Source organism: Streptomyces spororaveus, from assembly GCF_016755875.1.
Taxonomy (GTDB): Bacteria; Actinomycetota; Actinomycetes; order Streptomycetales; family Streptomycetaceae; genus Streptomyces; species Streptomyces spororaveus.
In genome coordinates, this window is sequence record NZ_BNED01000005.1 from 1530286 (window position 1) to 1586307 (window position 56022).

Sequence of the window (56022 nt, forward strand, 5' to 3'; positions counted from 1 at the left end):
CGCCCGCGCACAGCCCGCGCTCACCGGCGCCGCGGATCAGGACCTGGTGGACGGCGGGATCGTCCGCCCACGCGGCGAGTGCCTCGTCGATGCGGATCACCATGGGGTGGGTGAGTGCGTTGAGGGCCCTGGGGCGGTTGAGGGTGACCACCCCGGTCCGGCCGTCGGTGTGGAACAGCACGGTGTTCGCGTCTTCGGTCTGCGCGTCTTCGGTCTGCGCGTCTTCGGTCTTCACACCGGCCAGTATCACCGCGGCCCGCGCCGTTCCCGCCGCCGGGCGCTCCCGGGGCGTAGCGTGGTCGGCCATGCGGAAGATCGTGCTGATGGCAGGGGTGTCGCTCGACGGGTTCATCGAGGGACCGGACCGGGACATCGGCTGGCACCAGGTCGACGAAGAGCTGCACCAGCACATGAACGACGTGCTCCGGTCGATGGGCGGTTTCCTCAGCGGGCGCGTGACGCACGAGCTGATGGCGGACTACTGGCCGACCGCCGACGCCGATCCCGCGAACGCCGGTGCGGTGGCCGAGTTCGCCGAGATCTGGCGGTCCAAGCCCAAGTACGTGTACTCGCGCACCCTGCGGTCGGCCGAGTGGAACACCACGGTCGTACGGGACGTCGTGCCCGAGGAGGTCGCCGCGCTCAAGGCGGCCCCCGGCGGCGACCTGACACTGAGCGGGGCCGATCTCGCCGCCTCGTTCCTGCGCCAGGACCTCGTGGACGCGTTCCGGATCTACGTGCACCCGGTGCGGGTCGGGCGCGGCAGGCCGCTCTTCCCGATCCTCGACCACGATCCGGTGGTCCTGCGGCACACCGACACCCACACCTTCGGCAACGGCGTGGTCCTGCTGCGCTACGAGCGCACGTAGCGTCCCGGCGGCCGCCGGAGCCGACGGTCAGTCCCGGGGGCGGGCCCGGTGGGCCCGCCATGCCGCCAGGGCCTCGGCGCGCGCCCCGTCCGGGTGCTCGGCGTGCCAGGCACGCAGGAACCGGTTGAACTCGAACTGCGCGCCGACCTCCTGGGGTTCGGCCGCGCACGCACGGGTCGCGTGCCAGTGGGCGACGGCCTCGGCGAGGGTGTGGCCCGCGTGCGAGGCGATGTAGTCACGCATGAAGGCGTCGAAGTGGAAGCCGGTTCCGATCTCGCGGACGAAGTATGCGCGCAGCACCTGGCTGCAGTTCTGGCCCGGCGGGATCACGGTCGCCCCGGTGACGGGCGCGGTGAGCCGGCGCCCGGCCCGACGGGGTACGGGGGCCGCCGGGGCGGCGGGTGCGGGGAGTCCGTCGAGCGCGGCGGCGAGCCGTGCGGTGACGGCGACCTTGCCGCCGCCGGACGGGAGGCCCATCTCCCGCGCCAGAGCGTTCAGTTCGGCCAGGGTCCAGTACCAGCGCAGCAGCTCGGCCCCGGTCAGCGCGGGTGTCGGGGCGGGCCGGGATTCTCCCGTATTCGTACTCACGTTCCCATACTAGAGGTGGGTGAATCCTGGGGAAGCACCCGCGGGGCCGGGGAGATCGACAGGGCGGCCTTATAGGTTTGCACCATATGCCCCACATCGCCGGAGGAGACCTCATGACCGCCGAACCCCACCGCCTCACCCTCGGCGGGGACACCGCCCTCGTTCTCATCGACCTCCAGACCGGCATCCTCGACCGGCCCACCGCGAAGCCCGCCCCCGAGATCCTGGGGAAGGGGATCGCGCTCGCCGAGGCGTTCCGCGCCCACCGGCTGCCCGTGGTCCTGGTCAAGGTGGCGTGGTCCCCGGACGGCGGAGACCTGCCCACCGCGAACGTGGACCGGCCCGGCCCGGCCGCCGCCCCGCCCGCCGCCTTCTCCGAGATCCCGGCCGAGCTGGCCGCCCTCGGGGACGTGGTCGTCACCAAACGCCACTGGGGCGCCTTCACCGGTACCGAGCTCGACCTCCAGCTGCGCCGCCGCGGCATCCACCGCATCGTGCTGGCCGGCATCTCCAGCAGCGTCGGCGTCGAGTCCACCGCCCGTACGGCCTGGGAGCTCAGCTACGACCTGGTCTTCGCGGAGGACGCCACCGCCGACACTGACGCCGACTCCCACGCCCACACCTTCGGCAAGATCTTCCCGCGCATCGGGAAGGTCAGCACCACGGACGAGATCATCGCGGCCCTGGACTCCTGACCGGCTCCGGGGCGTGGGCGTTTCACCCGTAACCGAGCGGGCGCCCGCGGGTTAGCAGCGCGGAAGGCGAAGGAGTTCTCATGGCGCAGCGGCACACGACGTCCTTGACGCTGCGCCTGCGGTACCGGGTCGACAATCTGGTGGCGGGCGGAACGGGCGCGCTCATCGGCTGGTTCGCCCTGGCCTGCCTCGCCGTCGTGGTCCCGGCGAGCACAGTGCTCGTCTGGTCCGACCGGGCCGCCCCGGCGACCCTCTCCGGCCGGCTCGCCGCCGTATGGGTCAGCGTCGGGCAGACGCTCAAGCTCGGGGGCGCGATCGGTTCCCCGCTCTACGTACTGGCCTCCGTGGCACTCGCGCTGGTCGCCCTGCTGTTCGTGTCCACACTGGTCGGTCTGATCACCACCGGCATCAACGGGCGCATCATGCTGCTGCGGCGCGGCCACTCCACCGTGCTGGAATCCGGGCACACCGTCCTGCTGGGCTGGTCGGACCAGATCTTCCCGGTGGTCGGGGAGCTGGTGGCCGCGAACGCCAACCAGCGCAGGTCGGCCATCGCCGTGCTCGCCCCCAAGGACAAGGTGGAGATGGAGGAAGAGATCGCCACCTCCCTCGCCACCGGCGTCGACACCGGCCCGGGCCCGGGCCCGACGCGGATCATCTGCCGCAACGGCCGCACCACCGACCCCGCCGAGCTGGCCCGGGTGAGTCCGCGGACCGCGAAGGCCGTGCTCGTACTGCCCCCCGAGGGGGACACGGGTGACGCCCAGGTCGTGAAGACGCTGCTGGCCCTCGACGCGGCGGTCCCCGAGCCCGGCGGGGCGGTGGTGGTCGCCGCCGTGCGCGACACCCGCAACCACCTCACCGCCCGGCTGGCCGCCGGTCCCGGCGGGCACGTCCTGTGCGTGGACGACATCATCGCCCGGCTCCTCGTCCAGACCGCCCGCGAGCCCGGCCTGTCGCTCGTCTACCGGGAACTGCTCGACTTCGCGGGCGACGAGTTCTACACCGCCGAGGCCCAGGGCCTCGCCGGACGCACCTTCGGCGAGGCCCTGCCGGCGTTCACCACGTCCTCGGTGGTCGGCCTGCTGCACGCCGACGGCGGCGTCGCACTCAATCCGGACCCCGGTACGACCATCGGTGCGGACGACCGGATCATCCTCATCTCCGAGGACGACGACACGGCCGTCCCGGCGGACGCGTCCTTGTACGTCGACGAGGACGCGATCGTCACGGCCCGGCCCCGGACGCCCGAGGCCGAACGGCTGCTCCTCCTCGGCTGGAACCGCCGCGCACCGCTCGTCGTGGAGCAGCTCGACCAGTTCGTCAGCGCCGGGACCACACTGGACGTCGTATCGCTCGCCGACGGCGCCCGGCTGCCCACCCCGGGTGGCACGGCGGCGCGCGGCCGCCTCGAAGTGGCCTTCCACCACGGGGACATCACCGATCCCGAGCTGCTGGCCAAGCTGGACGTGCCCTCGTACGACAGCGTGATCGTCATCGGCGAGACGGGCCACGAGCCCCTCCCCCACGGCACGGCGCCGCCGTCCGCCCGCGGGATCGACCCCCGCCTCGCTCCGGAGACGGGGACGGAGACGGACGACCGGACGCTGGTCACCCTGCTGCACCTGCGGGCGATCGGGGAGGCGGCGGGGCGGGAGCTGTCGCTCACCACGGAGATGTCCGACGACGGAAACCGGCTGCTGGCGCCCGCCCGGGCGGGCGCCGACTTCATCGTCAGCGGCCGGCTGATCAGTCTCCTCATGACCCAGATCTCGGAGAGCCCCTATCTGGCGGCCGTCTTCGAGGAGTTGTTCAAGGCGGAGGGCAACGAACTCCACCTGAAGCCGGTCGCGGACTACGTGCGCACCGACCGCGAGGTGGCGTTCGCGACCCTCGTCGAGTCGGCGCGCCGGCGCCGCGAGTGCGCGGTCGGCTACCGGCTGCGCGCCGAGGCCGCCACGGGCCCCGCGTACGGCGTGCGGCTCAATCCGGACAAGGCGCGACGGATCCGCTTCGGCGAACACGACTGGCTGATCGTGCTCGCCGAGAGCTGAGCCGGAGGAGGCCTCCGCCGGCCGGTCAGAGCGTCGAGTGGACCTCCAGGGCGGTGCGTACCGCGGACTCCAGGGCTCCCTCGATCCACGCCGGCTTGATGGAGGTGTGGCACCCGGCGAAGTGGAGGCTGCCTTCGGCCTTGCGGACGTGGGGGAAGAGTTCGGTGTGCTGGCCGGGCAGCAGCACGGAGGCCTCGCCGTAGGCGTACGGGTCGCGCATCCAGGACTGCGTGCGCCCGACGCCGGTGTAGAACACCTCGATCCGCTGCCCGAACACCTCCTGCACCCCGGCGAGCGCGCGCGGGTAGCGCTCCTCGTCGTCCAGGGAGTCCCACTTCAGCGCGTCGTCCGACCAGCTGTAGGAGGCGAGCACGACCCCGCCCGCGCTGCCCTCCACGGGGTAGGAGGGCTGGAACATGAAGCGGTTGGGGTTGTCGGTGGCCGAGCCGCCGCCGATGACGTGGGCCGCCTCGGGCTGGTCGCGGGTGACCGCGCGGCAGGCCGCGTAGTGGGCCCGCTGCCCGCTGGAGATGCCCCGGTCGGAGACGGAGGAGTGCGCGCCCAGCAGGCTGCCGTCCGCCGGGGTCCGCCCGAGCTGGTACGTGCGGTACAGGCCGGGCCGGACCGCTTCCAGCTCGCGCTTCCAGTCGGCCTCGTCGAACTCCCACCAGCGGCGGCTGAACTCCAGCAGCACCTTGGTGGCCGCGTCGTAGTGCAGTTCGGTGATCGCGCGCCGCTTGCCGTACGAGAGCGCGGGCGCGACCGGGATGTGCCGCAGGCCGGAGAAGGGCACGGTGATGATCGCGGTGTCGCCGGTGAAGGTCTCGCGCCGCACGGGGCTGCCGCCGCGGCCCTCGGACACGGTCTCGATGCTGACCCCGTCCTTCCCGTGGGTGATCCGGGTGGCGCGGCGGTCGAGCCGGACGAGGTCGTCGACGCGGGCGTAGAGGGCGTCGGCCAGGGTGGCGGTGCCGCCGGGCAGTTCGAAGAAGGCGGTGTCCGGGCTGATCAGCGAGGCCCCGATGAAGCTGTGCACGAAGGCGAGGTGCAGGCGGGAGGTGAGGTTCTCGACGGTGCCGATCAGGTCGATCGTCCGCTCGTCGAGCTTCGCCTCCTCGGTCAGGTAGCGGTACATCGACATGTGGCCGTAGCGCTGGATGACGCGGGCCCAGCCCTCGACGAGCTGCTTGTCCTTCTTGCCCTCGATCTCCTTGCGCACGGGGGCGAAGGCGTTGCGGACGATCTGCGCGGCGGGCAGGGACTCGTAGGCCGCCGGGACGCCGAAGGACTTGTTGAGGGCCTGGGGGCTGCGCGCGTAGTCGGCGCGGCGGACGCGGATGCCGTTGACGAAGATCCACGTACGGTAGGCGGGGCGGCCGGAGCCGTCGACGTCGACGAGGTGGAAGCGCCTGCGCTTCAGGCCGAGGCTGTCGATCAGCCCGGTGACCAGGGGGTGGCTGTCGGGGATGCGCATCGCGCCGGCCTCGGCGTACTGCTTGGGGTCGGCGAAGGGCGCGGCGGACTTCTCGTGGCCGCCGGTGCGGAAGGTCTTGATCCGGCCGCCCACCCGGTTGCCGTTGGCCTCGATGACGGTGACCTGGTGTCCGGCCTCGCGCAGCAGGTGGGCGGCGGTGAGCCCGGCGGGCCCGGCGCCGACGATCAGTACCTTCTTGCGGGTACGGGAGCGGGGCAGGCCGTTCTTCAGCAGGATGTCGGAGTAGCGGGGCACCAGGGGTTCGTCGTCGTCGTCGCGTACGAGGACGGCCCGGGCGATGGTCAGGCAGGTCTCCCAGTCGGGTCCCCCGGTGCCGGACGGGGCGTGCGGGGTCCCGGCGGAGGCGGCGGCGACCGACAGGGCGCCGGCTCCCGCGACGGCGGCCGCGCCGGCGATGACGGTACGGCGGGAGGGACGGCGGCCGGCTGCCGGAGCGGCCTCACCGGTGGGGCCGGGCGTGGGGTCGGACGGGGGCACGGATTCGGTGATCATGGAGCAACTCTCCCGGCCCGCACGGACCTTGATCACCCAAAGGCGCCCAGGCGGGAAACAATCACCCGGACGTGCGGTTCGGGTCTCCCGGCGCTGACGAACGGGCATTCGTGCCGCGCCGGACGCGGCGGTTCGGCAGGCTGCGGCTGTTCAGCAGGCCGCGGCGGTTCAGCCGAGCCGGCGCACCCGCTGGCTGGTGAGTTCGTACCGGGCTCCGACGACGGCCAGTTCCCCGGCCGCGATCTTCGCGGCGAGCTCCGGTTCGGCGGCCAGCCGCGCCCGGACCAGCCGTACGTTCGCGCTGATCGCCGCGTCGATCCGCGCGGCCCCGCGGAGCGTGCGGTCGATCGCCGGGTGGATCTGGTCGACGAGGTACTGCATGTGGCCGGGCAGCGGGGGCCCGCCCCCGTCGGCCCGGACGGCCGCGGCGACCGCCCCGCACGACTGGTGACCCAGGACGACGACCAGCGGAATGCCCAGTTCCAGGACCCCGTAGGCGATGCTGCCGAGCACCGCCTCGTCCAGCACCTCGCCCGCCGACCGTACCGTCAGCAGGTCACCGAGGCCCTGGTCGAAGACCAGCTCCGGGGGGACGCGGGAGTCGACGCAACCGAGGACGACGGCGAAGGGGTGCTGGCCGCCGACCAGGGTCTGCCGTACGGTCCGCGTCTCGTCGGGGTGCCGCTCGTGCAGGGTGCGCCAGCGCGCGTTCCCCGTCTCCAGCGCACGCAGCGCGGACGCGGGGGTGGCGGGCCGGACCCGTCCCGGGCCCCCGGTGACGGGGGCGTCCGGGGCGCGGGGCAGGCCGGCCACCAGACCGGCCCCCAGGGCCACCGTGCCGGTCAGCACCACCCGGAGCAGCCGGCGCCGCCCGGAGCCGCCACTTTCAGCATGAATGCTCATACAAGGACAAACTAGGCACAATCGCTCCTGCAGCGTGGGTGCCGCTCTCGGGCGAGAACCCTCAGCGGGGCGTGAGCAGTCGTGCGAGCACCGTGCCCAGCTGCTCGCGCACCCCTTCGTCGGTGATGACCCCGTCCGCGCCGACCGTGCCCCGGTCCACCGGGACGCTCACGCAGGCCGGCTCCACGATGTCCGCGCCGGTGTAGCCCAGCACCGTCCGCAGAGTGGCCTCCGCGCCCCGGCCCCGGCCGGCGGCGGCCGCGTTGACCCAGGCCACCGGCTTGTCGCAGATCTCGGTGCCGCCGACCGTCCAGTCGAGCAGGTTCTTGAACGAGCCCGGCAGGGTGCCGGCGTACTCAGGGGTGCAGATCAGTACCGCCGCCGCCGCGCGGATCGCCGCGCGCAGCTCCGCCACGGGGGCCGGCAGCGGGTCGGTGTCGTCGTCGGGGTCGAAGTGCGGCAGGGCGGCCAGGCCCTCGTAGAGCACGGTGCGCACCCGCGCGGGCGCCACGGCCTGGACGGTGCGCAGCACGGACTCGTTGGAGGATCCGGTCCGCAGGCTTCCGCACAGCAGGAGGATCGAGGGGGTCGTGGACATCCCGTCACCCCACTTCCGAGGGGAAGCGCTCCGTACCGACGACCCGGAGCAAGGCCAGGCGGTCGGCCGTGTCCGAGCCGGGCGGCGGGGTGAAGAGGACGAGGCGCTGGTCCTCCTCCTGCGCGAGGAGCACCTGGCAGTCGAGGTCGACGGGCCCGACGACGGGGTGGACGACCCGCATCCGGCTGCGGCGGCGGACGGCGACCTCGTGCCGGTCCCACAGGGCGGCGAAGTCCTCGTCGGCCTCCCGCAGGCGCTCCACCAGTCGGCCGGCCACCGGGTCGGCGGCGCCCCTGCGGGCGACGGCCGCCCGCAGGTCCGCGACGTGCAACCGGCTGTAGTGGTCGTGCTCGTCGGCCGGGTACGCGTCCCGCGCGGCCGGGTCGGTGAACCAGCGCCAGACCACGTTGCGGCCGTGCTCGGAGACCGTGCACACGCCACCCAGCAGGGACCGGGCCAGGTCGTTCTGGGCCAGGACGTCGCCCAGGTCGCCGAGTACCTGGGCCGGGGTGTCCGGCAGTTGCTCCAGCAGGTGCAGCAGCCCCGCGCCGACCCGGTCACCGCCGAACCGCCCTGCGGGCGGGCGGTGTCCGGCGAGCAGGTGGAGGTGGTCGCGTTCGTCGTCGCCGAGCCGCAGCGCGCGGGCGAGCGCGGACAGGATCTGCGGTGACGGCTGCGGGCCGCGGGCCTGCTCCAGCCGCATGTAGTAGTCGGCCGACATCCCGGCGAGGTGGGCGACCTCCTCGCGCCGCAGCCCCGCCGTACGCCGCCGTGGCCCCTCGGCCAGGCCCACGTCCGCCGGTCGTACGCGGTCACGCGAACGGCGGAGGAAATCGGCGAGTTCCCGGCGGTCGATCGTCATACTGATCATTCTGCCGGACGGGTCCGGGCCCGGGCGTCCTGGGATCGCCGGTCCTAGGGTCGGGCGGGCTCTGCCGCGCGCGGCTCGGCGGCGGCAGGGTGGGCGGAGCCGGAGCGAAGGGCCCCGGCGCCCACCGCATCACAGGGAGCCACCGCGCCATGTCCGCCACCGCCACTGCCGTCCCCACCACCTCCCGTTCCGCGACCGTGCAGGTCTCAGGGGCCCGGGTCCACTACGACCGGGCCGGCTCGGGCCCCGCGCTCGTGCTCGTCCACGGCACCGGATCGGGCGGTTCCGCCGTGAACTGGGGCCGGCTGCTGCCTCGGTTCACCGCCGACCACACCGTCATCACCCCGGACCTCTCGGGCACCGAGCGCACCGTGGACGACGGGGCTCCGCTGACCGTGGAGGGGCTGGCCGCCCAGGTCGTCGCCGTCATCGAGGACGCGGATGCCGGCCCGGTGGACCTGCTGGGCTTCTCCATGGGCGCCCCGGTGTCCGCCGCCGTGGCCGCCCTGCGCCCCGACCTCGTGCGCCGCCTGATCCTGGTCGCCGGCTGGGCCCATACCGACAGCGACGAGTACCTGCGCAACCTCTTCACCCTGTGGAAGCAGCTCGGCACCTCCGACCCGGCCGCCTTCGGCCGCGCCGTCGCCATGACCGGCTTCAGCCGTGGCTTCCTCAACGCCGTCGGCCGCGAACAGGTGGAGCTGCTGATCCCCAACATGCCGCCCACCCCCGGCACCCTGCGCCATGTCGACCTCGACACCCGCATCGACATCCGCGAGCTGCTGCCGCGCGTCCGGGCCGAGACGCTCGTGATCGGCTGCGCCCGGGACATCACCGTCCCGGTGGAGAACAGCCGCGCCCTGCACGCCGCGATCGGGCACAGCCGCTACGCGGAGATCGACGCCGGGCACGTCGCGTTCTTCGAGAAGGAGGACGAATTCGTGCGGCTGGTGGGCGAGTTCATCCCCGCCCCGTGAGCCGCCGCCGGAGCCCGGCCCGGCCGCGCGGGGCGGGACCGGCCGGGCCGCGGTCAGCCGAGTTCGGAGCGTGCGGCGGAGGTGTCGTCGAGGAAGCCCCCCGACTGGTGCTGCCACAGCTTCGCGTAGGCGCCTTCCGAGGCGAGCAGCTCCTGGTGCGTGCCCCGCTCGACGATGTGTCCGCGGTCGAGGACGACGAGCTGGTCCATGCTCGCGACCGTACTCAGCCGGTGTGCCACCACCAGGGCCGTCCGGCCCTCCATGAGCCGCCAGAGCGCCTCCTGGACGAGGATCTCGCTCTCCGAGTCGAGCGCGCTGGTCGCCTCGTCGAGCAGCAGGATCGGCGCGTCGCGCAGGATCGCCCGGGCCAGCGCGACGCGCTGGCGCTGGCCGCCGGACAGCTTGATGCCGCGCTCGCCGACCATGGTGTCGAAGCCGTCGGGCAGGGCGTCGGTGAACTCCGTGACGTGTGCCGCCTCGGCCGCGCGAAGGATCTCGGCCTCGGTGGCGTCCGGCCGGGCGAAGGCGATGTTGTCCCGCAGGGTGCGGTGGAACATCGCCGGGTCCTGCGGGACGTAGGCGATCAGGCTGCGCAGGTCGGCCTGGCGCAGCCGGGTGATGTCCTGGCCGCCGATCGTGATCCGGCCGGATTCGATGTCCGTCATCCGCATCAGCAGCCGGGTGAGCGTGGTCTTGCCGCCGCCGGAGCGGCCGACGAGGCCGATCTTCGTCCCGCCGGGCACGTTCAGGTCGAGGCCGTCGAAGAGCGGCTTCCCGGCTCCGTGGGCGAAGGTGACCCGCTCGAAGCGGACGTCGGCGGGTCCGGGCCGCAGCGGCTCGGGCGTTGCCGGGTCGAGTACGGTCGGCGGTGTCAGCAGCAGTTCGGTGAACTGTGCGGCCTCCGTCATCGAGCTCTCCAGCCGACGGTAGATCTGGTTGAACTCGAACATGATCCGTGTCGCGCTGGCGTAGTAGGTGAAGGCGACGATGACCGCTTCCACGCCGTGCTCTCCTCCGCCGAGGGTGACGGCGAGCAGCAGGCCCAGCGCGTTGGTCAGTACGGACATCGGCGCGACGAGCGTGTCGATGCGCAGGTTGCCGTAGTCCCAGGATCGCAGGGTGAGCCGGCGCGACTCCGCGACGCGTGAGCGGTGTTCGGCCGCCTCGCGTTCCTCGGCGGCGAAGGCCCGGACCGTGTCCATGTTCATCAGGCTGTCGGCGACGTGGCCCGACACCCGGGCGATCGCCTCCTCGCGCTGGGCGACGAGTCCCTGGCGGCGCCGGATCAGCGGCGCCACACCCAGCGCGGTCACGGCGATCATGACCAGGAGGCCGGCGACGAGCAGCGGGTCGTACTGCCACAGCACCACGGAGGCGAACACCAGCGGTACGAAGCTGCCCATGACCGAGAAGGTCAGGGTGTCGACGAACTCCTCGAAGCGGGAGGCGAAGCTCAGCACCCGCTTGGTCAGCGACCCGGCGAAGTTGTCGTGGAAGAACGCGGCGTCCTTGGCGAACAGTTCGTCCATCCCGACGACGTACAGGTGCTCGATCCCGCGGGCGTCGAGGCGGTTGAGGCAGTGCAGGCCGAGGCGCCACAGCGCCTCCGCGAGCAGCAGGACCCCGGCGAAGCCGAGGACGTACGGCAGCATCGCGTCGAGGGTGGCGGTGCCGCCCCCGGCGATACGGCCGACGAGCTTGGCGACGATCAGCGGCGCGATGTAGTTGATGCCGATGTTGCCCAGCGCCGGGAGCAGCATCGCGGGTGCGGTCAGCCGGCGAAGGCGGGCCAACTCCCGTCCGTAGTGCCGAAGTGCGAGGAGTACGGGGCCTTTGCCCGGTGGACTGGGGGGCGATTCAGGCGTTCCCATGGCAACCCTGGGGTGTCGTGTGCGGGCGGCTTCCAGGAACCGAAGTGTTCCGTGGCGGCGTCCGCGCGGTCCAAGGCTTTTCCCGAATGGCGGTATCTCGCACCTGTTCGTGCCGTCGGACGACGCGGGCGCCGAGTCGTCAGGCGGGCTGGACGGTGATGGTGCACAGGCGCTTGGTGGCCCGGGTCAGGGCTACGTACAGGTCCCTTTCCCCACCGGGGCGGGCGGTGATGATTTCCTCGGGGTTCATGACGACCACCCCGTCGAATTCCAGGCCGCGCGCCTCGGATGCCGGCACGACACGTGCGTGGTCGGCGACGCCCCGGGCCGTCAGCTCGCTCACCCTGCTGTCCGCGCAGAGCACTCCCAGAAGCTCACCCGGGTGCGCGGCGCTCTGGGCGCGGAGTTCCCGAAGGACGGCGGTGACCGACCCGTCCGCAGGTGCGGTCACGGTGCGAGGGGTCTCGCCGCTGCGCAGTGACCGCGTGTGCTTCTGGTCCGGAGCGATCCGCGTGAGCAGGTCCCGGACGCTCTCCAGGATCTCCTGCGTGGTGCGGTAGCTGACGGTCAGGTCGTGCAGTTTGAACCGCGGTCCGACGTGGGGGCTCAGCGCTTCCTTCCAGTCGCGTGCCGTCGCGACCGGGCCCGCCTGGGCGAAGTCACCCACCAGCGTCATCGCCCTCGCCGGGCAGCGGCGGACGATCATCCGCCACTGCATGGCGGTGAGTTCCTGCGCCTCGTCGACGACGACGTGCCCGTACGTCCGCTCGGGCGGGCCGTCGACCAGGCTCGCCGCCTCGTCCAGCAGCGGCACATCGGCATCGGTCCACGGGTCGTCCGGACCGCGCAGCAGGAGAGACCGCTCCTGTGCCGTCAGGCGGGGCAGGAACGCGGCGAGAGCGCCCGCGTCCGTCAGGAGCGCCTTCACGAGGTCACCGGGTACCAGCCGCGGCCACAACGCCTCGACCGCCCGGTCGACACCGGCGTCGTCGAGGAGATCGGCCCGGATGGCGTCCAGGTCCAGCTCGTGGGCCGGACCCGGGTCGGCCGCGCCTTCGGCACGGTGCCGGGCGGCTCCCGTGAACCGGTCGAGGTCGATGCCCGTCATCCTTTCGGCATCGGCGTCGATCTGCTCCAGGAGGTCGCCCATGTCCCGTTGCATCGCGTCGGTGACGGCGTCGACCAGGAGCTCCCTGAACACCTGGCGCGCGGGGTTGTGTCCCGGTACGGCCGCCACGGCGGCGTCGCGTGCCGTGGCGACCTCCTCACCGGACAGGTGAACCGTTTCCTGTCCGACCCGCACGCCGAAGTCACCGGCGGGGGCCTGGTGGACGCGCAGCAGGCCGGCCAGGGCGTCGGCCAGGTCGGAGCCGCCCTTGAGGCGCGCCGTGTCGAACGGGTCCACCGTGTCCGTGTCCACTCCGGCCAGTTCGCGGCAGGTCGCCAGCACGACGTCGTTCTCTCCGAGCGAGGGAAGGACCTGGGAGATGTAGTCGAGGAACCGGGCGTTCGGGCCCACCACCAGGACGCCCTCCTCCGCGGCGCGCGGGAACGCGTACAGGACGTAGGCCGCCCGGTGCAGGGCGACCACCGTCTTGCCGGTGCCGGGCCCGCCCTGCACCACGGTCACCCCGCGGTGGGCGGAGCGGACGACCTCGTCCTGCTCGGCCTGCAGCGTCGCGACCGCCGCGTGCATCCTGCCCGTACGCCGTGCCGACAGGGCCTCGGTGAGCGGGCCGTCCCCCACGACGTCCTCGTCGGTCGGAGCGGTCCCGTCCAGCAGTTCGTCGCTCACCGAGACGACCGTGCGCTCCTCAAGGCGCAGGTGCCGGCCGCCGCAGCTCCATCGGGTGGACGGGTGTCGCCTCGTAGAAGGGCCGCGCCGCGTTCGCGCGCCAGTCCACGAGCAGGGGCAGGTCGTCCTCCTCCGTATGCAGTCCGATCCGCCCGATGCGCAGGGTGGTGCCGTCCGTCCGGTCGATGCGCCCGAAGACCAGCCCCTTTTCGGCGCCTTCCAGGCGGCCGATTTCCTTGGCCAGCCGCTCGGCGGCGATTTCTCTCTCATATGCCTCGCCGGCGGCTCCCGCCGGGGCCTTCAGCACACTCGCCCGCTGTACTCGCGCCTCGGAAATCCGCTCGGTCAGCAACTCGTATAAGGAGGACACATAACCCCGCTCCGATTCAACCTCACGCACAGCGGGATCATTTGTTTTCAACAACAGGACTCCTTCGATTCGAGCCACACCATACGGTCGGAGCTCCCCGAAGGTAAGTCTTGACTTACTTGGCCCGTCATGGCCCTCTGACCTGGGCCATGACGGCTGAACGTCCCTTATATCGCTTGCGCTCACGACGCCCGCCTGCCGTGTGGCGAGCACGCCCTTGAATGCCGCGATGTTCTGCCACAGCCCGGGAAACGGGGTGCGCCGTGAAATCCACGGCTTCCCTCGGCGCCACCCCGGAGGGCCGCTCCGGATCGCTCCGGAACGGCCCCCGGCCGCGATTACGGGACGGGCTGCTGCTGGGTGACGCAGTGGATCCCGCCGCCGCCGGTGCCGAGCCGGTCGATGTTGAGCTGCTCGACGGTGCGGCCGGGGTAGAGGCGGGCCAGGGTGGCCTTCGCCGCGCTGTCGGCGCGGGTGTCGCCGAAGTGGGCGCTGATGACCGCGCCGTTGCACAGGTAGTAGTTGGCGTAGGAGGCGAGGAAGTCCGGGTTGGCGGAACGGATCTTGTTGTAGTCGGGGCCCTGGATCTGATCGACCGTCATGCGCGCGCCACCGGCCGGGGTGGAGGCGGAGAGGATCTGGTACTGCTGGCGCGCGTCCTTGGCGTAGACGTCGTTGTCCGAGGCCAGGGGCATCTGGACGGCGGCCCGGCCGGGGGCGAGGAAGCGCGAGGTCGCGTCCACGTGGTCGTCGGTGATGTCCTGGCCCTTGACGCCGTCGAACCAGATGACCTTGGAGGCGCCGTAGGCGGCGAGCAGGGCGGACTCGATCTGCGCCTGCGACCTGTCGGGGTTGCGGTTCCTGTTGACCAGGCTGCTGCGGGTGGCCATCAGGGTGCCGGCGCCGTCCTGTTCGACCGCGCCGCCCTCGCCGACCAGGGCGGCGGCGGTGAAGGGGACCCCGACGTACGAGGCGATCCGTCCGGCGACCAGGTTGTCCCGGGCGTGGGTCTGCTTCTTGCCCCAGCCGTTGAAGTTCAGGCCGACGGCGTCCAGACCGCCGGATCCGTCGGTGCGGAAGACGGGCCCGGTGTCGCGCATCCAGCAGTCGTCGACGGGGATCGTGCTGATGACGGTGACGGTGGAGCCGCACATCGAGCGGGCCTTGGCCGCGCTGCCGGAGTTGGCGCAGATGTAGACCGGCTCGTACTTGGCGATGGTGCGTGCGATGAGTGCGATGTCCTGCTGCACTCCGCCGAGCCTGTTGCCCCAGATGGAGGTGGAGTCCGGCCAGGCCATCCAGGTACGGGTGTGCCGGACGTCCTCGATCGGAACGCGGAAGGTGCCCGCCGCCGCCGGACGGAACAGGGAGGCGGCGCCCGCCCGCCCTTCGGTCGCCGCCAGCGCGGCAGCGGCGGCGGTGAGTCCCGCCGCCGTCAGGAACGTGCGTCTGCCCATGCCCTCGCCTGCGGGCCGGTTCACTGCGTGATCGTTCATGTGGGGGTTCCTCCGATGGCTCAACTCCCCGCGGGGACGGCGGGGTTGACCGGAAAGCAAAAACTGGCCAAGCGCTCGGTCAATAGCTTGGACGGGGTCAATCCGGAGGATCGCGGAAACCCCCAGGTCGCGGCCCGAAGGCTGGCTAGAGTGACGTCATGGCAGCTGTCGCGAAGGACTCCGGGGGCCGGTCGGCCGCTCCCCCCGCAAGGGCCGGCCGGGCACGGTCTTCGGCGAAGGGCGAGCAGACCCGGGCACGGCTGATCGCCGCCGCGCGGACCCTGCTCGCGGGCGAGCTCAGCGAGGGCTTCACCACGCGCAACGTCGCGGCGCTGTCCGGCGTTTCGCACGGGATGTGCCACTACCACTTCCAGGACCGGACGGATCTCGTCCTCGCGGTCATCGAGGACATCCGCCCGGAGTGGATCACACCGCTGGAGGCGGCGGTGTCCGGTCCCGGCTCCTTCGCCGAGCGCGCCGAACGGGTCGTCGGGCTGCTCGGCCGGCCCGAGGGGGCCGAGCTGTCCCACCTCCATTCCGCCCTGCACTGGCAGGCGTTGAACGACTCCCGGGTCCGGGAGAGCCTGGAATCCGAGTACCGGCGCTGGCGCGCCTGCTTCGTCGGCCTCTTCCAGGTCCTGGCCGACGAATGCGGCGGGGGTCTCGACCCGCGTCACCTGGGACTGGCCGTGGCCGCCGCCGTGGACGGCCTGGCCGCCATGGACTCCCTCGGCGCCGACGGCGGTACGGAGCCCGTCCTGCGCACCCTGATCCGCACCCTCGCCGCGGGCGCCGGATCCGGGCCCTGACCGGCCGAAAGAGACGGCCTACAGGGCCCGGCGGGCCGCGGCGATCGCCTCCGGGTCCCACCCCGGGCGGGGCACCGACTCCAGGAGCAGCCGGGTGTACGGGTGCCGGGGCGCGACCAGCACCTCGGCTGTGGCGCCCGCCTCGACGATCCGGCCGCGGCGCATCACGACGATCTCGTCGGTGACGCACCGTACGACGCCCAGGTCGTGGGTGATGAAGAGGTACCCGATGCGGGTCTGCTCCCTGATGTCCGCGAGCAGGTTGAGGATCTGCGCCTGCACGGAGACGTCGAGCGCGGCGACCGCCTCGTCCAGGACGAGGACGGACGGCTCGACGGCGAGGGCCCGGGCGATGGCGACGCGCTGGCGCTGGCCGCCGGACAGCTGGCGCGGCAGGGCGTCGGCGGCCCGGGTGCCCAGACCCACCTGGTCGAGCAGCTCCCGTATCCGCCCCGGGTGGTCGCGGCCCGGGAAGTGCAGGCGCAGGGTCTCGCGCAGGGCCGCCTCGACGCTGGTGCGCGGATCGAGGGAGAGGTACGGGTCCTGGAAGACCATCTGGACCTCGCGGGCGCGGGCCAGGCGCCGCGCGCGGCCGCGGCCCTCCCCCCGTGCGGTCCGGTTGCGGCCGCCGACCAGGACCTCGCCCGCGTCGGCACGCTCCAGGCCGACGATGATCCGCGCGGTGGTGGTCTTGCCGGAGCCGGACTCCCCCACGATCCCGAGCGAGCCGCCTTCGGGAAGGACGAAGGACACGTCGTCCACGGCGCGCACGGCTCCGTACGAGCGGCGCAGCCCCGTGACCTCCAGGACGTTGTCGTGAGGTCGGGGTCCGTTATCGGGCATCGACGGTGCTCCCTTCGAGCCGGTCGCTGTGGTGGCAGGCGGCCAGGTGTCCGGGGCGGCCCGGGGCGGCCACGGGCAGGGGGACCTGCTGGTCGCAGACCTCCGTGGCGAGCGGGCAGCGAGCGGCGAAGGCGCAGCCGGGCAGGGCCTGGCGCAGGTCCGGCGGCTGCCCCTCGATGGCGGCGAGCCTGCCGCGCGGGCCGTCCATCCGCGGGGTGGAGGCCAGCAGGGCGGCCGTGTACGGGTGCCGGGGGTGCGCGAAGAGGTCCTCGGCGGGCCCGCTCTCGGCGATCCGGCCGGCGTACATGACGTAGACGCGGTCGCTGATGGCCGCGGCCAAGTCGAGGTCGTGCGTGACGAACAGCAGACCGGTGCCGAAGCGGGCGCGGAGCCCCGCCAGCAGGGCGACGACCTCGGCCTGGGAGGTGACGTCCAGTGCGGTGGTGGGCTCGTCGGCCAGCAGGAGGACGGGGTCCCCCATGAGGGCGGCCGCGATCACCACGCGCTGGAGCATGCCGCCGGAGACCTGGCCGGGGTACTTGCGCAGCACCGCCGGGTCCAGGCCCACCGCCCGCAGGAGTTCGGTGGCCCGCGCGGTCGCCTGCGCCCGGCTCATGGCCCGGGTCAGTGTGGCGCTCTCGGTGAGGAAGTCCCCGATGCGGCGCAGTGGGTTGACGGCGGCGCGCGGGTCCTGGAAGACCATGGCCACGGCGGAGGCGCGTACCGCGCGCAGCCGGTCGGTGGTCATGGTGAGGACGTCCTCGCCGCCGACCCGCACGGCTCCTTCGACGGCGGCGCCGGGCGGCAGCAGGTTCAGCGCGCTGCGCGAGGTGAGGCTCTTGCCCGAGCCGGACTCGCCGACGAGGGCGACGGTCTCACCGGTGGAGACCGTGAGGTCGACGCCGTCGAGGACGGGCCGGGCGGTATCGGGCAGGGTGATCCGCAGCCCTCGGATGTCGAGGGTGGGCACGGGTTCGGTGGGGTGCGGCGGTCTCATCGGGCCCTCCTGGCGATTCGGTCGGCCCAGCGTTCGCCGACCACGTTGAAGGCGACCACGGTCAGCACGATGAAGGCGCAGGGCAGGATCGCGGACAGCGGGTAGCCGTGCTGGACGGCGGTCTGGCCGTCGAAGACCATGCGGCCCCAGTCCGGGGTGAGGGCGGGTACGCCGAGCCCGAGGAAGGACAGTCCGGCGAGGTCCATCAGGGCATAGCCGAAGTTGATGGTGGACTGGGCGAGGACGACGGGGGCGATGTTGGGCAGGATATGGCGCAGGCAGATCTGCGGCGCCGAGTGGCCTTGCACCTGGTAGGCGCTGACGTACGGGCGGGCCCGTTCGGCCAGGACCAGGGAGCGGGTGAGGCGGCTGACGTAGGGCAGGTAGGCCACGGCGAGCGCGATGACCGGGGCGAGCAGCCCCTCTCCGTAGACCGAGATGATCAGGATGGCCAGCAGCATGCCGGGGAAGGCGAAGACGAGCTCGGTGCTGCGGGAGAGCACGGAGTCGATCCAGCCGCCCCGCCAGGCCGCCGCCGTGCCGATGGCGATGCCGGCGACGGTGGAGAAGGCGACGACGCCGAGCGGTCCGAGGAGCGAGGTGCGGGCGCCGAGCAGCAGCCGGGAGAGGGTGTCGCGGCCGGCGGCGTCCACGCCGAGCGGGTGCGCGGCGGAGGGTGCGGCCAGCGCGTCGCCGAGGTCGACGGCGTTGGGGTCGTGGGGTGCGAGCCAGGGGGCCAGCAGGGCGGCCAGGACGACGACGGCGACGAGCACCAGGCAGACCAGGTGGAGCGGGGAGCCGGCGGCGCGGATCCGGGAGAGGCCGGGCCGGCGGGTGAGGACGGCGGTCATACGGCGGCGCTCCTCGTTCCGAGGGTGACCCTGGGGTCGACCAGGGGCAGCAGCAGGTCCACGACCAGGTTCACGGCCATGAAGAGGGCGACGATGATCAGGGAGATCGCCTGGACGGTCGGGAAGTCCTTGGTCGTGGTGGACAGTTCGAGGAGCTGGCCGATGCCGCCGATGCTGAAGGCCGTCTCCACCAGGATGGTGCACACCAGCAGCGTGGAGACGATGAGCCCGCCGGTGGTCAGGACGGTGCCGAGCGAGTTGCGGAAGACGTGGCGCCTGACGACCTGGCGTTCGGGGACGCCCCGGCTGCGGGCCACGGTGACGTGGTCGCTGTCGAGGGCTTCCAGCATGGCGGAGCGGGTGACCCGGGCGAGCATGCCGATCAGGTAGAGCGCGAGGGCGACGGAGGGGAGGGTGAGGTGCCAGAGCATGTCGCCGAGACCGCCGTCGCCCGCGCCGCTGCTGGGGAACCAGCCGAGGTTGACGGCGAAGAGGCCCTGCAGCAGGACCGCCGCGACGAAGGACGGGGTGCCGACGGCGAAGGTCGTGGTGACGAGGACCGCGGAGTCGGTGGCCCCGCCGCGGACGGCCGCGATCCGGCCGAGGAGGAGGCCGACGGCGACGACCACGACGAGCGACATCACGATGAGCAGCAAGGTGGTGGGCAGGCGGTCCGCCAACAGCCGGGAGACGTCGGTGCGGTAGGTGATCGACCGCCCGAAGTCGCCCTGCAGTACGTCGCCCAGCCACCGGAAGTACCGCACGAGGAAGGGATCGTCCAGGTGGTACTGGGCGTTGATCGAGGCGAGGGCCTCCGGGGAGGCCGAGCGGCCGGCGAGCAGGAAGCTCGCCGGGTTGCCCGGTGCCAGGTACATGGCCCCGAAGACCACGAACGAGGCCGTCAGGAGGGTGGCGGCCATCTCCGCCACCCGTCGTACGGCGAATCTGACGAAACTCACTGCGCGGCCCCCACGTCGGCGGCCCACGGGTAGTACATGTACGAGATGGTGGTGGGGGCGCCGGTGATCCGCTTGTTCATGAACAGCGCGGTGGGCCACTCGGCGACCGGGATCCACAGCAGCTGTTCCGAGGCATGGTGCTGCAGCTTCGCCTCGATGTCCATCCGCTGCTCGACCGGGTAGACGGCGCTCGCCTCGTCGACGAGCTTGTCGTACCCGGGGTCGCTGTAGCCGGCGAAGTTCATGTACGCGCCGGTCCTGAAGTTCTGCAGCAGGTCGAGCGGGTCGGTGATCGAGTCGTAGTAGGTCAGCGGGAACATGTCGATGCCCTCGCGCGCCTGGGGGTCGGTGAACAGCGCGGTGAAGGCGTTCGGGGCGATCGTCTTCAGCTGAATGTCCAGGCCGATCCGGGTGCCGGCCGCCTGGACGGCGGTGGCGAGGAGGGAGACGTCCTGGCCTATGGAACTGGTGGCCACGGTCAGCGTCTTGCCGTCGGCGCCGGCCTCCTTGACGAGGGCCCTGGCCTTCTCGATGTCCTGCCCGGTGGGCGGCAGGCTGTCGAAGGCGGTCTTCAGGGTGCGTTCGGGGGCGGCGGCCCAGGCGGCGCGGGTGGTGAGGGAGTTGGTGACGGTGCCGGCCCCGCCGAGGCCGGCCTTGACGAAGCCGGAGCGGTCCAGCGCCAGGGACAGGGCCCGGCGGACGCGGATGTCACCGAGCGGGCCCCGCATGTTGGTGACGTTGACGTTGACCGTGCTGAGGCCCTCGCCGAAGTAGAGGGTGCCGGTGCCGCTGCTCTTCAGGCGGGCGTAGCTCTCGGTGGGGATCAGGTACCCGCCGTCGGCCTCGCCGCTGAGCATGGCGTTCGTCCGGGCGGAGGGATCGGTCAGGACGCGGAAGACGGCCTTCTTGGACTTGGCCTTGGTGCCCCAGTAGCCGTCGAAGCGCTGCAGCTCGATCGACTGGCCCTTGTTCCACGTGCCGAGCTGGAAGGGGCCGGTGCAGCCGAGGCCGCCCGTGGTGCCGTAGTCCTTGCCCGCCGCCTCGACCGCGGCCTTCGAGACGACCACTCCGGCGGCGGTGGCCATGTACTGGGGGAACTGCGAGTCGGGCTTGCCGAGCTTGACGGTGACCTGCAGCGGGCCGGTCTTGGTGATCGAGGCGACGTTCTGGAACACCTGGGCCCAGGCGGCGGCGTTGTCGGGGTCCCGCTGGCGGCCGAGGCTGAAGACGACGTCGTCGGCGGTCATCTCCTTGCCGTCGTGGAAGCGGACGCCGGGACGCAGGTCGTAGACCCAGGTGGTGGGGTCGGGGTTGGACGCCTTCTGGGCGAGGCCGGGCTCGGTGGTGAGGCCCGGGGTCCAGCGCATCAGGCTCTCGCACACGTTGGACAGGACGGTGTTCTGCGGGTAGTCGAAGGCCACCGTGTAGTCGAGGGTGGGCGGTTCGGCGTAGACGGCCCAGGTGAAGGAGTCGATCTCGCCGGCGGCCTCGGGGGTGGAGACGGACAGCCTGACGTCGGTGACACCGCCGGCCTTCTCCTTCGGCGGGCCGGAGCAGGCCGCGAGCAGGGAGGCGGCCGTCAGTACGGCGGTCGCGGCCGCGGCAACGGGGCGGAGCCGGCCGCGCTGGCCGCGCTGGCCGCGGAAGCGTCTGCCGGTGCGGGGCGGGGTGGTGGTCATCGTCGCGCTCTCTATTCCGTGAGGGATGCGGGGGGAGGAGCGGGCGGACCGCCGGAGCGGTCCGCCGGGAGCGGCCGGTTTCCCGGGTCAGGCGGTGGTCCGCGCTGCGGGGATCTGCTGGGTGATGCAGTGGACGCCGCCGCCGCCGAACGCGATGGCGAGCGCCCGTACCCCGACGACCTTGCGGCCCGGGTAGGCCGTGGCGATCACGGCGAGGGCCCCCTCGTCCTGGGGCACGCCGGCCACCGGGACGACGACGCCGCCGTTGGCGACGTAGTAGTTGAGGTACGACACCTCGATCTCGCCGTCGGCGAGGTCGGCGAAGGCGGTCTGCGGCACCTCGATGATCTCCAGACGGCGGCCGCGGGCGTCCGTGGTGGCCTCCAGCACGGCGCGGTTGGCGCGCATCCGGGCGTGGTCGGGGTGGTCCGGGTCGGCGGGCAGGGAGATGACGACCGTGCCGGGGGCGGCGAAGGCGCAGACGCCGTCGACGTGACCGTCGGTCTCGGTGTCGAGCAGGCCGCCGTACGGGAGCCAGATGACCTTGGTGACACCGAGCCGGGACTTCAGCTCGGCCTCGATCTGGTCGCGGCTCATGCCGGGGTTGCGGTTGGGGTGCAGGAGGCACTGCTCGGTGGTGATCAGCGTGCCCTCGCCGTCGACGGTGACGGCCCCGCCTTCGAGGATCATGCCGGAGGGGATGCGGTCGACCCCGAGGTGCTCCAGGAGCAGGCCGCTGATCCGGTCGTCGGCGTCGAACGGGTGGTGCTTGCGGCCCCAGGCGTTGAACCGGAAGTCGACGCCGGCGCGGTTGCCGTCGCCGTCGAGGACGAACAGCGGGGCGGAGTCGCGGAACCAGGAGTCGTCGAGGGGCAGCTCGATGACGGTGACGCCGTCGCCGCACAGGGCACGGGCGTCCTCACCGAAACCGGGCGGGGCGACCATCGTCACGGGCTCGAACGCGGCGATGGCGCGGGCGACGTTCGCGTACTCCTCCTTCACGTCGGCGAGCACGCTGCCCCACAGCTCCTCTCGGGTGGGCCAGGCCATCAGACAGCCGTCGTGCTGGGACCACTCGGCGGGCATACGGAATTCGGCCATCAGGTGTCTCATTTCTTGCGTGGATGGAGTCTTCCACCCGACTGAAAATTCAGTCAAGAGTGAAGGGGTGGGGCAGGGAGGGGAGCGCGGGAGGACTGGAGGAAGCGACTAGAGGAAGTAGAGGCGGTTCAGGGAGACCTGCTGGGCCGGCTCGGAACGCAGGGGCTCGCCGTCGAGCGTCACGAGCCCGGTTCTGGCGTTCACGTCGACATCGCCGAGGCGGGCGTTGCCGACCATGTCCTTCGGCCCGATACCGCGCGTGCCGCGCACGGCGACCCGGCGGCGCCGGGTGGCCAGGCCCCCGGAGGAGCCGGAGTCGGCGGCGGCGCGGCTGACGAAGGCGACCGAGAGATCGGCGGGCGCCGCGCCGTGCGCACCGAACAGGGGACCGAGGACGAGCGGCTCGCAGCAGTCGGTGGCGGCGTTCGGGTCGCCGGTGACCCCGTAGGCCGGGAAGCCGGACTTGAGGACGAGCTGGGGCTTGGCGCCGAAGAACTGGGGGCGCCAGAGGACGATGTCGGCGAGCTTGCCGACCTCGATGGAGCCGATCTCGTGGGCGAGTCCGTGGGCGATGGCCGGGTTGATGGTGAGTTTGGCGATGTAGCGCAGGACGCGGGCGTTGTCGTCGCCCTCGCCGTCGCCGTCCATCGGGCCGAGCTCGCCCTTCATCTTGGCGGCCATGGCGAAGGTGCGGCGGATGGTCTCGCCGGCCCGGCCCATGCCCTGGGCGTCGGAGGAGGTGATGCCGATGGCGCCGAGGTCGTGGAGGACGTCTTCGGCGCCCATCGTCCCGGCGCGGATGCGGTCGCGGGCCATGGCGGCGTCGCCGGGCAGGTCGGGCTTGAGGTCGTGGACGGAGACGATCATGCCGTAGTGCTCGGCGACCGCGTCCCGGCCGAAGGGCAGCGTGGGATTGGTCGAGGACCCGATGACGTTGGGGACGCCGGCCATCTTCAGGACGTTGGGGACGTGTCCGCCGCCGCAGCCCTCGATGTGGAAGGCGTGGATCGTCCGGCCGTCCAGCACCCGCAGGGTGTCCTCGACCGACAGGCACTCGTTGAGGCCGTCGCTGTGCAGCGCGACCTGCACGTCGCGCTCCTCCGCCACCCGCAGCGCCGTGTCCAGGGCCCGGGTGTGGGCGCCCATGTCCTCGTGGACCTTGAAGCCGGAGGCACCGCCCTCGGCCAGCGCCTCGACCAGCGGGGCGGCGTCGGAGGAGGAGCCGCGGGCGAGGAAGCCGATGTTGACCGGCCAGGCGTCGAAGGCGCTGAACCCGTGGCTGAGGGCCCAGGGCGAGTTGACGCCGACGCCCCAGCTCGGCCCGATCTCCTGGCCGATGATCGTGGTCACGCCGCTCGCGAGCGAGGCCTCCATGATCCGCGGGGAGAGCAGGTGCACGTGGGTGTCCACGGCTCCGGCCGTGGCGATCAGCCCCTCGCCCGACACGATCGAGGTGCCGGTGCCGACGACCACGTCGACGCCGTCGAGGGTGTCGGGGTTGCCGGCCCGGCCGATCGCATGGATCCGGCCCTCGCGGATACCGATCGACACCTTGCGGATACCGAGCACCGCGTCGATGACCAGCACGTTGCTGATGACGACGTCGCAGGTCTCGCGGACGGCGGCGGCCTTCAGATGCAGACCGTCACGGGCCGTCTTGCCGAAACCCGCCAGGAACTCGTCGCCGGGCTTCTGCGCGTCGTGCTCCACCCGCACGGTCAGCCCGGAGTCCCCAAGCCGCACCCGGTCCCCCGCCCGCGGACCGAAGACGGACGCGTACTCGTGCGGGTCGATGTGCCGGCTGCCCGGCGCGCAGTGGTCACTGTGCGGGATCTTCTTGCTCATGTCAGGCCTCCGCCCTCGCGTTCGGCGGCGGCTGCGGCTGCGGCGGCGGCTGCGGCTGCGGCTGCGCCCAGATATCCGCAGGCCGCCGCCTTCGCCAGCGCGAGCGCCTTGGCCCCGGGCGCGTCCAGGGGCCCGTCGACCAGGCCCGCGAAACCGATCGCGATCCGGTCCCCGCCCACGGGGACCAGGCCGACCTCGACGGTGGCGCCCGAGTCGAACCGGGTGGAGGACCCGGCGGCCACGGCCAGCCGCATCCCGAAAGCCGCGGCCCGGTCGAAGTCGAGCCGCGGGTTCGCCTCGAAGAAGTGGAAGTGCGAGGTCACGCTCACCGGCACGGCCGCGGTGTTGCGCACGGCGAGGGTCACGACGGGGTCCGGCGCGGCAACCGTGTCCGAGGCGGGCAGCACCGCGCCCGGGGCCCGGTCGTCGCGCTCCTGGGCGCCGAAGGGTTCGCTGATCGCGGCCAGCCGGGTGCCGTCCTCGAAGACGGCCTCGACCTGGATCTCGGTGACGATGTCGACGACCCCGGGGAGCACGTCGTCCGGGCCGAGGACGCTACGGCCCCGCTCAAGGGCGTCGGCCAGGCGCAGCCCGTCGCGCGCCGCCTCGCACACCGTGTCCGCGATCAGGGCGGTCGCTTCGGGGACGTTGAGCCGCAGGCCTCGGGCGTGCCGGGCGCGGGCCAGTTCGGCGGCGGTGAAGAGCAGGAGCCGGTCACGTTCGGTGGGGGTCAGGGGCATGACGTCCCCCGGTCGTCCCGCCCGGCTTCAGGGCCGGTCGAAACCATCATGATCATTCCTTCCTCCGGAAGGCGGGCGAGGGTACGGCCGGGGCCGGGGCATCGCCGTCCGGGTGTGTGGTGCGCGAGGCGGCGGCCGAGGGCCGGTGGCGCGCCGGGGGACGCCTCAAGGGGGCGTCGAGGAGTGCGGGCCGGATACGTCCCCGTGAGGTGGCACGGGGACGCCGGCGGTCCGAAGGGACGGAAGGTTCGGTCCGCCCTGCTCGGAATCCTCACTCTGGCATTGACTGAAAATTCAGTCAAGAGCCTGAACAGACCCGGGTCCACAAGGCCGTACGGGAGGCGAGTGGGCAGCTCATACGGGGCGTGCGGGTGCGCGCCGAAGACGCACCGAAGGCGCGGGAGACCTGCGGGGGCCAGGGGCGCGGCGCGACCCCGGCCGGCGGGCGTCAGCCCTGCCCGAGCCCCGAGAGCTCGGCGTCGATGGCGCCCCGCATCAGCTCGCGGGCATGGCCGATCTTGATGCCGCCGCTCAGCCAGCGCATGCTCAGACCCTCCAGCAGGGCGGTGAGCCGCTCGGCGGCCGCGGCGAGCGCGGAGGCCGGCACCATCGGCTGGACCTGGCCCAGCAGCGCGGCCACCTCCTGGACCCACACCAGGGTCGCCCGTGCCAGGTCCTCGCGCAGGACCTCGTCGAAGACGGCGCTCGCCCGCAGTTCGCCCCAGGCCGAGCTGTTCTCCCGTACCTCCACGGTGTCCTGGAGCTCCAGCAGGAGGGTCTCCTCCAGCTCTTCGCGCGGGGTCAGCGGCGGGTCGTCCGGATCGCGGTCGGTGGTGTAGCGCTCGGCGCGGTCGTTGATGAACTCCAGCGTCTGGCGCAGGACGCCCGTACGGTCCTTGAAGTGGTAGTAGATCAGGGCGGTGGAGACGCCGGCCTCGGCCGCGAGTTCCTCCACGCGCAGCCCGCGTACACCGCGCCGGGCGATCACCCGGGCGGCCGCTTCGAGGATCTGAGTACTACGAGACGACATGCTCCGCACCCTACCGGGATGATCGGGTGCGGACGTACGCGGCCCGTCACCAGGAGTACCGGACGGCGCGCGGGCCGCCCCGGCCATCAGAGCGCCGGCGGGGCGGCCGGGTGCGACTGGGTGGCGCAGTGGATTCCGCCGCCGCCGGAGGCGATGCCGTCGATGGTCAGCTGCTCGACGCGGTAGCCGGGGTAGGCGGCCCGGAGGATGTCGTAGGCCACGCCGTCGGCGTAGGCGTCGCCGAACCGCGGCGCGATCACCGCGCCGTTCGCAGTGTAGTAGTTGGTGTAGCTGGACAGGAACTCGTCGCCCCGGCCGGTGATCTCGCGCCGGTCCGGGCCGGCCAGCTCGGTGATGGCCAGGCGGCGGCCCCGGGCGTCGGTGGCGCTCTGCAGGGCCCGCTTGGTCTCCTCGTAGACGGCCACCCACTTCTTGTCCGCGACGGGGCCGGGCTTGTCGAGGATGACGCGGCCGGGACCGGTGAAGCGGGCCAGACAGTCGATGTGGCAGTCGGTGATGTCCTCGCCCGCGAGGCCCGGCACCCATATCACCTTGTCGATGCCGAGCGCCGTCTTCATGGCCTGCTCGACCTGCGCCTGGCTCATGCCCGGGTTCCGGTTGGCGTTCACCATCGAACTGACGGTGGCCAGCAGGGTTCCCTCGCCGTCCGTCTCCAGCGAACCGCCCTCCCCGACGAAGCCGGCGCGGATCCGGTTCACCTCGTACTCGGCGAGGAGCGTGCGGGCCGCCGCCGCGTCGTTGGCGAAGGGCTGCGCGTACTTCGTACCGGCCTTGCCCCAGCCGTTGAAGTGGGTGTCCACACCGGCGACGGCACCCGGGGCGACGACGAAGGTGGGGCCGAAGTCACGGATCCAGAGGTCGTCGTTGGGGATGTCGAGGACCTGGATGCCGAAGTACGCGCCTGGTCCGCACTGGTAGCGGGCCTCGGCGGCCTGGCCGGGGCGGGCCAGCACCACGACCGGCTCGTAGCGCGATATCGCGTGGGCCACCTCGGCGATGTCCCTGCGCACCGCCCCGAGGCCGCCGCCCCACACCGAGGAGAGGGCCGGCCAGGCCATGTACGTGCGGATGTGCCGGTCGGTCTCGGCCGGCATGCGGAGCGTGCCGGGACCGTTCGGGGCGGCCGTGGCCGTCTGCGCCATCGAGGGGAGGGCGGAGCCGAGGGCTGCCAGCGGCAGGGCCGCCGCGCCGAACTGGAGCACTCGGCGGCGAGAGGTGCTGGGGTCCATATCCATGGTGACTCCCTGATGAGGAGGGGCGGGATGGACGGCACCCTTCCCTTAACTGAAAATTCAGTCAACCTTCATCGCGTGTCACCCCCTCGCACAGACCCGGTTCCGCTTCCGGGGATCAGCTCGTCCGGAAGTGGTCGACGGCGATCGTGACGGCCCCTGCGGAGGTCGCCTCAACGAGCCGTACGATCGCGACTTCCCGCTGGTCAGGGCTTCGCACACAGAAGGGGCGCTCGTTCGTGAGTGTCTTGAAGGGCAGGGCCGTCACGGGCCGGGTCTCGATGCCCCGCGCACAGTCGTCCGGGGTCAGCTCTCCGCTTCCGTCGGCGACGAATGCGTCGGACTCCTCCGAGAGCAGGAAGGCGTCGGAGCCGCGGGCGAGGTACCAGGCGGCCGTCTCGACGGGAACCACCTTCCCGGCGCGCAGGTCGAACTCGTAACCGGAATCCGGGGCGGTGAGCTCGGCCTGCGAGTACCCCGGCACGTACGCGGAGACCGTCGACCGGGGCGGGCCGGCGGTGGGTTCCGTGGCGGGGCTCCCGCCCTCCTCCGGGGGGAGGCCGAACCAGTAGGCGCCGCCTCCGCAGGCGAGCAGGGCCGCTGCGGCCAGGGCGACCACGGGCAGCCGGCTCCGGTCGCGCCGCCGGTCACGGCGCGCCGGGGGCACGGGGGCCGCCGGGACCGGAGCCGGGTCCGGGGCGGACACCGGATTCGGGCTCGGGGTCGGGGTCGGGCTCGGGGGCGGGGTCGGGGTCGGGCTCGGGGCGTACGGCGTGGTCCCGCCCGGCCCGGGGGCCGGGTGCGCGGCCGCCGCCATGGTCGCCTGGAGGTGCTCCGGTACGGGCGGCCCGGGCCGGCCGGGGCCGGTGTCCGTCCGGCCCCCGACCTCCTCCAGCACCGGCCGGGGCAGCCAGCCGTCGGTGAACTCCGGCCGCGGGCCCACCAGGGGGTGCGCGTGGACGGCCGCGATCAGATCTGCGGTCGTGGGGCGGTCCCGCGGAGACTTGGCCAGGCACCACGACAGCAGGTCGTGCAGCTCGCGGGGGATCCGGCCGAGGTCCGGGTGCTCGTGGACCACCCGGTACAGGGCCCCGGACTCCGGCCCGTTCCCGAAGGGCGGGACCCCGCCCGCCACGAACCCGGCGAGCGCCCCGAGCGCGAAGACGTCGGTCGCCGGTGTCACCGGGTGGCCGAGCGCCTGCTCCGGCGCCATGAAGGCGGCGGTGCCGATCCGCAGGCCCGCACCGGTCAGGGCGGCGGCGTCGGCGGCGCGCGCGATACCGAAGTCGATCACTCGCGGCCCGTCCCCCGCGACGAGCACGTTCGCCGGCTTGAGGTCGCGGTGGACGACGCCCACCCGGTGGATCTCCTGGAGGGCCTCGGCGATGCCGGCGACCAGCAGGAGCACCGTACGCACCGGCAGCGGCCCGTGCCGCCGCACCACCTGGTGCAGCGAGGGGCCCGGCACGTAGGCCGTGGCGAGCCACGGGGTGTGGTCGTCCTCGCCCGAGTCGACCACCTGCGCCGTGAAGAGGCCGTGGATCCGGCGGGCGCTCGCCACCTCCTGGGCGAAGCGCTCGCGGAATTCCGGGTCCGCGGCGAACTCCCGATGGACGGCCTTCAGCGCGATGGGCCGGCCGCCCGGCGTGTACGCCAGGTAGACCACCCCCATGCCGCCGGAGCCGAGCCGGGCGTGGAGGCGGTAGCCACCGATCTCGTGGGGGTCGTCGGCGGACAGGGCCGTGAGGGCGGACTGTACGCCGGGAAGCTGAGCGAACATGCGGTGGCTCTTTCAACGATGCGGCAATGACCTGGGGCGCATCGTGCCGCTAACTAAAGTTTCAGTCAATGTGTGACAATGCGAGACGCACACCGCCAGAAGGGAGGATCGGCCGGTGTCCGATCGAAGAAGGGCCATCCTGGAGGGCGCCGCCCGGGTCATCGCACGACGCGGGGTCCGCGGGCTGCGGGTGGGCGATCTGGCGGCCGAGGCCGGCGTGTCGACCGCCCTGATCTACTACCACTTCAAGGACCGGACCGGCATCCTGCGGCACGCCCTGTCCTTCATCAGCGACCGGGCCGACCGCTACACGGGTGCCGCCGACGAGGCCCGCGCCGCACCCCCGGCCACGGATCCGCGCCGCCTCCTGGAGCGGATCCTGCTGCTCGAGTTCCAGGACCTGCCCGAGGTGCGCGAGAACAGTACGGCTTGGGGGGAACTGCGGGCGCACACGGTCTTCGACCCGGAGCTGCGCGACGAGCTCACCGCGGCCGGCGCGGCCTGGGTGGAGGAGGTCGCCGGCCTGCTGGCCGCGGTGTGCCCGGCCGCGCCCGGCGCCGCCGTCACCGCCGCCGCCGAGCGGCTGACCGCCCTCCTGGAAGGCCTGAGCAGCCGCTGGCTGAGCGGTCTGCTGCCCGTGGGACACGCCCGCGACCTGATGCGCGGGGCCATCGGAGTCGAGATCGGGAGGCTCGGCTGCCTCGCCACGAATATTGACTGAAATTCCAGTCAGTGCAACAGTGGGCGATATCCGGACGCACCACTTACCTGTGCGTACCGGATGTTCTCGGTGCAAAGCGTGCACCCTTTGGATAGGGCCCGGCCCGCCGGCCTGTGCCACGCCTCCCGCGCCCGCCCTGGCCGGACGCCCCTCGCTCCGCCAGCACACGATCGGAGTCCCCCCGTGTCGTTCACTCCCCCCACCCGCCGGTCCGTCCTGCGAACCTTCGCCGGGATCGGCGCCGCGGTCTTCGGTGCGGCCGCCTGCGGTCCCGCCGAGTCCGGCACCCGGCCCGGCGCCGCGGGCTCGGGCTCCCCGGCGCCCGCCGCGGACGGAAAGCGCCGGTTCGGCGCCGAGTGGGAGAGCCACACCCGCACCTTCATGTCGTGGCCGGCTCTCGCCTCGGTCTGGGAGCAGGACCTGCCCTACGTACGCGAGGACATCGCGCGGATCGCCCGGGCCGTCGGCGCGTACGAAGAAGTGATCATGATGGCCCGGCCCGACCAGGTGAGCGCGGCCCAGAAGGCCGTCGGTTCCCAGGTCGAGGTGATCCCGCTGGCCGTCGACGACCTGTGGGCGCGCGACACCGTCCCCGTGTTCGTCGAGGAGGGGGCCAAGGTCGTCGGCGTCGACTTCAACTTCAACGGCTGGGGCAACAAGCAGGAGCACACGAACGACGCCCAGGTCGGGCGCCTGCTGCTGCAGAAGTACCAGATCCCCCGGGTCCAGGCCCCGCTCGTCGCCGAGGGCGGTTCCTTCGAGACCGACGGCGAGGGCACCCTGATGGTCACCGAGAGCTCGATCGTCAACGACAACCGCAACAAGGGGAAGTCCCGGGACACCATCGAGGCCGAGCTCAAGCAGACCCTGGGCGTCCAGAAGGTCATCTGGCTGGCCGGCGTACGCGGCGAGGACATCACCGACGCGCACGTGGACAGCCTCGTACGCTTCACCGCCCCCGGTGTGGTCCTGCTGGACCGCGCCCACCCCGGCACCCCGCCGGACTCCTGGTCCCGCTCCGCCGACCAGGCGAAGTCCGTCCTGTCGAAGGCGACGGACGCCCGCGGCCGCCGTTTCGAGGTAATCGACCTGCCGCAGCCCGACCTGAACCGGATCACGGGCGAGGGGGACGACTTCGTCTCCACCTACGCCAACTTCTACGTCGCCAACGACTCGGTGTTCATGCCCCAGTTCGGGGACCGCAAGGCGGACGACCGCGCCCGCGGCATCCTGCGGGAGCACTTCCCCAAGCGGGACGTCGTCATGGTGAAGATCGACACGATCGCCTCGGGCGGCGGCGGCATCCACTGCTCGACCCACGACCAGCCCGGCAAGCCCGCCGCCTGATCCGTCCGCGGCCACGCCGCGCACCCTGCGCCACGCGTACCGCACACCGCGTACCGCACACCGCACCGCCGGAGCCACCTTGTCGAACTCCCACCGCCCCGCACGACCCGCGCGCCGCGTCCCGCTGCTGCCGGGCCTGGTCCTGATCGCCATCGTGGCGGCGGTCACCGTGGGAGCGTGGCTCCAGTTCGGGGAACGCCAGGCCCTGGACACGGTGTACACGGCGGGGCGTGCCGACCGGGACCGCATCGACGTCAGCGCCACGATCCAGCGGGTCGACGCCGCGGGCCGGGAGATGACCCTGCGCGTCCTGGTCACCCCCCGGGGCGCCCTGGCCGAGGCCGACGGGGTCTCCCCCACCGAGGACCTCACCGTGCAGACCTCGACGGCCACCCGGGGCGACTTGACGTTCAAGGCCCACCAGCGCATCGCCACGACGGACGTGCCCGTGGCCCTGACGGGCGGCTCGATCACGGACTACCCGTTCGACGCCTACGGGGCGGACGTCGAATTCGGTGCGGTGCTGGGCGGCGAGAAGGTCCCCGTCCGTGTGACGCTCTCCAACAACGACGTCCTCTTCTCGGCGGCGGTCGACGCCTCGACGGCGCAGGGCATCGCGGTCCTCGGCGTCGACCTGGCCCGGTCCAACAGCGTCTTCATCTTCGCGATCTTCATGATGCTCGCCATGTGGGCGCTCGCCGTCTCGGTCCTGATCGGCGGCTGGTACCTGGTCACCCGCCGCAAGGGCCTGACCTGGCCCGCCCTCGGCTGGATGGCGGCGACCCTCTTCGCGCTGGCCGCCTTCCGCAACACGGCCCCCGGCTCTCCGCCCATCGGCTGCCTGCTGGACTACATCGCGTTCCTCTGGGCCGAGACCGTCATCGCGTTCTGCCTGATCACGGTGGTCATCACGGGCATCCGCGCCGAACCCCCGGCCTCGGAGCCCGCGGACACGCCGTAGGCCGTGTCCGCGACGCCCCGGACGGACGCCGGCCCGGCCGGGCGGCGGTTGGACCGGCCGCGACAGCGCGCGGGCTCACACCAGTTCGGGCTGCTGTTCGCGTCGCGGTTCCGGGACCCGCACCGCCTCCGCCGCCGCGGTCTCCCGTTCCCACTGCCTGGTGATCCGTACGAAGCCGTAGATCACCGAGCCCATCGCGAGGAGGAGCAGCGGCCCGAACACCCACGGGTACGTCGCCAGCTGCATCGACAGATAGCGGTACGAGACCAGGTACGCGACGAACACCGTCGCGCCGTAGGCGGTCAGCAGGATCCCGGGCCGGTCCCAGCCGCGGGCCAGCGAGCGCAGCCCCGTCTCGATCGTGACCGTGAACACCACGCCGGCGATGATGTCCGCGCCGTAGTGGTAGCCGAAGCCGAGCGTGGCGCCGAGCGTGGCGATCAGCCAGAACGTGCCCGCGTAGCGCAGGGCCCGCGGGGCCTTGCGGGAATGGATGAAGATCGCGGTGGCCCACGCCGTGTGCAGGCTGGGCATGCAGTTGCGCGGGGTGAACTCGTCGAAGGGCATCGGGCCGGGGGCACCGACCGGCGGTGGCGTGTTCGGCCACAGGTCGGCCACCGCCCAGTGCGCGCCGTCGGCGCCGTAGGCGAAGATCGGCCCGACCACCGGGAAGATCATGTAGATGCCCGGCCCGAGCAGGCCGATGACCAGGAAGGTGCGCACCAGGTGGTGGCTCGGGAAGCGGCGCAGGGCCGCCACGTGGCGCAGCTGGTACAGCGCGACGGCGACCGCGGCCACCGCGAGCTGGATGTAGACGAATTCGAGGACCCGGAAGCCGACGGTGCCGGTGGCCTCGACGATCCGGCCCGCCACCCACGACGGGTTGCCCAGCGCGTGATCGGCGGTCGCCACGTACTGGTCGAGCACCATCGGGCGGGACTTCGAGGTGATCAGCAGCCAGGTGTAGCCGGTCTTGCGGCCGGCCACCAGCAGCAGGGCCAGTCCCACGCCCTTCAGCAGCAGGAGGCGCTCACGGCCGGTGCGGCGTGTGACGGCGATGACGGCCCAGGCGAGGGTCACCCACAACGCGCCGTTGCCGAACATCATCTGGGCGCCGACCGCCCACCGGACGAGCCAGAAGACGAGGTCGATGCCGATCGCGGCCGCGAGCCCGATGAGGCGCTGCCTCCAGGTGAGCACCACCATCATCAGGGCCATGCTGGCGTACAGCACCGTCCCCGACTGGGGGGCGAAGATCACCTCTCGCGTCTGGACGGTGATCGGACCCGGCACGCCGTACCGGCGCGCGGCCAGCTCCAGTGCGACGAGGAACCCGAGGCCGATCACACCCACCGCGGCCCACAGCACGCCCCGTGGCCGGGGCCGCGCGGCGGACCTGGCGCCGTCGCCTATTCGAGAAAGAACCCGCGATATCGAAGATGTCAATTTCCGGCCGCTTACCGTGGTCCAACATGAACATTGTCAGACCGGACATGTTAACGGAGTGAGTAGGTTTGATTGATCGAGGGTGCGTGACCTGACCGGAAATGTGATCGGAAACCGCCCCTGACGGCCCGGCACCGGACGTCAGTCGGTGATGGCGATCTTGCCGTCGGCCGGGACGGGCTCGCGGGTCGTCGCCCGCCCCGTCGGGGTGAGGCCCTTCAGGAGCTGGGCGAGGTCGACGCCCGTGGTGGAGCCGAGCAGTTCCATGCCCTGGGCGACGTTCTCGGCGACGGTGCGGGACAGCTTGTTCGCCCCGTCGGTGGAGATGACGGTCATCTTGTCGATGGCGCCGAGCGGTTCGGCCGCCTTCGCGACCACCTCGGGGAGCACCTCGATCAGCATCTGGACCATCGCCGCGTCGCCGTAGCTCTCGAAGGCGTCGGCCTTCTTCTGCATCGCCTCGGCCTCGGCCGCGCCCCTGGCGGCGATCGCCGCCGCTTCCGCCTCGCCCTCCAGGCGCACCGCGTCGGCGATGGCCGCGCGGCGGGCCCGCTCGGCCTCACCGCGCTTGGCGCCCTCGATGGCCTCGGCCTCGGCGAGGGCGGAGCGGCGCTGCTTCTCGCCCTCGCCCGTCAGGCGGGCCCGCTCGGCTTCCGCCTGCGCGGCGGCGATGGCGGCGAGGCGCTCGGCCTCGGCCTGCTTGACCCGGGCCACCCGCAGCGCCTCGGCCTCCTGCTCAGCCTGGTAGCGGCGGGCGTCGGCGGGCTTGCGGACCTCGGTGTCGAGCTGCCGGTCGGTGAGCGCGGCCTGCCGCTCGGCCACCTTCTCCTGCTCGGCCAGGATCTGCTGCTGGCGGTCGGCGTCGGCCAGCGGTCCGGCGGAGTTCGCCTGGGCTGCGGCGGCGTCGGTCTCGGCCTTGATCTCGGCCTGGCGCAGGTAGAGGGTGCGCTCCGCGACCGCGATCTCCTCCTCGGCCTTCAGCCGTGCCTGTTCGGCGGCCCGGCGGGCGTTGGCCTCGGCGATGTCGGCCTCCTGCCTGGCGCGGGCGGCCTCGGGGCGGCCGAGATCCTCCAGGTAGGAGCCCTCGGTGGTGATGTCCTGGATCTGGAAGGCGTCCAGGACGAGGCCCTGGCCGGAGAGGCTGGCCTCGGCCTCCTCCGCGACCTGCCCGGCGAAGGCGGCCCGGTCGCGGATGATGTCCTCGACCGACATCCGGCCGACGATGGCCCGCAGCGCGCCGGACAGCACCTCCTGGGTGAAGCCGACGATGCCTTCCTGCTGCTGGAGGAAACGCTGGGCGGCGGCCCGGATGGCGTCCTCGTTGCCGCCGACCTTGACGATCGCCACGCCTTCGAGGTTCGCCTTGATGCCGCGCAGGGTGACCGCTCCGCGGACGGCGATCGGGATGTGCCGGCTCGACAGGTCGAGCGTGTAGCGCTGCTGGACGAAGGGCACGACGAACACTCCGCCGCCGACCACGACCTTCTGGCCGCTGGTGTCGGTGAAGACCTGTCCGGTGGGGTGAGACGACCGGGTCAGCGTTCGACCGGGCGCACGCCGACCGACGTGGAGGACGGCGTCGCCGTCACCCACACCTCGGCGCCGAGGGCGACGGGGTCTTCGGCGGTCGCGGCGTACTTGACCGGCTGGCCGCCCAGCCTCAGCAGGACCTCGCCGTACCCGCCCGCCGGAATGGCGGTGACCACGGTCCCGGCCGACCCGAGGAGCTCCCCGTGGCGCGGGGCCGCCCCGCCGGCGTCCCGGGCGAGGGCCAGGCTCAGCCGGTACGCCGACCACCCGGCACCCGCACCGGCCGCTGCTCCGGCGGCGGCTGCCGCTCCTTGCCCGAGACCCGTGGTCCCGAGCACGATCGCCCCCGTGAAACCGAGCATCGATACGAAGCCCGCGACCACCGGGAGCGACAGCCAGCCGACGAACAGTCCGTCCAGGGCACCGTCGAAGACACCTTCGAGCACCCCGTCGAGCACGAGCGAGCCGGCCAGCAGGACGATTCCCCCGATGCCGAGACCCAGAAACAAGCCCATGGGCACCTCCCCCGCTCGGCCGGCATTCCCGCCGGACACCGGCATCGTGCCAGCGTGCGCGGACGCCGGACATTGCCTGCCTTCGGCAATCTTTACGACTCTTTGACGCTGCGGTACGGCAGGGTGTCCGCCGGCCGGAGGCACCGGCGGGTCACGCCGTGGCGCCGGGCCAGCCCAGCAGCCGTGACCCGATCACCGCGGTCTGGAGTGTGTAGCGGTCCGCCGGATCCGCCGGGTCCGCACCGGTGAGGGTGTGGATGCGCCCCAGCCGGTACGTCAGGGCGCGCACGCTCAGCGACAGGCGCCGGGCGGTCTCCGTCACCACGCATCCGCTGTCGAAATAGGCGGTGAGGGTGTCCAGCAGGGGCTGCGGGCCGCCGCGCGCCTGGTGGAGCGGGCCCAGGACACTCTCCACGAGGTCGGCCATGGCCTGCCGGTCGCGGCTGAGGACCGGGTAGACCAGGAGGTCGGAGGCGTACAACAGCGGCCCCTCCAGCCCCATCCGCTCAGCGATGTCCAGCGCGTTGAGGGCCTCTTCGTACGAGTGGACGACGCCGCCGGGGCCCGGGGGGGGGAGCGGCCGACGGCGACCCGCCCGCCGTCCGTCGCCGCGTGCGCCTGCTTGGCGAAGTAGGCCAGGACGTCGGGCTGGTCGCCGGGCGCCACGCAGATGAGGCTGCCGTCCTTGGTGGCCAGCAGGATCTGCCGCTTTCCGAATCGGCCGAGGACCGCCTCCTCGATGCGGCGCGCCACGGGATAGCCGTCGCCGTAGGGCTCGGGGCCGGCCGCCACGGCCACCGCGTGGGCCTGCGACAGGCGCAGCCCGAACCGTTCGGCGCGCTCCGCCAGCAGGCCCAGTCCTGCGGCCGTGCAGCAGGTCGTCGATGAACTCGCGCCGGGCCGCCTCCTCCTGACGGACTGCCTGGCGCTGGGACCGCTCGTACCCCTCGACGAACGCGTCCACCGCCTGCTCGACGGCGGCCAGCAGCGGCGCCGGAGTTCGCGTCGGGACGCTCTGGGCGGCGGCCAGGTGGTCCCGTATGAGCCCGCGCAGCGGCGTACCCGCCTCCGCCGCCCGCTGCCCCTCGGCACGGCGGGACTCGACCTCGGCACGGGTGAGGCGACGCCCCGTGGCACACGCGTCCCGCAGTGCGCCGACGTACCCGCCGAGACGGTCCTCCGGCGCTTCCCCGTCCCCCACGTTCCTCCCCGCTCCCGACGCGCACCCTCACACGCCCTCGTCGAGGCTTCAACTGCAGCCGGGCCTGGCCGCGTTGGCTGCTGTCCCGGTCGTGGCGGCGATCCGGACATGGACGGGACGCTCGATGGCAGCCACGAACGCGACCACGAGGCCGCCGGGCGCGTAGTCGAACGCCTGCAGACCCAGCCGGTGTTGCGTGCCGGCTGCCGGAGCGGCGAACGCATCGTCTTCCCGGACCGCGGCCGGATCGTGGAAGAAGGCCGCCACGACGCACTGCTGCGCCGTGGCGGCCTCTACGCCGAATTCCGGAATGCCTCCCTCGCCCCGGCGCCGAGCGAATGAATCACGGCTTTCATTCGTTCTTGATCGGCAGGGTGATGTTCCTGTTGCGGATCAGTACTCGTTCCACTCTGTCGTCGATGGGGAACTCCTCTTTGACCGGTGTCGTCGTGATGACCGGAGGAACAATCCCGCCGGGTGCGTGTTCGACCAGGTCCAGCTGGAGTTCTTCAGGAACCGGACGAAATGGCGGGGACGCGAGTTCCAGAGTCAGCTCGAAGCCCTCGGTGTTGCATGCACACGTGCCCTCCACCGTGACCCGGCGTTCACCCTTGCTGTTCCGGTACGCCGTGGCGGTGAAGTCTCCACCCTGAGCTTCGCAGGCGAAGCCGTTTGCAGACTTGGACATTCGGACTCCCTCGACGTCTCATTGCGTGACAGTTCACACAGCGGGTTCAGTATCGGCGCGTTTACCGGCAGCCACAATCCGAGGGGAGGCGTTCAATCATATGGCTGCGCATATCGCGTGGAAGTCTTCCGACTGCGGTAAGGGGGAAATCGGGGAGCTGCTCGCCGGCCGGGGAAGAGCCACCAGGTCTGCGGCGAAATACGACGAGTCGCCCCCGGAAAACGCACAAGAGCCCTGCCTCACCGAAGTGAGGCAGGGCTCCGAAATGCGACTACGAGGCGAACCTCTCGTCGGGACGACAGGATTTGAACCTGCGACCCCTTGACCCCCAGTCAAGTGCGCTACCAAGCTGCGCCACGTCCCGTTGTGCCTTCGACCTGGGGTTTCCCCCTGCTCGGCGGCACATGCAGAACATTACCCCACGCCGAGGGGTGTGCATGCACGGGTAATCGGCGAGGGGCAGGATGGGGTGGTGAACGCACGGGATCGGGACGTCGACGGGCGGGCGCGCAGTGCGCGGCCGAGGGATGGGCTGGGGCGGCCGCTCGCCTACGGGGTGGCCGGGGTGGAGCGGCAGCCCGAGGGGGTGGTGCGCTCCCCCGGGGAGACCCTGCGGGAGGCGCAGCGGCTGCTGGACGCCGGGATGCCGTTCCACGCGCACGAGGTGTTCGAGGACGCCTGGAAGTCGGGGCCCGAGGCCGCGGCGCCGCTCTGGCGGGGGCTCGCGCAGCTCGCCGTCGGGTTGACGCACGCCGCGCGCGGCAACGCGGTCGGCGGGGCGCGGCTGCTGCGGCGCGGGGCCGCCGGGATCGAGGGGCTGGACGGGGGTCCGTACGGGGTCGACGTGCCGGGCCTGGTCCGGTGGGCCGGCGAGCTGGCCGACCGGGTGGCGGACGGCGGCCCGGCCGTCGACGCCGCGCGGGAGGCGCCGCGGCTGGGCGCCTGAGGTCAGTGCGCGGCGGGCTGGAGGAGGTCCCAGCGGTTGCCGTACAGGTCTTCGAAGACGGCGACGGAGCCGTACGGTTCGTGGCGCGGCTCCTCCAGGAAGCGGACGCCCTCGGCGGTCATCCGGGCGTGGTCGCGGATGAAGTCGTCGGTGTACAGGAAGTGGCCGACGCGGCCGCCGGTCTGGTCTCCGACGCGGGAGCGCTGGGCCTCGTCCTTGGCCCGGGCCAGGAGGAGCGCGGATTCGGTGGCGCCGGGCGGGCGGACCACGACCCAGCGGGAGCCGTCCGGGCGTGGGGTGTCCTCGGCCAGGTCGAAGCCGAGGGCGCGGGTGTAGAAGTCGATGGCCTCGTCGTAGTCGTGGACCAGGAGGGCCGTGAGGGCGATGTGCGATGGCATGCCCTCATTGTGGGCCGACGAGGACCACTTCCAGGGTGCGGGGGCCGTGGACGCCCTCCACCCGGTCGAGTTCGATGTCGCTGGTGGCGGAGGGGCCGGAGATCCAGGTCAGGGGGCGGGCCGGGTCGAGGAGCGGCAGGGCCTGCGGGACGGAGTCCACCACCTGGCCGGGGACGCGGACCACGCAGATGTGGTGGTCCGGGATCAGGGTGATGCGCCGCCGGCCCTGGTCGGGGCCGCCGTCGAGGACGATCGTGCCGGTCTCGGCGACGGCCAGGGCGCAGCCGCTGACCACGCTGTCGACGCGGTCCAGTCGGTACGGGGTGTCCTCCGCCCGGTCGGGGACCCGTGCGGGGCCCTGCGCCGGGAGCCAGTGCGCGGGCAGGCCGGGCGGGACGAGCACCGACCGGGCGCCCCGCTCGGCGAGGAGCCGCGTCAGCAGCGCGGGCAGCGCCTCCTCGTCCGTGCGGTGGACCACGGCCCGGTACTCGGCGAGGTGGGCCGCGAGCAGGTCCACCCGCTCGGCCGGGGTCCGGGCGCCGTGGACGGGGAGGTAGTCGCGGGGGATCGGCGCCGCGGGCGCGTCGTCGCGCAGCGCCCGGCGGATCCGGCCGAGGATGCGGTCCTTGCTGCTCATCGCGGGGTGCTCCGTTCCCGGGCCCACCAGTCGCGGAAGGACTCCGCGGGTACGGTGGGCAGCTCGCGGCTGTCGGTCCAGGCCCGCCCGGCTCCGGGGAGTCGGCGGGGAGCCAGCCGCCGGGCCCTGGCCAGCAGGCGCTCCCCCGCGCGCAGGGCTCCCGGGTGGTCCAGGAGCAGCCGGGCGGCGCGCATGGCGGCCCGTTCGGCGGTGTGGCCGTCGGCGGGGCGGAGCGTGACGCGGACGCCGTCGCGGGTCACCGGGCCGCCCTGGACGACCCGTTCGCGGAGGTGGACGAGGACCTCGGGGATGTCGATGGCGACCGGGCAGACCTCGTAGCAGGCTCCGCACAGCGTGGACGCGTAGGGCAGCGAAGCGTCGATCGCGCTCCCGGTGCCCCGGAGTTGGGGGCTGAGGACGGCGCCGATGGGGCCTGGGTAGACGGAGCCGTAGGCGTGGCCGCCGGCGCGCTCGTAGACGGGGCAGACGTTGAGGCAGGCGGAGCAGCGGATGCAGCGCAGGGCCTGGCGGCCGGTCTCGTCGGCGAGGGTGTCGCTGCGGCCGTTGTCGAGGAGCACGAGGTGGAAGGCGGCGGGCCCGTCGCCCGCCGTGGTGCCGGTCCACATCGTCGTGTACGGGTTCATCCGCTCGGCCGTCGAGGAGCGTGGCAGGGTCTGGAGGAAGATCTCCAGGTCTCGGAAGGTCGGGACGGTCTTCTCGATGCCGACGACGGAGATCAGGGTCTCGGGCAGGGTCAGGCACATCCGGCCGTTCCCCTCGGACTCCAGGACGACCATCGTGCCGGTCTCGGCGACCATGAAGTTGGCCCCGGACACGGCGACCTTGGCGCGCAGGAACTTCTCGCGCAGGTGCAGGCGTGCCGCTTCGGCGAGTTCCCGCGGGTCGTCGCCGAGCGGTTCGGGCGCGGGCCGGCCCCAGCTGCCCATCTCGGCGCGGAAGATGTCGCGGATCTCGGCCCGGTTGCGGTGGATGGCCGGGACCAGGATGTGGGAGGGGCGGTCGTGGCCGAGCTGCACGATGAGTTCGGCGAGGTCGGTCTCGTACGCGGCGATCCCGGCGGCCTCCAGGGCCTCGTTGAGCCCGATCTCCTGGGTGGCCATGGACTTGACCTTGACGACCTCGCGCTCGCCGGTCGCGAGGACCAGCTCCGTGACGATCCGGTTGGCCTCGTCCGCGTCGGCGGCCCAGTGGACGGTGCCGCCGGCCGCCGTGACCGCCGCCTCCAGCTGCAGCAGATAGCGGTCGAGGTGGCGGAGGGTGTGGTCCTTGACGGCCTTGCCCGCGGCACGCAGCCGGTCCCAGTCCGCGAGTTCGGCGACGGCCCGCGCGCGTTTGTCGCGGATGGTGTGCGTGGCGTGCCGGAGGTTGGCGCGCAGCACCTCGTCCCGTACGGCTTCGCGGGCGGCCTCGGGAAAGGCGGGCATGCCCAGGTAGGTGCCCGTCACGGCAGTGGTTCCTCCTCGGTCGCGGCCAGGATCTCGGCGAGGTGCAGGGCCCGCAGCGGGCTGTCCGCGCGGCGCAGCAGGCCGTCCAGATGGGCGAGGCAGGAGTTGTCGGCGCCGCAGAGCACCTGGGCGCCGGTGCCGGCCGCCGCCCTGATCTTGTCGGCGCCCATGGCGGTCGAGACGTCCGGGTTCTTGACGGCGAAGGTGCCGCCGAAACCGCAGCACTCCTCGGCGCCCGGCAGGTCGACCAGGTCCAGGCCCTTGACCGCGGCCAGCAGCCGGCGCGGCCGGTCCCCGAGCCCCAGGCCGCGCAGGCCGTGGCAGGAGGGGTGGTAGGTGACGGTGTGCGGGAAGTACGCGCCGACGTCGGTCACCCCGAGGACGTCGACCAGGAACTCGGTCAGCTCGTACACGCGCGGGGCGAGCGAGGCCGCCGCCTCGGCGAGCTCGCCGCCGCGCCCCTCCTCGGCCGCCTTCCGCCCGATGCGCGGGTAGTGCTCGCGGATCATCGCGGCGCAGGATCCGGAGGGGGTGACCACGTACTCGTGTCCCGCGAAGGCCCGCGCGGTACGCCGCACCAGTGGTTCGGCCTCGTACCGGTAGCCGGTGTTGTACTGCGGCTGCCCGCAGCAGCTCTGGGCCGCCGGGAAGTCCACGGCGACCCCGAGCCGCTCCAGGAGGCGTACGACGGCGATGCCGGTCCGCGGGTACAGCGCGTCGTTGACGCAGGTGACGAACAGGGCGGCTCGCATGATGGGCACAATAGCCCCGTGAAGAAGTTCTCAGTGATCGGCATAGGCGCGGGCGACCCGGACCATCTGACCCTCCAGGCGGTCAGGGCGATCGGCGCGGCGGACGCATTCCTCATCCTGGAGAAGGGCGAGGAGAAGGCGGATCTGACCGGGCTGCGGCGCGCGATGCTCGACGCGCACGCCCGTCCCGGCCACCGGCTCGTGGAGGGCCGCGACCCGGACCGGGACCGGACGCCCGCCGACTACACCCCGACGGTGGACGGCTGGCGCAGTGCGCGGGCCGAGCTCTTCGAGCGCTTCATCGCCGAGGATCTGGCGGACGGCGAGACCGGGGCCTTCCTGGTCTGGGGCGATCCCTCCCTCTACGACTCCACGCTGGCGATCCTCGACGAGGTGCTGGAGCACGGCCGGGTGGCGTTCGAGCACGAGGTCGTGCCGGGCATCAGCAGCATCTCGGCGCTGCTGGCGCGGCACCGGACCAATCTGAACCGGGTCGGGCGCCCGGTCCAGATCACCACCGGCCGCCGGCTGGCCGAGGGCTGGCCGCAGGACGTCGACGACGTGGTGGTGATGCTGGACGCGCGGCACGCCTTCACCGCCCATCTGGACCAGGACCTCTACATCTACTGGGGGGCCTACGTCGGCACCCCGGACGAGATCCTGGTGCAGGGCAGGCTCGCCGAGGTCGCCGGGCGGATCGAGGAGCTGCGGACCGAGGCCCGGGCCCGCAAGGGCTGGATCATGGACACGTACCTGCTCAGGCGCGGCTGAGGTACGCGGGGAGGACGGCGGCGAGGCGTTCGTACTCCTCGGGCCGGTTGTAGATCTGGCCGCAGAGGCGGATGCCGCCGCCGCCCGGCCAGGGCCAGATCAGGACCCTGATGCCCTGCTCGGCGGCGATCCGCTCGCGCAGGGCGCGGGCCCGGTCCGGGGTGTCGGCGATCCCGGCCGGCAGGCGCAGGGTGCGCATGGCGAGGGCCTCGCCGTGCGGGAGCCGGGTGAGCCCGGGGAGCTCGGCGAGCAGGGCCGCGCCGTAGGCGGCCGACGCGCTGTTGTGCGCCCGGACCTTGGCCGCGTCGAGGCGTTCGAGGAGGTCCAGCCCGTCGGGGGCGGCGAGCCAGCCGGTGTAGTCGGCGGTGGCGCGGTTCTCGACGGACCGCGGGAAGCCGTGCTGGTCCTCCCAGGACGGTACGAGCGCCCGGATCCGGTGGCGGTGCTGCGGGGCGACGGCGAGGATCGCGCTGCCAGAGGGCGCGTAACCCCATTTGTGGAGGTTGCCGAACCAGAAGTCGGGGCCGCCCGCGAGGGGGTCGGCGAGCATGCCCACGGCGTGGGCGCCGTCGACGACGGTGGTGACCCCGCGCTCGCGCAGGTCCGCGAGGAGCCGGGGGGAGGCGATGATCCGGGCGGTGGGCGAGCTGACGTGGTCGAGCACGGCCACCCTCGTACGGGGTGTCAGCGCGGCCAGCACGGTCTCACGTACGGCGTCCTCGTCGGGCAGGTGGGGGTCCAGGCTGACGGTGGTGACCGGGGCGCGGCGGGCGGCGGCCGCGACGACGGTGCCGTAGCCGTGGTCGGTCACGAGGATCTCGTCGCCGTCGGCGAACGGGACGGCGTCCAGGGAGAGGTTGGCGCCCTCGGTGGCGTTGCCGATGAAGGCGATGCCGTCGGGGTCGGCGCCGAGGTGCGCGGCGACCCGGGAACGGGCCTCGGCGAGGCGGTCCGCGACGGTGTTGAAGAAGGCGTCGGGGTCGGCGTGGGCCTCGGCGCGGAGTGCGGCGTGGACCTCCTGGACGGGGACGGGGACCGCGCCGTAGGAGCCGTGGTTCAGGTGGGCGACGCGGGGGTCCAGACGGAACAGGGCGGGCCCGCCGGGGAACTCCTGGGCGGACCCGTCGGGACGTATCGGCTCGGTCACTGATCCTCCGGGGTGACGGGGGCTGCGGCGGCCGCGGGGCGACGTGGCCACGTCGCCGATCGGCTACGCGGCCACGTGGGGCTCGGCGCGGCTCTCCTGCGGATCATCCCCCGCCACCGCCGACACCGGTAGACCGCCCGTTCGGCCACCCGGGTGAGGTCGGCGGCTCCGCCGGCGCCGGAGGGCGGCCCCCGCCTACGCGTCCCGGCCGCTGGTCGCCGCGTAGTACTGGAGGTCCTGCACCTCCACCTTGTGGTCCACCCGGTACGGCAGGTCGACCTTCACACCGGCCTTCCCGTCCCGGACGATCTGTGCCGAGCTGGTGCCCGCCTTCAGCGGCAGCAGCTGCGAGTGGATCCCGGCGGGGGCCTCGTAGCTGCCTTCCGCGGTTCCTACGGTCGTACGGACGGCTCCGGCCCCGGTGAGGAAGCTGAGCACCTCCACCTTGTCCCGGGGCGGTGCGCTCCCCTTGCGGAGCGACATCACCAGCGACTGGTCGCCCGTCGGGTCGGCGTCCGCGAACTGCGTGCGCGCGGAGAGGTAGAGGGTGTCCCGGACGATCTCCGGCCAGCTGCCCGTCTTGAACTTGGTCAGGTAGTACGAGGTCAGGTCCAGGTACGCGTGGCCGTTGTGCAGGGAGGGTGCGAACTGGCTGCCCTCCGAGTAGTCGTTCCAGGTGGTGAGCTGGACCCAGTCGGCGCCGTCCTCGATGGCGTGCGTCCAGGTGGAGCGCAGGGTCGCGGTGTTGCCCGCCTCGTCGTAGATGCCCTGGTTGGGGCGCGCGTCCTGGACCGACACCGGCTGCATCCAGATCTTGCCCATGTCGTGGGCCCGCCGGACGTCGCGCGTCGAGCTCTCCTGGCCGACGTAGCTGCGGCTGCCCCACTCGGAGAAGCCGTGGCTGATCGGGGCGAACTCCCCGCTGTGGGCGCCGAAGTCGAGGAAGAGGGGGACGAAGGCGGTGCGGATGCCGTGCTTGGACTTCAGGAGCGCGATGACCTCGGTCCACCAGGCGACGCTCTTCTCCTCCGCCTTGAAGGGGGAGACCACGAGGCGGCCGTCGGGGAGGCGGTGCGCGGCGGAGGCGTCGGCGAGGGTGGCGATCGCCTCGGCGAGCACCGCGGGGTCGTCGGTGTTCAGGGAGGTCATGTCCGGCATCAGCATGATCTTGAATGCCGGGTCCACCGAACGGGCCGCCGCCATCAGCAGGTTGCAGCGGTCCCAGTTCTTGCCGGAGAGGGAGAGCAGGTCGAGCGTGAAGCCGTCGATGCCCGCCGCGCGGGCCGTGCGCACCTCCTGCTGGAGGTTGGCGTACTCCCAGTCGCCGCTCTTCGGGGTCACGGGCAGCGGCCGGTCGCGCAGGAGGCCGCCGTACCGGCCGTGCTTCCCGCTCTCGCCGTCCGGGTTCAGGTAGTTGCGGGTGTAGTAGTCCCGGTCCGCGGCCGCGTTGTCGAGGGAGAGCGGGTACGGGGTGAAGTAGTGGGCGAACACCAGCTTCTTGCCCGCGGCGCCCGAGCGCAGGGCGGCGGGCTGGGGCATGTCGAAGGGCAGGGCCCCGGTGGGGCGTTCGGCCCCGGAGTCCAGCGTGCCCGTGGGGTTGCCCTTGGCGGCGGCGCCCTTCGTGGGGGCCGGGGGCTCGGCCGGTGACGGGGTGGCCTCGCCGGGGGCGGCCGTGGCCCCGGCGGTCGCGGGGGCCGCCGGGGGCTCGCCGCCGGGGGCCGAGGCCCCCTGTACGGACGCGGCGTCGCGGGGGTCCCAGGCGATTCCGGTGGCGGCGCAGACACCGACGAGGAAGAAGCCGGAGAGCAGCGCGGCCAGCAGGGGTCTGCGGCCCCGGAAGGCCGGGCGGCGCCGGTGCGACACGGGCCCGCCCGCCCGGCCCTTGCGCGGTGTGCTCCGGCCCGCACGGTGCTGTGCTCGCCGGTCCGTCCGCCGGTCCGCTGTCATTCTGGTCCCTCCCGCGAATATGCCCCGAGGAGGGGCTGCACAGCAGTAGAGCCCAATCCCGGCTTCCGGACAACTGTTCCCAGGAGCCGGAGTTCGGGTACGTACGTCACACGGACCACGGGAAATACGCCGTCCGTCCGGCGGCCCGGACGAAGTCCTCACCTGGGCCGCAGCGAACCCGCCCTTCGGAATGCGACATTCCCCTAGCCTTACGGCGCAAGTGGCGCATAATCGTCGTCACGCGGCGCGAAAAACCCTGCTGCCGCACTTGGTCACGCATGCACTGGGGGGCATCGTGCCGATGAGGGAATCCGGGGCCATGGGGGAAGCCGGGTCGATGAGGGAAAAAGGCTTATCCGGAACACTGCCGGCGACATCCGCCGAAATGTCCCGGCTGCTCACCGCCGTCCGGCGCGGGCGGGTCCTGACCGTGGCAGGAGCCTTCCGCGAGCCGCGGAGCCTGCTGGTGCGGGAGATCGCGCGGCGGATCGCGTCCAACTTCTACGACGGGGTGGCCGTCGTCGCCATGGACCCGCTGCACGGCGGCTACGGGGTCCGCGAGCTGACGGCCCAGCTGGGCTGCGTGCCCGGTATGCCCGCACCGGCCCGGGGAACGGCGAACACCGCCTCGTGGCTGGCCGAACGGGACATGCTGCTCGTCCTGGACGGTGCGGAACTGCTCGGCCCGGACGCCCTGGCCTGGCTGCGGAACCTGCTGGCCGTGGCGCCGGGGCTGCGGATCCTGGCGGCGGGGCGGACCCCGCTGGCCTTCGAGCAGGAGCGGATCCACCGGCTCTGATCCCGGAGTCCGCGGCGCTCGGCGGGATCAGTCCAGCTGCCGGCTGAGCTGGCGCCACACCGGGGCCGGGCAGCGGCCCTGCGGCCGGGACTTGAGGAACATCCCGTAGTCGACCCGGCGCGGCGTACGGCCGAACTCCACCCAGTGGGCGCGGCCGGAGGCCTTGTCCCAGCCGTCGTTGGGCATCCGGATGTGGTCGGTGCGCCCGTCCTTGTCCTTGGTGGTGATCTGCGCGACCTCCGCGTGGCCGGAATGGACGGCCAGCACCACGCAGTAGTGCCGCAGCTGCCGCGCCGGGTCCTCGCGCAGCGGCACCATGGCCAGCCAGATCTCCCCCGGCGCCGGCCGGTGGGTGCGGACGACGACGCGCGGGACGTCCCGGGAGCCGCCCCGTGAGCCGCCCCGGGAGGCGTCCCAGCGGCGGACCACCACGACGAAGACGAGCGCCACCACGCCGGCGGCCATGCTCTCGGCGGTGGCCCGGACGTTCCACACCGGGTGGTCCCCGACCTTGCCCTCGGTCCACCACAGCGCCGCGGCCACGAGCGCGAGCAGGGCCGCCGCCCGTGCCGGGACCAGCCACCAGGCGCCTGCCCGGCGGCGGCCCGCGAAGAGCGCGAGCAGCAGGGCCACCACGACCGGTATGGCGTAGAGGATCAGGTACTGGCCGAAGCCGTGCAGCTCCTGCGGCGGTGTCTGCTCCGCCAGCAGGTCGGGCATCGCCAGCGGCACCGCCAGCAGATAGCCGACGGCGGGCAGGACGAAGAGCACGAGCAGCAGCCCGGCGCACCCGGCGCCGCCGCAGGACGTGTCGGAGCGACGCGCCACAGAACCCCCAGAGCGTTTCGGTACGAGTCCCGGCCGGCCTGCGGCGGGAGCCCGGCCCGCCCCGGGTCACCGTCCCCGAACGCTAGCGCAAGGCCGTCGGGGCGCGGGCCGCAATCGGGTTTCGGGCCGCCCTTCCCGGATACGGCTCCGCCCCGGCCGGGCACGGGGCCGGCCGGGGCGGAGCGGATCACGTCGTCACGGACACGTGGGTACGGCTGCCGGCGTCAGCCCAGGAGGGCGAGCGCCTGGTTGAGGGTCGCGGACGGGCGCATGATCGCCGCGGCCTTCGTGGCGTCGGGCTGGTAGTAGCCGCCGATCTCGGCCGGGGAGCCCTGCACGGCGATGAGCTCGGCGACGATGGCCTGCTCCTGCTCGGCGAGGGTCTTGGCGAGCGGGTCGAAGGCCGCGGCCAGCTTCGGGTCGTCGATCTGGCGGGACAGCTCCTGCGCCCAGTACAGGGCGAGGTAGAAGTGGCTGCCGCGGTTGTCGATGCCGCCCAGCTTGCGGCTCGGCGACTTGTCCTCGTTGAGGAAGGTGCCGGTCGCACGGTCCAGGGTGTCGGCCAGCACCTGGGCGCGGGCGTTGCCGGTGGTGGTCGCGAGGTGCTCGAAGCTGGCGGCCAGCGCGAAGAACTCACCCAGGCTGTCCCAGCGCAGGTAGTTCTCCTTGACCAGCTGCTGGACGTGCTTCGGGGCGGAGCCGCCGGCGCCGGTCTCGAAGAGGCCGCCGCCGTTCATCAGCGGGACGACCGACAGCATCTTGGCGCTGGTGCCCAGCTCCAGGATGGGGAAGAGGTCGGTCAGGTAGTCACGCAGCACGTTGCCGGTCACCGAGATGGTGTCCTCGCCGCGGCGGATGCGCTCCAGGGAGAAGGCGGTGGCCTCGACCGGGGAGAGGATCTTGATGGTCAGACCCTCGGTGTCGTGGTCGGCCAGGTACGTCTTGACCTTGGCGATCAGCTGCGCGTCGTGGGCGCGGTTCTCGTCCAGCCAGAAGACGGCCGGGACGCCGGTGGCGCGGGCGCGGGTGACGGCGAGCTTGACCCAGTCCTGGATCGGCAGGTCCTTGGTCTGGCAGGCGCGGAAGATGTCGCCAGCGGCGACCTCCTGCTCCAGGACCGTGGTGCCCGCGGCGTCGACCAGGCGGACGGTGCCCGCGGTGGCGATCTCGAAGGTCTTGTCGTGGCTGCCGTACTCCTCGGCCTTCTGGGCCATGAGACCGACGTTGGGGACCGAGCCCATGGTGGACGGGTCGAAGGCGCCGTGGGTGCGGCAGTCGTCGACGACGACCTGGTAGACGCCGGCGTAGCTGCTGTCCGGGAGGACGGCGAGGGTGTCGGCCTCGGCGCCGTCCGGGCCCCACATGTGGCCGGAGGTGCGGATCATGGCCGGCATCGAGGCGTCGACGATGACGTCGGACGGCACGTGCAGGTTGGTGATGCCCTTGTCGGAGTCGACCATCGCGAGGGCCGGGCCCTCGGCGATCTCGGCGTCGATCGAGGCCTTGATGGCGTCGCCGTCGGCCAGAGCGCCGAGACCGTTCAGGACGGCGCCCAGGCCGTCGTTGGGCGACAGGCCGGCGGCGGCCAGGGTCTCGCCGTAGCGGGCGAAGGTCTTCGGGAGGAAGGCGCGGACCACGTGGCCGAAGATGATCGGGTCGGAGACCTTCATCATCGTGGCCTTGAGGTGCACGGAGAACAGCACGCCCTCGGCCTTGGCACGCTCGATCTGGTCGTTGAGGAAGGTGCGCAGCGCGTCGACGTGCAGGACGGACGCGTCCACGACCTCACCCGCGAGGACCGGTACGGACTCGCGCAGCACAGTGGTGGCGCCGTCGGCGGCGACGTGCTCGATCCGCAGGGTGCCGGCCTCGGCGATGACGGTGGACTTCTCGGTGGAGCGGAAGTCGTTCTCGCCCATGGTGGCGACGTTCGTCTTCGACTCGGTGCTCCAGGCGCCCATGCGGTGCGGGTGCGTCTTGGCGTAGTTCTTGACCGAGGCGGGGGCACGGCGGTCGGAGTTGCCCTCGCGCAGGACCGGGTTGACGGCGCTGCCCTTGACCTTGTCGTAGCGGGCGCGGATGTCGCGCTCCTCGTCGGTCTTCGGGTCGTCCGGGTAGTCCGGGAGGGCGTAGCCCTGGCCCTGGAGCTCGGCGACCGCGGCCTTGAGCTGCGGGATCGAGGCCGAGATGTTCGGAAGCTTGATGATGTTGGCTTCCGGGGTCTTCGCCAGCTCGCCGAGCTCGGCGAGGGCGTCGGCGATCCGCTGGCTCTCCTGGAGGTACTCCGGGAAGACGGCGATGATCCGACCGGCCAGGGAGATGTCACGGGTCTCGACATTCACACCGGCCGTCGACGCGTAAGCCTGGATCACAGGCAGGAAGGAATACGTCGCGAGGGCCGGGGCCTCGTCAGTGTGCGTGTAGATGATGGTCGAGTCAGTCACCGGATGCTCCGCTCCACAGTCTGCGTCTCTCGTCTGCAACATTGCTCGACATCAAGATATCTCGTGATCGGGCCGCTCAGGACAGCCCCCTGCCGCCAGTCCGGGAGACGCGTGTCACGCGGGCCCCGGCGTGCCCCGGAAATGGCGAAAGCGCCGCCCACGGCTGTTCCCGGCCGGGGGCGGCGCTCAGGCATGCGGGCCTTGATCAGGCCCGTGCGTCACATCAGGCGGCGTACGCCTTCGGGTCCTGGCCGTACTCGTTCGGCTGCTGCTGGCCGGCGGTGGCCAGGAGCACGATCAGCCAGATGAAGCCGACGAGCGGCACGAAGTTGATGAAGATCCACCAGCCGGACTTGCCGGTGTCGTGCAGGCGGCGCACGGTCACGGCGAGGTTCGGGAGGAGGGTGCCGAGGGCGTAGAGGGCGTACAGCCACGGGGACGTGCCGAGCACGGCGTCCAGGATCGCGACGATGATCAGGGCGGCGATCTGGAAGAGGAAGAACATCCAGTACTCCTGGCGGCGCGCACGGCCGGAGAAGTCGGCGTACTTCTTCAGAACGTCGAGGTAGTGGTTCACGGGTCCCCCCAGAGGACGGTTGGTTCGGCCCGTCCTGCTGGAGCAAGCCGGGGCAGAACTTATGCCCCCCTTACGTCGCGGTCAAGCCACTTCCGGGGCGGCCAAATCGGCTGGACCGCACGATTTCCGGCAGCGGAGTTACGACTTCGGGACACAGCCCCAGCGCCATGTCCCCGAACGTCCGAAACGTCCGCACGCAAGGCCCACTTGACGCCCCCGCGGCTGCTCCGATCGTTACCCACATCGTTATCGCGCCGCGACACCGCGGGCCGGGCCGGGGAGGAGGGCTCCCGTCCCGGCCCGCGGCGGGCCGTCAGCCGATGTGGAAGGGATCGCCGTAGACCTTCCAGTCCAGCGGCGTGTTGAGGTTCAGGTTGCCCTTCTTCAGGAAGACCCGCTGCGCGGTGTCGACCCGGCTGGTGTCGCTGTGCGCCTCCTCCTGCTTCATCGCCCAGACCCGGGCGTCGAGGAAGGCGTTGAGGTACGTGGTCTCGTTGCCGCCCTGCGACGGGGGCTTGGCCTTGGTCAGGGCGCGCTTGCGGATGTTGCGGAAGCTGGTGGAGTCGCCCCCGTCGCCGTGCATCACGATGGCGTCGTAGTAGATGAACTGGCCCAGTACGCCGATCCCGTCGGCCTTGCCCTGGTTCACGGACGGATTGAAGTAGACCCGGTCGCGCTCGCGGTCCTGGGCCTTCCTGAAGTCGGCGTCCTGGGCCGCCTTCGCCCAGTCCTTGGTGAAGTTCGGATCGAGGCCGGCGTGCGAGTCGCTGCCGTCGACCCTGCGCAGGGCGGGGAGGTACTTGGCGAGCACGTTGCCCGGCTTGATCTGCGTGTAGTACTCGACGAGGTCGAGCATGTCGCCGGTGCCGGAACAGAATCCGATGATGCCGGCCGTGTAACCGCGGCCGTCGTCTATGTCCTCTATGTACTTGTACTGCGCCTTCCAGTCCAGCGAGGAGTTCTCCGCGCTGGAGACGATCTTCATGGCGATCTCCTTCTTCGCCGGATCGTCGAGTCCTACGGCTGCGGCCGCGGCCGCGGCCGTCGCGGGCTCCGCCGCGGGGGCAGGGGCCGCGGTGGCATGAGCGGCGACGGGGACGGCGATCAGCGCGCTGCCGAGCAGTGCGCCGATCGCCAGCATCTTGCGGCGGGGGGTGAACACAAGGCCTCCATCTGGTGGTTGAGGCGTCCCAGCTTCGTTAGGAAACTTTACTACCAGAGCTGACGGCAGCTCAATACCCGGGCGCGGTGCAAGGAATGACCCCGTCCGGTCAGAGCCAGCCGTTACGCCTGAAGCCCCGGTGGATGACGAAACAGGCGAGCGCCATGACGCCGAGCACCAGCGGATAGCCGTAGGTCCAGTGCAGTTCGGGCATGTGGTCGAAGTTCATGCCGTACACCCCGCAGACCATGGTCGGGACGGCCACGATGGCCGCCCACGCCGTGATCTTGCGCATGTCCTCGTTCTGGGCGACCGTCACCTGCGCCAAGTGGGCCTGCAGGATGGAGTCGAGGAGGTTGTCGTAGGCGCTGATCTGCTCGGTGGCCCGGGTCAGGTGGTCGGCCACGTTCCGGAAGTACGCACGGGTCTCCGGCGGGATGACCGGTATCGGCTGCGTGGCCAGTTGCTGGAGCGGGCGGCTCAGTGGCGCCACCGCCCGCCTGAGCTCCAGGAGTTCGCGCTTGAGCTGGTAGATCCGTCCCGCGTCGCCGCGGCCGCCGTCCTCGCTGAACACCGCGGTCTCGACGGCGTCGATGTCGTTCTGCACCGCGTCCGTGACGGCCGCGTAGTCGTCGACCACGTGGTCGGCCATGGCGTGCAGAACGGCCGCGGGACCGTTGGCCAGTTGCTCCGGGGCGCGCTCGAGCTCCTCGCGGACCGGGCCCAGTGTGCCGCGGCCGCCGTGCCGGATGGTGATGATGAAGTCCTGGCCGGTGAAGGCCATCAGCTCGCCGGTCTCCACCACCTCACTGGTCGCGGTCAGCTCCTCGTGCTCCACGTAGCGCACGGTCTTGAAAACGGAGAACAGCGTGTCGTCGTAACGCTCCACCTTGGGACGCTGGTGCGCGTTCACGGCGTCCTCGACGGCGAGGGGGTGCAGGCCGAACAGCTCGGCCAGCCCGGCCAGCTCCGACCTCGCCGGCTCGTGCAGGCCGATCCAGACGAAGCCGTCACCCGTCTTGCGGACCCGGCGCAGCGCCTCCTCCACCTCGGCGCAGTCGTCCTGCCGTACGCCGTCCCGGTAGACCACGCAGTTGACCACCGCACTGCCGAGCGGGGAGCGGGCCGGGTGGCTGAGGTCGACGGCCCGCCGGTAGCTGCGCCGTACGACCCGGCGCAGGTTGCTGAACATGGACAACGGCGTACTCCCCTTCGGCGGATCAGCGGCCAGTCTGCCATCGCCGCCGGAACGCCCGCGTCCGGGCTCACCGCCACCGGCTCGCGCCGTCTCCGGCCGGGGGTCCGTGCGAGGCGCCGCCCGTTTCAGACCCGGTCGATGAACACGCTCGTCGACTTCACCCGCGCCGTGGCCCGCGCGCCGACTTCCAGCCCGAGCTCCTCCACCGCCTCCCGCGTCAGCAGCGACACGATCCGGTGCGGCCCGGCCTGGATCTCCACCTGCGCGTCGACCGTGCCGAGCTTCACCCCGGTGACGATGCCCGGGAAGGCGTTGCGCGCCGAGGTGTACGGGGTCTCCTCGCCCTCGGCACCCTCCTGCGCGGCCTCGACGCAGAAGGCGGCCAGGTCGGGCCCGTCCACCATCCGCCGGGTGCCCTCGCGGTGGGTGGGGAACCGTTCGGCATCCGCCCAGCGCCGGGCCGTGTCGACGCTGACGCCGAGCATCCGGGCCGCCTGGCCGATCGTGTAGGACTCCATGACCGCAGCTTAGGGGGTGTGTTGCCGGTCAGGGCGGATCAGGGAGCGGTGGCCGGTGCCGTGCATCGCAAGGCGGACGAGGGAGGCGACGCGGAGCGTCGCCGACCGAGGACAACGCCGCGAGGCGCGGTGCCGGCCACCGCGAGCCCGCCCTGACCGGCAACACACCCCCTAAGGGGTGTGTTGCCGGTCAGGGCGGAGGGTTGCGGAGCGACTCCCGGGCCGCCGCCGCGATCACCTCCGCGACCATCGACAGGGCGGGCGAGTCGAGCCTCCACTGCTGCCAGTACAGGGGTACGTCTATCGGCCGCCGCGGCTCCAGCAGCACCAGCTCCCCCGTCCGCACCAGTGGTCTCGACTGCTGCTCCGGCACCAGCCCCCACCCCAGCCCCGCGACCACCGCGTCACGGAACCCCTCCGACGTCGGGATGTAGTGCCGTACCCGCCCCGCCCCGGCCGCCGGGTCCCCCGTCAGCGAGCGGACGAAGGCGTCCTGGAGGTCGTCCTTGCGGTCGAACACGATCGTCGGGGCCTCCCGCAGGTCCCGCTCCGGCTCCCCCGTCAGGTACCGGGCCGCGAACGCGGGGCTCGCCGTCGGCAGGTACCGGGCCAGGCCCAGCATCCGTACGCTGCACCCGGCCACCGGGTCGGGCGAGGAGGTCACCGCCGCCATCACCTGGCCCTCCCGCAGCAGCGCCGTCGTGTGCGACTCGTCCTCACGGTGGAGCTCGACGCAGACCGGCGGATCCTGCGGCACCCGCGCCAGCGCGGGCAGGAACCAGGTCGCCAGGGAGTCCGCGTTCACCGCGATCGGCAGCCGCACCGGGCCCATCCCGTCGTCCATCCCCAGCTCGGTGCGCGCGTCGCGCTCCAGGCGGGCCAGCTGACGGGCGAAACGGACCACCACCTCCCCGGACTCGGTCGCCCGCACCGGCTTCGTCCGCATCAGCAGCACCCGGCCGGTCCGCTGCTCCAGCGCCTTGACCCGTTGGCTGACCGCGGAGGGGGTCACGTGCAGGGCGGCCGCGGCCGCGTCGAAGGTGCCCTCGTCCACCACGGCGAGCAGCGTGCGTACCTGGTCCAGCGGAAGCTCATCCATCACGAGCGCTAATGGTACGTAAAAATCTTTAGCTGTACTGAACCGATCTCGCTGCCTACGGTCGGAGCCATGAACTACGGCATCGTCACCGCCGCCCTGGCCGGCTTCGGCAGCGGACTCTCCCTCATCGTCGCCATCGGCGCGCAGAACGCCTTCGTCCTCCGCCAGGGCGCGCGCCGCCACGCGGTCCTCGCCGTGGTCGCCATCTGCGCCGTCTCCGACGCGGTCCTCATCACCCTCGGCGTCGCCGGCGTCGGCGCCTTCGTCACCGCCTGGCCGGCCGCCCTGACGGTGGTCGGGCTCGCCGGGGGCGGGTTCCTGGTCTGCTACGGCGTCCTCGCCGCCCGCCGGGTGCTGCGGCCCGACCCCGGCGCGGCCCTCACCACGGAGGGGGCGACGAGCGGGTCCGCCCGCCGGGCCGTGCTGACCGCGCTCGCCATGACCTGGCTCAACCCGCACGTCTACCTGGACACCGTGCTGCTCCTCGGCTCCCTCGCCGCCGACCGCGGCGACCTGCGCTGGGCCTTCGCCATCGGGGCCGCACTGGCCAGCCTGACCTGGTTCACCGGTCTGGGCTACGGGGCCCGGCTGCTGAGCGGGCTGCTCGCCCGCCCGGCCGCCTGGCGGGTCCTGGACGGACTCGTCGCTGCGACCATGGTCACCATGGGCGGCCTGCTGCTGGCCCGCGCCTGAGCCCCGCATGTCGGCGCCGGGCATCCGCCGCGGCCGGGGCATAGTGCTGGTGCCGCCGACATGATCCTCAGGAGCCCGCCGTGCCCGACCGTCCCTCCCCGCTCGTGGCCGCCACCGGGGTCGTGCTGGACACCCGGGGCCGGGTCCTCGTACTGACCGGCCCGGGCCGGACGGAGCCGGAGCTTCCGGGAGGCCCCGTCCGGGACACCGAGACCCCGGAGGAAGGTCTGGCCCGCGCGCTCCGGGAGGGGCTGAAGCTCACTCCGGCGACGGGCCGGCTGCTGGCCGTGGACTCCCGGCCGCCCGGCCCGCTCGGCCGCTCCCAGATCGTGCACGTCCACCTCGTCGGCCCGCTCGCGGCCCCGGAGGCCGCGGCGGTCTCCCTGCCCGGCGGCGACACCGCCGAGGCGCGCTGGCTCCCGCCGGAGGAGGCGTGTGCGCTGCTGCCCGCCCGGACCGCGCCCCGGCTGCGCGCCGCCCTGGCCGCCCTGCACACCGGATCCTTCGCGCACCTCGTGGACGGTGTGCCCCAGCCGGGCTCCCCGGCCGGCCTGGACCCCGCCCGGCGCCTCGCCCTGGAGCACTCGGGCACCCTCGACCCGGCGAGCCACCGGGCCAGCCGCCCCAAGGCGGTGACCGCGGCGAGCGTGCTGTTCACCGGCCCGGACGGCCGGATCCTGCTGGTGCAGCCCGCGTACGGCAGGTCCGACCGGTGGAACCTGCCCGGCGGCGGCATCGACAGCGACCTCGGGGAGATCCCGCGCGCGGCCGCCCGGCGGGAGGTCGAGGAGGAGCTCGGCCTGGACATCGCCCCGGGCCGGCTGCTCGCCGTGAACTGGTCCCACAAGCCGGGCCGTCCGGCCCGGATCCGCTTCCTCTACGACGGCGGCGTCCTCGACGCCCCCGCGCTCGCCCGGATCCGGCTGGACCCGACCGAGCTGCTCCAGTGGCGCACCGTCGCCCCGGCGGACCTGCCCGGCCTGGTCAAACCCGCCCTGCGGCGCCAGATCACCGCCTGCCTGACCGCCCGTGCCACGGGTACCGGCCCGCTCGAACTCCATGCGGGCCGCCGCCCCTGACCGGCGGTCCGGCCGCCGCGCCGGGCCGCCGCGCCGGGCCGCGGCGGCGGGGTTACCGTCGGCGGCATGGACGGTGATCGCCGACGGTGGCTCCAGTGCTCGCTCGCCGGGGCGGTGTTCGCCGTGTGCATGGCCGGCACCACGCTGCCGACCCCTCTGTACGGGCTCTACCAGGAGAAGTTCGGGTTCTC

At 72.5% G+C, this 56022-nt stretch carries 51 protein-coding genes, 1 tRNA gene and 2 pseudogenes (2 of these 54 cut by a window edge); 15 read left to right on the plus strand and 39 right to left on the minus strand.

Features of this window, described 5'->3' with window-relative positions; translation table 11 throughout:
* A protein-coding gene (locus Sspor_RS09680) for an enoyl-CoA hydratase/isomerase family protein (protein WP_373318761.1) crosses the window boundary here: on the minus strand, window positions 1–412 show its start. 872 nt of this gene lie to the left of the window's left edge; 412 of the gene's 1284 nt are visible here — the first part of the coding sequence; the start codon lies at window positions 410–412; the stop codon falls past the left edge of the window.
* Here Sspor_RS09680 and Sspor_RS09685 point away from each other — a divergent pair.
* Entirely contained in the window at window positions 306–869 is a 564-nt protein-coding gene (locus Sspor_RS09685; RefSeq protein WP_202198676.1) for a dihydrofolate reductase family protein, read from the plus strand. The genes Sspor_RS09680 and Sspor_RS09685 overlap by 107 nt on opposite strands.
* Before the next feature lie 27 nt (window positions 870–896).
* On the opposite strand, the gene Sspor_RS09690 is transcribed toward Sspor_RS09685, so the two are convergent.
* Window positions 897–1457 (minus strand): DUF6434 domain-containing protein, encoded by a 561-nt coding sequence (locus tag Sspor_RS09690; protein ID WP_202198677.1) that lies wholly within the window; start codon window positions 1455–1457, stop codon window positions 897–899.
* A gap of 113 nt (window positions 1458–1570) precedes the next feature.
* Between Sspor_RS09690 and Sspor_RS09695 the strand changes: the two genes are divergently transcribed.
* Window positions 1571–2152 (plus strand): hydrolase, encoded by a 582-nt coding sequence (locus tag Sspor_RS09695; RefSeq protein ID WP_202198678.1) that lies wholly within the window; start codon window positions 1571–1573, stop codon window positions 2150–2152.
* An 80-nt stretch (window positions 2153–2232) separates the two neighbouring features.
* Complete coding sequence (locus Sspor_RS09700; RefSeq protein ID WP_202198679.1) at window positions 2233–4206, plus strand: CASTOR/POLLUX-related putative ion channel; 1974 nt, start codon at window positions 2233–2235, stop codon at window positions 4204–4206.
* A 25-nt stretch (window positions 4207–4231) separates the two neighbouring features.
* Here Sspor_RS09700 and lgoX read toward each other — a convergent pair whose 3' ends face one another.
* The 4 genes from lgoX to Sspor_RS09720 all read right to left on the minus strand — a co-directional run bounded on the left by lgoX (window position 4232) and on the right by Sspor_RS09720 (window position 8556).
* Entirely contained in the window at window positions 4232–6193 is a 1962-nt protein-coding gene (lgoX, locus tag Sspor_RS09705) for an L-glutamate oxidase LgoX (protein WP_202198680.1), read from the minus strand.
* A 168-nt stretch (window positions 6194–6361) separates the two neighbouring features.
* Window positions 6362–7096, minus strand: coding sequence for a carbonic anhydrase (locus tag Sspor_RS09710; RefSeq protein WP_202198681.1), 735 nt, complete (start codon window positions 7094–7096; stop codon window positions 6362–6364).
* A gap of 61 nt (window positions 7097–7157) precedes the next feature.
* Window positions 7158–7694 (minus strand): NADPH-dependent FMN reductase, encoded by a 537-nt coding sequence (locus Sspor_RS09715; RefSeq protein WP_202198682.1) that lies wholly within the window; start codon window positions 7692–7694, stop codon window positions 7158–7160.
* A 4-nt stretch (window positions 7695–7698) separates the two neighbouring features.
* On the minus strand, window positions 7699–8556 hold the full coding sequence (locus tag Sspor_RS09720; RefSeq protein ID WP_202198683.1) for a helix-turn-helix transcriptional regulator: 858 nt from the start codon (window positions 8554–8556) through the stop codon (window positions 7699–7701).
* A 158-nt stretch (window positions 8557–8714) separates the two neighbouring features.
* Between Sspor_RS09720 and Sspor_RS09725 the strand changes: the two genes are divergently transcribed.
* A complete protein-coding gene (locus tag Sspor_RS09725; protein ID WP_202198684.1) occupies window positions 8715–9542 on the plus strand; it encodes an alpha/beta fold hydrolase in 828 nt (275 codons plus the stop codon).
* Window positions 9543–9595: 53 nt separating this feature from the next.
* On the opposite strand, the gene Sspor_RS09730 is transcribed toward Sspor_RS09725, so the two are convergent.
* The 3 genes and pseudogenes from Sspor_RS09730 to Sspor_RS09740 all read right to left on the minus strand — a co-directional run bounded on the left by Sspor_RS09730 (window position 9596) and on the right by Sspor_RS09740 (window position 15074).
* Window positions 9596–11413, minus strand: a complete 1818-nt coding sequence (locus tag Sspor_RS09730; protein ID WP_202198685.1) for an ABC transporter ATP-binding protein — start codon at window positions 11411–11413, stop codon at window positions 9596–9598.
* 139 nt (window positions 11414–11552) lie between these two features.
* A pseudogene (locus Sspor_RS09735) lies at window positions 11553–13578 on the minus strand (HelD family protein).
* A gap of 338 nt (window positions 13579–13916) precedes the next feature.
* Window positions 13917–15074, minus strand: a complete 1158-nt coding sequence (locus Sspor_RS09740) for an agmatine deiminase family protein (protein WP_202198686.1) — start codon at window positions 15072–15074, stop codon at window positions 13917–13919.
* Window positions 15075–15232: 158 nt separating this feature from the next.
* Between Sspor_RS09740 and Sspor_RS09745 the strand changes: the two genes are divergently transcribed.
* Entirely contained in the window at window positions 15233–15883 is a 651-nt protein-coding gene (locus Sspor_RS09745; RefSeq protein WP_202198687.1) for a TetR/AcrR family transcriptional regulator, read from the plus strand.
* Between the two features lie 18 nt (window positions 15884–15901).
* On the opposite strand, the gene Sspor_RS09750 is transcribed toward Sspor_RS09745, so the two are convergent.
* The 11 genes from Sspor_RS09750 to Sspor_RS40470 all read right to left on the minus strand — a co-directional run bounded on the left by Sspor_RS09750 (window position 15902) and on the right by Sspor_RS40470 (window position 28961).
* Entirely contained in the window at window positions 15902–16726 is an 825-nt protein-coding gene (locus Sspor_RS09750) for an ABC transporter ATP-binding protein (protein WP_202198688.1), read from the minus strand.
* Entirely contained in the window at window positions 16716–17723 is a 1008-nt protein-coding gene (locus Sspor_RS09755; protein WP_202198689.1) for an ABC transporter ATP-binding protein, read from the minus strand. The genes Sspor_RS09750 and Sspor_RS09755 overlap by 11 nt, the downstream gene beginning before the upstream one ends.
* On the minus strand, window positions 17720–18574 hold the full coding sequence (locus Sspor_RS09760; protein WP_202198690.1) for an ABC transporter permease: 855 nt from the start codon (window positions 18572–18574) through the stop codon (window positions 17720–17722). Before Sspor_RS09760 ends, Sspor_RS09755 begins: the two co-directional genes overlap by 4 nt.
* Window positions 18571–19533 carry an ABC transporter permease gene (locus Sspor_RS09765; protein WP_202198691.1) on the minus strand — a complete coding sequence of 321 codons (963 nt, stop codon included), beginning with the start codon at window positions 19531–19533 and terminating at the stop codon, window positions 18571–18573. Before Sspor_RS09765 ends, Sspor_RS09760 begins: the two co-directional genes overlap by 4 nt.
* Window positions 19530–21212 carry an ABC transporter substrate-binding protein gene (locus Sspor_RS09770; RefSeq protein WP_202198692.1) on the minus strand — a complete coding sequence of 561 codons (1683 nt, stop codon included), beginning with the start codon at window positions 21210–21212 and terminating at the stop codon, window positions 19530–19532. The genes Sspor_RS09765 and Sspor_RS09770 overlap by 4 nt, the downstream gene beginning before the upstream one ends.
* Before the next feature lie 87 nt (window positions 21213–21299).
* Window positions 21300–22313: an agmatine deiminase family protein gene (locus Sspor_RS09775; RefSeq protein WP_202198693.1), complete on the minus strand. Its 1014-nt coding sequence runs from the start codon at window positions 22311–22313 to the stop codon at window positions 21300–21302.
* A gap of 108 nt (window positions 22314–22421) precedes the next feature.
* Window positions 22422–24158, minus strand: a complete 1737-nt coding sequence (locus tag Sspor_RS09780) for an urease subunit alpha (RefSeq protein WP_202198694.1) — start codon at window positions 24156–24158, stop codon at window positions 22422–22424.
* Window positions 24155–24898, minus strand: a complete 744-nt coding sequence (gene ureA / locus Sspor_RS09785) for an urease subunit gamma (protein ID WP_202198695.1) — start codon at window positions 24896–24898, stop codon at window positions 24155–24157. Before ureA ends, Sspor_RS09780 begins: the two co-directional genes overlap by 4 nt.
* Window positions 24899–25346: 448 nt before the next feature.
* Window positions 25347–25928 (minus strand): TetR/AcrR family transcriptional regulator, encoded by a 582-nt coding sequence (locus tag Sspor_RS09790; protein ID WP_202198696.1) that lies wholly within the window; start codon window positions 25926–25928, stop codon window positions 25347–25349.
* An 86-nt stretch (window positions 25929–26014) separates the two neighbouring features.
* Window positions 26015–27184, minus strand: coding sequence for an agmatine deiminase family protein (locus tag Sspor_RS09795; RefSeq protein ID WP_237403784.1), 1170 nt, complete (start codon window positions 27182–27184; stop codon window positions 26015–26017).
* A 115-nt stretch (window positions 27185–27299) separates the two neighbouring features.
* Entirely contained in the window at window positions 27300–28961 is a 1662-nt protein-coding gene (locus Sspor_RS40470) for a serine/threonine-protein kinase (protein WP_237403785.1), read from the minus strand.
* Between the two features lie 115 nt (window positions 28962–29076).
* Here Sspor_RS40470 and Sspor_RS09805 point away from each other — a divergent pair, with 115 nt between their 5' ends.
* The 3 genes from Sspor_RS09805 to Sspor_RS09815 all read left to right on the plus strand — a co-directional run bounded on the left by Sspor_RS09805 (window position 29077) and on the right by Sspor_RS09815 (window position 31990).
* The gene (locus Sspor_RS09805) at window positions 29077–29682 is read left to right on the plus strand and encodes a TetR/AcrR family transcriptional regulator (RefSeq protein ID WP_202198697.1); all 606 of its coding nucleotides are present in this window, start codon (window positions 29077–29079) and stop codon (window positions 29680–29682) included.
* Window positions 29683–29865: 183 nt separating this feature from the next.
* A complete protein-coding gene (locus Sspor_RS09810) occupies window positions 29866–31029 on the plus strand; it encodes an agmatine deiminase family protein (RefSeq protein ID WP_202198698.1) in 1164 nt (387 codons plus the stop codon).
* A 79-nt stretch (window positions 31030–31108) separates the two neighbouring features.
* The gene (locus Sspor_RS09815; protein WP_237403786.1) at window positions 31109–31990 is read left to right on the plus strand and encodes a DUF4436 family protein; all 882 of its coding nucleotides are present in this window, start codon (window positions 31109–31111) and stop codon (window positions 31988–31990) included.
* Window positions 31991–32065: 75 nt separating this feature from the next.
* Here the strand turns inward: Sspor_RS09815 and Sspor_RS09820 are convergent, their stop codons facing one another.
* The 4 genes and pseudogenes from Sspor_RS09820 to Sspor_RS09835 form a co-directional block, all read right to left on the minus strand.
* Window positions 32066–33358 (minus strand): DUF5933 domain-containing protein, encoded by a 1293-nt coding sequence (locus Sspor_RS09820; RefSeq protein ID WP_237403787.1) that lies wholly within the window; start codon window positions 33356–33358, stop codon window positions 32066–32068.
* A 219-nt stretch (window positions 33359–33577) separates the two neighbouring features.
* On the minus strand, window positions 33578–35029 hold the full coding sequence (locus Sspor_RS09825) for a flotillin family protein (RefSeq protein WP_202198700.1): 1452 nt from the start codon (window positions 35027–35029) through the stop codon (window positions 33578–33580).
* A complete protein-coding gene (locus Sspor_RS09830) occupies window positions 34972–35481 on the minus strand; it encodes an NfeD C-terminal domain-containing protein (RefSeq protein ID WP_202198701.1) in 510 nt (169 codons plus the stop codon). Before Sspor_RS09830 ends, Sspor_RS09825 begins: the two co-directional genes overlap by 58 nt.
* A 151-nt stretch (window positions 35482–35632) precedes the next feature.
* Window positions 35633–36682: pseudogene (locus Sspor_RS09835) on the minus strand (PucR family transcriptional regulator).
* A 108-nt stretch (window positions 36683–36790) separates the two neighbouring features.
* Here Sspor_RS09835 and Sspor_RS09840 point away from each other — a divergent pair.
* The gene (locus tag Sspor_RS09840; RefSeq protein WP_202204141.1) at window positions 36791–37024 is read left to right on the plus strand and encodes a hypothetical protein; all 234 of its coding nucleotides are present in this window, start codon (window positions 36791–36793) and stop codon (window positions 37022–37024) included.
* Between the two features lie 10 nt (window positions 37025–37034).
* Here Sspor_RS09840 and Sspor_RS09845 read toward each other — a convergent pair whose 3' ends face one another.
* Window positions 37035–37370: a hypothetical protein gene (locus tag Sspor_RS09845; protein ID WP_202198702.1), complete on the minus strand. Its 336-nt coding sequence runs from the start codon at window positions 37368–37370 to the stop codon at window positions 37035–37037.
* Window positions 37371–37660: 290 nt separating this feature from the next.
* A tRNA-Pro gene (locus tag Sspor_RS09850) sits at window positions 37661–37734 on the minus strand.
* Window positions 37735–37842: 108 nt separating this feature from the next.
* Between Sspor_RS09850 and Sspor_RS09855 the strand changes: the two genes are divergently transcribed.
* Window positions 37843–38316, plus strand: coding sequence for a DUF309 domain-containing protein (locus tag Sspor_RS09855; RefSeq protein WP_372499779.1), 474 nt, complete (start codon window positions 37843–37845; stop codon window positions 38314–38316).
* Window positions 38317–38318: 2 nt separating this feature from the next.
* On the opposite strand, the gene Sspor_RS09860 is transcribed toward Sspor_RS09855, so the two are convergent.
* Genes Sspor_RS09860 through Sspor_RS09875 form a run of 4 tightly spaced genes read right to left on the minus strand, consistent with a single transcriptional unit; the run spans window position 38319 to window position 41569 of the window.
* Window positions 38319–38714 (minus strand): VOC family protein, encoded by a 396-nt coding sequence (locus tag Sspor_RS09860; RefSeq protein WP_202198704.1) that lies wholly within the window; start codon window positions 38712–38714, stop codon window positions 38319–38321.
* Window positions 38715–38718: 4 nt separating this feature from the next.
* Complete coding sequence (locus Sspor_RS09865) at window positions 38719–39351, minus strand: LutC/YkgG family protein (protein WP_202198705.1); 633 nt, start codon at window positions 39349–39351, stop codon at window positions 38719–38721.
* Window positions 39348–40817 carry a lactate utilization protein B gene (locus Sspor_RS09870; RefSeq protein ID WP_202198706.1) on the minus strand — a complete coding sequence of 490 codons (1470 nt, stop codon included), beginning with the start codon at window positions 40815–40817 and terminating at the stop codon, window positions 39348–39350. The genes Sspor_RS09865 and Sspor_RS09870 overlap by 4 nt, the downstream gene beginning before the upstream one ends.
* Window positions 40814–41569, minus strand: coding sequence for a (Fe-S)-binding protein (locus Sspor_RS09875; protein WP_202198707.1), 756 nt, complete (start codon window positions 41567–41569; stop codon window positions 40814–40816). The genes Sspor_RS09870 and Sspor_RS09875 overlap by 4 nt, the downstream gene beginning before the upstream one ends.
* An 18-nt stretch (window positions 41570–41587) precedes the next feature.
* Here Sspor_RS09875 and cobF point away from each other — a divergent pair, with 18 nt between their 5' ends.
* Complete coding sequence (cobF, locus tag Sspor_RS09880) at window positions 41588–42340, plus strand: precorrin-6A synthase (deacetylating) (protein WP_202198708.1); 753 nt, start codon at window positions 41588–41590, stop codon at window positions 42338–42340.
* Here the strand turns inward: cobF and Sspor_RS09885 are convergent.
* Window positions 42327–43487 carry an aminotransferase class V-fold PLP-dependent enzyme gene (locus tag Sspor_RS09885; protein WP_237403788.1) on the minus strand — a complete coding sequence of 387 codons (1161 nt, stop codon included), beginning with the start codon at window positions 43485–43487 and terminating at the stop codon, window positions 42327–42329. The genes cobF and Sspor_RS09885 overlap by 14 nt on opposite strands.
* A gap of 195 nt (window positions 43488–43682) precedes the next feature.
* Window positions 43683–45434, minus strand: a complete 1752-nt coding sequence (locus Sspor_RS09890) for a glycoside hydrolase family 71 protein (protein WP_202198709.1) — start codon at window positions 45432–45434, stop codon at window positions 43683–43685.
* Window positions 45435–45819: 385 nt separating this feature from the next.
* Here Sspor_RS09890 and Sspor_RS09895 point away from each other — a divergent pair, with 385 nt between their 5' ends.
* Window positions 45820–46233: a hypothetical protein gene (locus Sspor_RS09895; RefSeq protein ID WP_202198710.1), complete on the plus strand. Its 414-nt coding sequence runs from the start codon at window positions 45820–45822 to the stop codon at window positions 46231–46233.
* Window positions 46234–46260: 27 nt separating this feature from the next.
* Here the strand turns inward: Sspor_RS09895 and Sspor_RS09900 are convergent, their stop codons facing one another.
* From Sspor_RS09900 to Sspor_RS09930, 7 genes are all read right to left on the minus strand, one after another.
* Entirely contained in the window at window positions 46261–47061 is an 801-nt protein-coding gene (locus tag Sspor_RS09900) for a hypothetical protein (protein WP_202198711.1), read from the minus strand.
* A gap of 224 nt (window positions 47062–47285) precedes the next feature.
* Window positions 47286–49505, minus strand: a complete 2220-nt coding sequence (locus tag Sspor_RS09905; protein WP_202198712.1) for an NADP-dependent isocitrate dehydrogenase — start codon at window positions 49503–49505, stop codon at window positions 47286–47288.
* A gap of 223 nt (window positions 49506–49728) precedes the next feature.
* Window positions 49729–50082, minus strand: coding sequence for a DUF805 domain-containing protein (locus Sspor_RS09910; RefSeq protein ID WP_202198713.1), 354 nt, complete (start codon window positions 50080–50082; stop codon window positions 49729–49731).
* 313 nt (window positions 50083–50395) lie between these two features.
* Window positions 50396–51223 (minus strand): chitosanase, encoded by an 828-nt coding sequence (locus Sspor_RS09915; protein WP_202203581.1) that lies wholly within the window; start codon window positions 51221–51223, stop codon window positions 50396–50398.
* Between the two features lie 130 nt (window positions 51224–51353).
* Entirely contained in the window at window positions 51354–52436 is a 1083-nt protein-coding gene (gene corA / locus Sspor_RS09920) for a magnesium/cobalt transporter CorA (RefSeq protein WP_202198714.1), read from the minus strand.
* Window positions 52437–52567: 131 nt separating this feature from the next.
* On the minus strand, window positions 52568–52960 hold the full coding sequence (locus Sspor_RS09925; protein WP_202198715.1) for a TOBE domain-containing protein: 393 nt from the start codon (window positions 52958–52960) through the stop codon (window positions 52568–52570).
* Between the two features lie 190 nt (window positions 52961–53150).
* Complete coding sequence (locus tag Sspor_RS09930; RefSeq protein WP_202203582.1) at window positions 53151–54059, minus strand: LysR family transcriptional regulator ArgP; 909 nt, start codon at window positions 54057–54059, stop codon at window positions 53151–53153.
* Between the two features lie 69 nt (window positions 54060–54128).
* On the opposite strand from Sspor_RS09930, the gene Sspor_RS09935 reads away from it, so the two are divergent.
* The 3 genes from Sspor_RS09935 to Sspor_RS09945 form a co-directional block, all read left to right on the plus strand.
* Window positions 54129–54752, plus strand: coding sequence for a LysE/ArgO family amino acid transporter (locus Sspor_RS09935; protein ID WP_202198716.1), 624 nt, complete (start codon window positions 54129–54131; stop codon window positions 54750–54752).
* Between the two features lie 80 nt (window positions 54753–54832).
* A complete protein-coding gene (locus Sspor_RS41065; protein WP_202198717.1) occupies window positions 54833–55831 on the plus strand; it encodes an NUDIX hydrolase in 999 nt (332 codons plus the stop codon).
* A gap of 66 nt (window positions 55832–55897) precedes the next feature.
* Window positions 55898–56022, plus strand: the start of a protein-coding gene (locus Sspor_RS09945; RefSeq protein ID WP_202198718.1) for an MFS transporter. The gene runs 1066 nt beyond the window's last position; only the first 125 of its 1191 coding nucleotides appear in the window; it begins with the start codon at window positions 55898–55900; its stop codon lies beyond the right edge, outside the window.

Excerpts from the sequence above, each read along its gene's own strand:
- Sspor_RS09710 (WP_202198681.1), bottom strand. The coding sequence starts at position 7,096 with ATGAGCATTCATGCTGAAAGTGGCGGCTCCGGGCGGCGCCGGCTGCTC.
- Sspor_RS09865 (WP_202198705.1), bottom strand. The coding sequence starts at position 39,351 with ATGAGCAGCAAGGACCGCATCCTCGGCCGGATCCGCCGGGCGCTGCGC.
- Sspor_RS09745 (WP_202198687.1), top strand. The coding sequence starts at position 15,233 with ATGGCAGCTGTCGCGAAGGACTCCGGGGGCCGGTCGGCCGCTCCCCCC.
- Sspor_RS09830 (WP_202198701.1), bottom strand. The coding sequence starts at position 35,481 with ATGGGCTTGTTTCTGGGTCTCGGCATCGGGGGAATCGTCCTGCTGGCC.
- ureA (WP_202198695.1), bottom strand. The coding sequence starts at position 24,898 with ATGCCCCTGACCCCCACCGAACGTGACCGGCTCCTGCTCTTCACCGCC.
- Sspor_RS09790 (WP_202198696.1), bottom strand. The coding sequence starts at position 25,928 with ATGTCGTCTCGTAGTACTCAGATCCTCGAAGCGGCCGCCCGGGTGATC.
- Sspor_RS09890 (WP_202198709.1), bottom strand. The coding sequence starts at position 45,434 with ATGACAGCGGACCGGCGGACGGACCGGCGAGCACAGCACCGTGCGGGC.
- Sspor_RS09740 (WP_202198686.1), bottom strand. The coding sequence starts at position 15,074 with ATGAACGATCACGCAGTGAACCGGCCCGCAGGCGAGGGCATGGGCAGA.
- Sspor_RS09760 (WP_202198690.1), bottom strand. The coding sequence starts at position 18,574 with ATGACCGCCGTCCTCACCCGCCGGCCCGGCCTCTCCCGGATCCGCGCC.
- Sspor_RS09925 (WP_202198715.1), bottom strand. The coding sequence starts at position 52,960 with ATGGAGTCCTACACGATCGGCCAGGCGGCCCGGATGCTCGGCGTCAGC.
- Sspor_RS09720 (WP_202198683.1), bottom strand. The coding sequence starts at position 8,556 with ATGACGATCGACCGCCGGGAACTCGCCGATTTCCTCCGCCGTTCGCGT.
- Sspor_RS09795 (WP_237403784.1), bottom strand. The coding sequence starts at position 27,184 with ATGGATATGGACCCCAGCACCTCTCGCCGCCGAGTGCTCCAGTTCGGC.
- Sspor_RS09775 (WP_202198693.1), bottom strand. The coding sequence starts at position 22,313 with ATGGCCGAATTCCGTATGCCCGCCGAGTGGTCCCAGCACGACGGCTGT.
- Sspor_RS09750 (WP_202198688.1), bottom strand. The coding sequence starts at position 16,726 with ATGCCCGATAACGGACCCCGACCTCACGACAACGTCCTGGAGGTCACG.
- Sspor_RS09845 (WP_202198702.1), bottom strand. The coding sequence starts at position 37,370 with ATGTCCAAGTCTGCAAACGGCTTCGCCTGCGAAGCTCAGGGTGGAGAC.
- corA (WP_202198714.1), bottom strand. The coding sequence starts at position 52,436 with ATGTTCAGCAACCTGCGCCGGGTCGTACGGCGCAGCTACCGGCGGGCC.
- Sspor_RS09840 (WP_202204141.1), top strand. The coding sequence starts at position 36,791 with ATGGACGGGACGCTCGATGGCAGCCACGAACGCGACCACGAGGCCGCC.
- Sspor_RS09860 (WP_202198704.1), bottom strand. The coding sequence starts at position 38,714 with ATGCCATCGCACATCGCCCTCACGGCCCTCCTGGTCCACGACTACGAC.
- Sspor_RS09685 (WP_202198676.1), top strand. The coding sequence starts at position 306 with ATGCGGAAGATCGTGCTGATGGCAGGGGTGTCGCTCGACGGGTTCATC.
- Sspor_RS09700 (WP_202198679.1), top strand. The coding sequence starts at position 2,233 with ATGGCGCAGCGGCACACGACGTCCTTGACGCTGCGCCTGCGGTACCGG.
- lgoX (WP_202198680.1), bottom strand. The coding sequence starts at position 6,193 with ATGATCACCGAATCCGTGCCCCCGTCCGACCCCACGCCCGGCCCCACC.
- Sspor_RS09935 (WP_202198716.1), top strand. The coding sequence starts at position 54,129 with ATGAACTACGGCATCGTCACCGCCGCCCTGGCCGGCTTCGGCAGCGGA.
- Sspor_RS09895 (WP_202198710.1), top strand. The coding sequence starts at position 45,820 with ATGTCCCGGCTGCTCACCGCCGTCCGGCGCGGGCGGGTCCTGACCGTG.
- Sspor_RS40470 (WP_237403785.1), bottom strand. The coding sequence starts at position 28,961 with ATGTTCGCTCAGCTTCCCGGCGTACAGTCCGCCCTCACGGCCCTGTCC.
- Sspor_RS09770 (WP_202198692.1), bottom strand. The coding sequence starts at position 21,212 with ATGACCACCACCCCGCCCCGCACCGGCAGACGCTTCCGCGGCCAGCGC.
- Sspor_RS09915 (WP_202203581.1), bottom strand. The coding sequence starts at position 51,223 with ATGCTGGCGATCGGCGCACTGCTCGGCAGCGCGCTGATCGCCGTCCCC.
- Sspor_RS09695 (WP_202198678.1), top strand. The coding sequence starts at position 1,571 with ATGACCGCCGAACCCCACCGCCTCACCCTCGGCGGGGACACCGCCCTC.
- Sspor_RS09755 (WP_202198689.1), bottom strand. The coding sequence starts at position 17,723 with ATGAGACCGCCGCACCCCACCGAACCCGTGCCCACCCTCGACATCCGA.
- Sspor_RS09725 (WP_202198684.1), top strand. The coding sequence starts at position 8,715 with ATGTCCGCCACCGCCACTGCCGTCCCCACCACCTCCCGTTCCGCGACC.
- Sspor_RS09930 (WP_202203582.1), bottom strand. The coding sequence starts at position 54,059 with ATGGATGAGCTTCCGCTGGACCAGGTACGCACGCTGCTCGCCGTGGTG.
- Sspor_RS09875 (WP_202198707.1), bottom strand. The coding sequence starts at position 41,569 with ATGCGAGCCGCCCTGTTCGTCACCTGCGTCAACGACGCGCTGTACCCG.
- Sspor_RS09715 (WP_202198682.1), bottom strand. The coding sequence starts at position 7,694 with ATGTCCACGACCCCCTCGATCCTCCTGCTGTGCGGAAGCCTGCGGACC.
- Sspor_RS09730 (WP_202198685.1), bottom strand. The coding sequence starts at position 11,413 with ATGGGAACGCCTGAATCGCCCCCCAGTCCACCGGGCAAAGGCCCCGTA.
- Sspor_RS09780 (WP_202198694.1), bottom strand. The coding sequence starts at position 24,158 with ATGAGCAAGAAGATCCCGCACAGTGACCACTGCGCGCCGGGCAGCCGG.